The organism is Vibrio sp. R12-SW3-ISO1, from assembly GCF_059834005.1.
Genome location: NZ_JCBDGK010000053.1, coordinates 1 through 41327 on the forward strand (window position 1 = coordinate 1; position 41327 = coordinate 41327).

45 protein-coding genes and 9 tRNA genes are annotated in these 41327 nt (G+C 50.0%); 36 read left to right on the top strand and 18 right to left on the bottom strand.

Features of this window, described 5'->3' with window-relative positions:
* Window positions 1-171: 171 nt before the first annotated feature.
* A complete protein-coding gene (locus AC6R0R_RS18110; protein WP_500627775.1) occupies window positions 172-1074 on the bottom strand; it encodes a LysR family transcriptional regulator ArgP in 903 nt (300 codons plus the stop codon).
* Between the two features lie 109 nt (window positions 1075-1183).
* Here AC6R0R_RS18110 and AC6R0R_RS18115 point away from each other — a divergent pair, with 109 nt between their 5' ends.
* The gene (locus tag AC6R0R_RS18115; protein WP_500627747.1) at window positions 1184-1810 is read left to right on the top strand and encodes a LysE/ArgO family amino acid transporter; all 627 of its coding nucleotides are present in this window, start codon (window positions 1184-1186) and stop codon (window positions 1808-1810) included.
* 60 nt (window positions 1811-1870) lie between these two features.
* Here AC6R0R_RS18115 and mscS read toward each other — a convergent pair whose 3' ends face one another.
* From mscS to tkt, 5 genes are all read right to left on the bottom strand, one after another.
* Window positions 1871-2734 (bottom strand): small-conductance mechanosensitive channel MscS, encoded by an 864-nt coding sequence (mscS, locus tag AC6R0R_RS18120; RefSeq protein ID WP_500627748.1) that lies wholly within the window; start codon window positions 2732-2734, stop codon window positions 1871-1873.
* 173 nt (window positions 2735-2907) lie between these two features.
* Window positions 2908-3984, bottom strand: a complete 1077-nt coding sequence (gene fbaA / locus AC6R0R_RS18125) for a class II fructose-bisphosphate aldolase (protein WP_500627749.1) — start codon at window positions 3982-3984, stop codon at window positions 2908-2910.
* A 165-nt stretch (window positions 3985-4149) separates the two neighbouring features.
* Window positions 4150-5310, bottom strand: a complete 1161-nt coding sequence (locus AC6R0R_RS18130) for a phosphoglycerate kinase (RefSeq protein ID WP_500627750.1) — start codon at window positions 5308-5310, stop codon at window positions 4150-4152.
* 185 nt (window positions 5311-5495) lie between these two features.
* Complete coding sequence (gene epd, locus AC6R0R_RS18135) at window positions 5496-6542, bottom strand: erythrose-4-phosphate dehydrogenase (protein WP_500627751.1); 1047 nt, start codon at window positions 6540-6542, stop codon at window positions 5496-5498.
* A gap of 169 nt (window positions 6543-6711) precedes the next feature.
* Window positions 6712-8706, bottom strand: coding sequence for a transketolase (gene tkt, locus AC6R0R_RS18140; RefSeq protein WP_500627752.1), 1995 nt, complete (start codon window positions 8704-8706; stop codon window positions 6712-6714).
* A 358-nt stretch (window positions 8707-9064) separates the two neighbouring features.
* On the opposite strand from tkt, the gene metK reads away from it, so the two are divergent.
* The 8 genes from metK (at window position 9065) to ruvX (ending at window position 15991) form a co-directional block, all read left to right on the top strand.
* A complete protein-coding gene (gene metK / locus AC6R0R_RS18145) occupies window positions 9065-10219 on the top strand; it encodes a methionine adenosyltransferase (protein ID WP_334553521.1) in 1155 nt (384 codons plus the stop codon).
* Between the two features lie 487 nt (window positions 10220-10706).
* Window positions 10707-11507, top strand: coding sequence for a DUF2189 domain-containing protein (locus AC6R0R_RS18150; protein WP_334568345.1), 801 nt, complete (start codon window positions 10707-10709; stop codon window positions 11505-11507).
* Window positions 11508-11596: 89 nt separating this feature from the next.
* Entirely contained in the window at window positions 11597-12094 is a 498-nt protein-coding gene (locus AC6R0R_RS18155; protein ID WP_500627753.1) for a SprT family zinc-dependent metalloprotease, read from the top strand.
* 199 nt (window positions 12095-12293) lie between these two features.
* Complete coding sequence (endA, locus tag AC6R0R_RS18160; RefSeq protein ID WP_500627776.1) at window positions 12294-12992, top strand: deoxyribonuclease I; 699 nt, start codon at window positions 12294-12296, stop codon at window positions 12990-12992.
* Window positions 12993-13133: 141 nt separating this feature from the next.
* Window positions 13134-13865, top strand: coding sequence for a 16S rRNA (uracil(1498)-N(3))-methyltransferase (gene rsmE / locus AC6R0R_RS18165; RefSeq protein WP_500627754.1), 732 nt, complete (start codon window positions 13134-13136; stop codon window positions 13863-13865).
* A 16-nt stretch (window positions 13866-13881) separates the two neighbouring features.
* Window positions 13882-14832, top strand: coding sequence for a glutathione synthase (gene gshB, locus AC6R0R_RS18170; protein WP_487903653.1), 951 nt, complete (start codon window positions 13882-13884; stop codon window positions 14830-14832).
* A gap of 77 nt (window positions 14833-14909) precedes the next feature.
* Window positions 14910-15473, top strand: a complete 564-nt coding sequence (locus AC6R0R_RS18175; RefSeq protein ID WP_334554101.1) for a YqgE/AlgH family protein — start codon at window positions 14910-14912, stop codon at window positions 15471-15473.
* 95 nt (window positions 15474-15568) lie between these two features.
* Complete coding sequence (ruvX, locus tag AC6R0R_RS18180) at window positions 15569-15991, top strand: Holliday junction resolvase RuvX (RefSeq protein WP_334553512.1); 423 nt, start codon at window positions 15569-15571, stop codon at window positions 15989-15991.
* A 69-nt stretch (window positions 15992-16060) separates the two neighbouring features.
* Here the strand turns inward: ruvX and AC6R0R_RS18185 are convergent, their stop codons facing one another.
* Both AC6R0R_RS18185 and AC6R0R_RS18190 read right to left on the bottom strand, forming a co-directional pair.
* Window positions 16061-17167 carry a PilT/PilU family type 4a pilus ATPase gene (locus tag AC6R0R_RS18185; RefSeq protein WP_500627755.1) on the bottom strand — a complete coding sequence of 369 codons (1107 nt, stop codon included), beginning with the start codon at window positions 17165-17167 and terminating at the stop codon, window positions 16061-16063.
* Window positions 17168-17177: 10 nt separating this feature from the next.
* Window positions 17178-18215 carry a type IV pilus twitching motility protein PilT gene (locus AC6R0R_RS18190; RefSeq protein WP_500627756.1) on the bottom strand — a complete coding sequence of 346 codons (1038 nt, stop codon included), beginning with the start codon at window positions 18213-18215 and terminating at the stop codon, window positions 17178-17180.
* A gap of 24 nt (window positions 18216-18239) precedes the next feature.
* Between AC6R0R_RS18190 and AC6R0R_RS18195 the strand changes: the two genes are divergently transcribed.
* The 7 genes from AC6R0R_RS18195 to hemW all read left to right on the top strand — a co-directional run bounded on the left by AC6R0R_RS18195 (window position 18240) and on the right by hemW (window position 23086).
* On the top strand, window positions 18240-18941 hold the full coding sequence (locus AC6R0R_RS18195) for a YggS family pyridoxal phosphate-dependent enzyme (protein WP_500627757.1): 702 nt from the start codon (window positions 18240-18242) through the stop codon (window positions 18939-18941).
* A 68-nt stretch (window positions 18942-19009) separates the two neighbouring features.
* Window positions 19010-19828, top strand: coding sequence for a pyrroline-5-carboxylate reductase (proC, locus tag AC6R0R_RS18200; RefSeq protein WP_500627758.1), 819 nt, complete (start codon window positions 19010-19012; stop codon window positions 19826-19828).
* Between the two features lie 50 nt (window positions 19829-19878).
* Window positions 19879-20436: a YggT family protein gene (locus AC6R0R_RS18205; RefSeq protein WP_500627759.1), complete on the top strand. Its 558-nt coding sequence runs from the start codon at window positions 19879-19881 to the stop codon at window positions 20434-20436.
* The gene (gene yggU / locus AC6R0R_RS18210; RefSeq protein WP_334568338.1) at window positions 20436-20726 is read left to right on the top strand and encodes a DUF167 family protein YggU; all 291 of its coding nucleotides are present in this window, start codon (window positions 20436-20438) and stop codon (window positions 20724-20726) included. Before AC6R0R_RS18205 ends, yggU begins: the two co-directional genes overlap by 1 nt.
* A 95-nt stretch (window positions 20727-20821) precedes the next feature.
* Window positions 20822-21253 carry a DUF4426 domain-containing protein gene (locus AC6R0R_RS18215; RefSeq protein WP_500627760.1) on the top strand — a complete coding sequence of 144 codons (432 nt, stop codon included), beginning with the start codon at window positions 20822-20824 and terminating at the stop codon, window positions 21251-21253.
* Between the two features lie 24 nt (window positions 21254-21277).
* Window positions 21278-21877 (top strand): XTP/dITP diphosphatase, encoded by a 600-nt coding sequence (locus AC6R0R_RS18220; RefSeq protein WP_500627761.1) that lies wholly within the window; start codon window positions 21278-21280, stop codon window positions 21875-21877.
* 30 nt (window positions 21878-21907) lie between these two features.
* The gene (hemW, locus tag AC6R0R_RS18225) at window positions 21908-23086 is read left to right on the top strand and encodes a radical SAM family heme chaperone HemW (protein WP_500627762.1); all 1179 of its coding nucleotides are present in this window, start codon (window positions 21908-21910) and stop codon (window positions 23084-23086) included.
* 67 nt (window positions 23087-23153) lie between these two features.
* On the opposite strand, the gene glsB is transcribed toward hemW, so the two are convergent.
* Entirely contained in the window at window positions 23154-24074 is a 921-nt protein-coding gene (gene glsB / locus AC6R0R_RS18230; RefSeq protein WP_334568335.1) for a glutaminase B, read from the bottom strand.
* A 77-nt stretch (window positions 24075-24151) separates the two neighbouring features.
* A complete protein-coding gene (trmB, locus tag AC6R0R_RS18235) occupies window positions 24152-24871 on the bottom strand; it encodes a tRNA (guanosine(46)-N7)-methyltransferase TrmB (RefSeq protein WP_334568334.1) in 720 nt (239 codons plus the stop codon).
* A 228-nt stretch (window positions 24872-25099) separates the two neighbouring features.
* Between trmB and mutY the strand changes: the two genes are divergently transcribed.
* From mutY to AC6R0R_RS18295, 12 genes are all read left to right on the top strand, one after another.
* Window positions 25100-26176: an A/G-specific adenine glycosylase gene (gene mutY / locus AC6R0R_RS18240; RefSeq protein WP_500627763.1), complete on the top strand. Its 1077-nt coding sequence runs from the start codon at window positions 25100-25102 to the stop codon at window positions 26174-26176.
* Window positions 26173-26445: an oxidative damage protection protein gene (locus tag AC6R0R_RS18245; protein WP_138971437.1), complete on the top strand. Its 273-nt coding sequence runs from the start codon at window positions 26173-26175 to the stop codon at window positions 26443-26445. Before mutY ends, AC6R0R_RS18245 begins: the two co-directional genes overlap by 4 nt.
* Window positions 26446-26500: 55 nt before the next feature.
* Window positions 26501-27655: a membrane-bound lytic murein transglycosylase MltC gene (gene mltC / locus AC6R0R_RS18250; RefSeq protein WP_500627764.1), complete on the top strand. Its 1155-nt coding sequence runs from the start codon at window positions 26501-26503 to the stop codon at window positions 27653-27655.
* A gap of 103 nt (window positions 27656-27758) precedes the next feature.
* Window positions 27759-27834 (top strand) — tRNA-Phe (locus tag AC6R0R_RS18255).
* Window positions 27835-27998: 164 nt separating this feature from the next.
* A tRNA-Thr gene (locus tag AC6R0R_RS18260) sits at window positions 27999-28074 on the top strand.
* A gap of 7 nt (window positions 28075-28081) precedes the next feature.
* Window positions 28082-28157, top strand: a tRNA-Phe gene (locus AC6R0R_RS18265).
* A gap of 38 nt (window positions 28158-28195) precedes the next feature.
* Window positions 28196-28271: transfer RNA gene (locus tag AC6R0R_RS18270), tRNA-Asn, on the top strand.
* Window positions 28272-28669: 398 nt separating this feature from the next.
* Window positions 28670-28745, top strand: a tRNA-Phe gene (locus AC6R0R_RS18275).
* 60 nt (window positions 28746-28805) lie between these two features.
* A tRNA-Thr gene (locus AC6R0R_RS18280) sits at window positions 28806-28881 on the top strand.
* Window positions 28882-28908: 27 nt separating this feature from the next.
* Window positions 28909-28984: transfer RNA gene (locus tag AC6R0R_RS18285), tRNA-Asn, on the top strand.
* Window positions 28985-29017: 33 nt separating this feature from the next.
* Window positions 29018-29093: transfer RNA gene (locus tag AC6R0R_RS18290), tRNA-Thr, on the top strand.
* Between the two features lie 50 nt (window positions 29094-29143).
* Window positions 29144-29219, top strand: a tRNA-Asn gene (locus AC6R0R_RS18295).
* A gap of 111 nt (window positions 29220-29330) precedes the next feature.
* Here AC6R0R_RS18295 and AC6R0R_RS18300 read toward each other — a convergent pair.
* From AC6R0R_RS18300 to mlaF, 8 genes are all read right to left on the bottom strand, one after another.
* On the bottom strand, window positions 29331-30071 hold the full coding sequence (locus AC6R0R_RS18300; protein WP_487903521.1) for a 1-acylglycerol-3-phosphate O-acyltransferase: 741 nt from the start codon (window positions 30069-30071) through the stop codon (window positions 29331-29333).
* Between the two features lie 122 nt (window positions 30072-30193).
* Complete coding sequence (murA, locus tag AC6R0R_RS18305; RefSeq protein ID WP_500627765.1) at window positions 30194-31453, bottom strand: UDP-N-acetylglucosamine 1-carboxyvinyltransferase; 1260 nt, start codon at window positions 31451-31453, stop codon at window positions 30194-30196.
* Between the two features lie 9 nt (window positions 31454-31462).
* Complete coding sequence (gene ibaG / locus AC6R0R_RS18310) at window positions 31463-31717, bottom strand: BolA family iron metabolism protein IbaG (RefSeq protein WP_487903523.1); 255 nt, start codon at window positions 31715-31717, stop codon at window positions 31463-31465.
* A gap of 14 nt (window positions 31718-31731) precedes the next feature.
* Window positions 31732-32040, bottom strand: a complete 309-nt coding sequence (locus AC6R0R_RS18315) for an STAS domain-containing protein (protein WP_500627766.1) — start codon at window positions 32038-32040, stop codon at window positions 31732-31734.
* On the bottom strand, window positions 32040-32678 hold the full coding sequence (locus AC6R0R_RS18320) for an ABC transporter substrate-binding protein (RefSeq protein ID WP_500627767.1): 639 nt from the start codon (window positions 32676-32678) through the stop codon (window positions 32040-32042). The genes AC6R0R_RS18315 and AC6R0R_RS18320 overlap by 1 nt, the downstream gene beginning before the upstream one ends.
* Before the next feature lie 10 nt (window positions 32679-32688).
* Entirely contained in the window at window positions 32689-33177 is a 489-nt protein-coding gene (gene mlaD, locus AC6R0R_RS18325; protein ID WP_334553477.1) for an outer membrane lipid asymmetry maintenance protein MlaD, read from the bottom strand.
* A 2-nt stretch (window positions 33178-33179) separates the two neighbouring features.
* Entirely contained in the window at window positions 33180-33968 is a 789-nt protein-coding gene (gene mlaE, locus AC6R0R_RS18330; protein ID WP_334553475.1) for a lipid asymmetry maintenance ABC transporter permease subunit MlaE, read from the bottom strand.
* On the bottom strand, window positions 33968-34765 hold the full coding sequence (gene mlaF / locus AC6R0R_RS18335; protein ID WP_334553473.1) for a phospholipid ABC transporter ATP-binding protein MlaF: 798 nt from the start codon (window positions 34763-34765) through the stop codon (window positions 33968-33970). Before mlaF ends, mlaE begins: the two co-directional genes overlap by 1 nt.
* 241 nt (window positions 34766-35006) lie before the next feature.
* On the opposite strand from mlaF, the gene AC6R0R_RS18340 reads away from it, so the two are divergent.
* The 8 genes from AC6R0R_RS18340 (at window position 35007) to hpf (ending at window position 41267) form a co-directional block, all read left to right on the top strand.
* Entirely contained in the window at window positions 35007-35972 is a 966-nt protein-coding gene (locus AC6R0R_RS18340; RefSeq protein WP_500627768.1) for a calcium/sodium antiporter, read from the top strand.
* Between the two features lie 16 nt (window positions 35973-35988).
* A complete protein-coding gene (locus AC6R0R_RS18345; protein ID WP_500627769.1) occupies window positions 35989-36954 on the top strand; it encodes a KpsF/GutQ family sugar-phosphate isomerase in 966 nt (321 codons plus the stop codon).
* The gene (gene kdsC / locus AC6R0R_RS18350; protein ID WP_500627770.1) at window positions 36954-37511 is read left to right on the top strand and encodes a 3-deoxy-manno-octulosonate-8-phosphatase KdsC; all 558 of its coding nucleotides are present in this window, start codon (window positions 36954-36956) and stop codon (window positions 37509-37511) included. The genes AC6R0R_RS18345 and kdsC overlap by 1 nt, the downstream gene beginning before the upstream one ends.
* Entirely contained in the window at window positions 37508-38071 is a 564-nt protein-coding gene (gene lptC / locus AC6R0R_RS18355; RefSeq protein ID WP_500627771.1) for an LPS export ABC transporter periplasmic protein LptC, read from the top strand. The genes kdsC and lptC overlap by 4 nt, the downstream gene beginning before the upstream one ends.
* Entirely contained in the window at window positions 38052-38549 is a 498-nt protein-coding gene (lptA, locus tag AC6R0R_RS18360) for a lipopolysaccharide transport periplasmic protein LptA (RefSeq protein ID WP_500627772.1), read from the top strand. The genes lptC and lptA overlap by 20 nt, the downstream gene beginning before the upstream one ends.
* A gap of 120 nt (window positions 38550-38669) precedes the next feature.
* A complete protein-coding gene (lptB, locus tag AC6R0R_RS18365; protein WP_500627773.1) occupies window positions 38670-39395 on the top strand; it encodes an LPS export ABC transporter ATP-binding protein in 726 nt (241 codons plus the stop codon).
* Window positions 39396-39466: 71 nt separating this feature from the next.
* Window positions 39467-40954 carry an RNA polymerase factor sigma-54 gene (locus AC6R0R_RS18370; protein ID WP_500627774.1) on the top strand — a complete coding sequence of 496 codons (1488 nt, stop codon included), beginning with the start codon at window positions 39467-39469 and terminating at the stop codon, window positions 40952-40954.
* A gap of 25 nt (window positions 40955-40979) precedes the next feature.
* Window positions 40980-41267 (top strand): ribosome hibernation promoting factor, encoded by a 288-nt coding sequence (hpf, locus tag AC6R0R_RS18375; RefSeq protein WP_334553461.1) that lies wholly within the window; start codon window positions 40980-40982, stop codon window positions 41265-41267.
* Window positions 41268-41327: the final 60 nt, after the last annotated feature.

Below are 41327 nucleotides of genomic sequence, written 5' to 3' on the forward strand. Positions count from 1 at the left end.
AACTCGGCGCGCTGGCCACACACGCCAGCAAAGCGAGCCAGCGACATTGAACACGCACAGCAGACATTCGAGTTGGGTTGGTCATAAAGCGATCCGTATGTTAGGTATTTCATACATAATAGAAAACGTTGATTTCTTCACCAAGTGAGACAAGAGAAAACTGACAAAGAATTAACGACTCGGCTGGATCAGGTGCTGCTGCGCATAACTGAGAATCGCTTCGCTGACTTCTTTCATCAGGCCTGTTTCGAGTTGCCAGTGGTGCCAATACATCTCAAAGGAGAGACAATACCCGGGAAGCAAATCGACCAAAGTGCCCTGCTCAAGCTCCTTTTCGATCTGTATGGTGGGGATCAAACAGTAAGCGCAATGGTTAAGCGCCATATTGACGAACGCCTCAGAGCTCGAGACCCAGTGGTTGATCCCTCGATCAATATCAATGCCATGTTGCTTAAGAAAATCTCGATGCAATGGATCGTGTTGATCAAACGAGACCGCAGGGGCTATCGAGAGCGCCTCTTTGGTCAATCCTTTTGGAAAAAAACGCTCGCGAAACTGCGGCGTGGCCACGCAAATGTAATCCATCCGACCCAAATAGCGGGCCACGCAACCACTGAGGGCTTGGCTTGCCATACTGATCGCCCCCACCACCTCACCTTGCTTGAGTTTATTTAGTGTACGGCCCTCTCTATCGACTTCAAACCTCATCTCGAGCGGGTGCTTTTTCAGTACCGGGCTCAACGCCGGTAGTAGCCAGGTGGCCAAACTATCGGCGTTGGTCGCAATCGAGATCTGACGGATTTGCAAAGGCTGCTGATTGCTAATTTCCGGAATCAACTCTTGTTCCAGCAATTGAATGCGCTGATAGAAACCGAGCAGCTTTTGACCAAGGGGAGTAGGCCTTGGTGGCTGGTCACGAACCAAGACGGGCTGCGCCACGAATCGCTCAAGTTGTTTGATTCGCTGTGAAACCGCAGACTGGGTGACATACAGCGCATTGGCCGCTTTATCAAAGCCACCGGTTTTGATCACGCTATCCAGCGCTTCAATCCAACGATAATCCAGCCCTTTCATCGCACCATCCTCATAAGCATTACTAATAATCAATTAAAATCATTAATTGTATTTATATCTTAATTCTGATTATTGTGGGCGCCTATCATGAACAAAAAGAGAGGTTATCGTGAGTTTCTGGTTAATGCTGCAAGGGTTTGGCTTAGGGGCCAGTATGATTATCCCCATTGGCGCGCAAAATGCTTACGTACTGAATCAAGGCATCAAACGTCAACACCACCTGACTACGGCGACGATCTGCAGCTTTCTCGACATGCTGTTTATCTCTGTCGGTATTTTTGGCGGCGGGGCGATTCTGTCACAAAATGAGACCTTACTGACTTTAGTGACCATCGGCGGCATTCTGTTTCTCGGCTACTATGGGTTTCTTTCTCTGAAAAGTGCGCTGGCCTCCCACAGCGAAGGGCTACAAAGCAGTGAGCTATCGCGCGGTCGTAAAGCGGTCATTTTAGGCGCGCTCGCCGTCACCGTATTCAATCCGCACCTTTATCTCGATACCGTGGTTATTTTGGGATCCATCGGCGGCCAATTCGAAGGTCAGGAGCGACTCTCTTTCGCCATCGGTACTATCTTGGCGTCCTTTGTGTGGTTTTACGGGCTGTCGATTGGCGCCGCTAAATTGGCGCCCACCTTATCCAAACCTAGAGTAAAACAAGTGATTGATTTTCTGGTCGGTACCATGATGTGGGTCATCGCGGGCATGCTCGCCAAGCACTTGCTGCAAGGCTGGGGATGAGTGGATAAAACAAAGCGAGGCTCAAGGGCCTCGCTTTTCGCTTTACGTCGTTCAATCGTATTAGTCGACTTTGTTGAGATGCACGTCCATTTGTGGGAATGGAATCTCAATACCCGCCGCATCCAACGCTTCTTTAATGTTTTGCATGGCGTCGAAGTAAACCCCCCAGTAGTCCGCCGTTTTCACCCAAGGACGAACCACAAAGTTCACCGAAGAATCCGCCAAAGCGAGAACACCAATCGTGATATCTGGATTTTTCAAGATACGCGGATCTTTTTCCAACGTTTCACGGATCACTTGCTTGGTCTGCTTAAGATCTGCCTTGTAGGAAACGCCAATCACGAGATCAACACGTCGCGTTTCATGACGAGAGTAGTTGGTGATCGCACCGCCGATAACGCCAGCGTTTGGCACCACGACCATTTTGTTGTCAGGCGTTTTCAGCACCGTTTGGAAGATTTGGATGGAATCAACGCTGCCTGCCACACCGGCAATCTCAACATAATCACCGGATTTGAAAGGACGAAACGCGACAATCAACACACCCGCTGCGAAGTTAGACAGCGAGCCTTGCAACGCTAAACCAACCGCAAGACCGGCCGCACCGATAACCGCAACCACAGACGCCGTTTGAACACCAATTCGGCCAAGCGCGGCAATCAAAACAATCACAAAGAGTAGGTAGCGAACCAGACCATGAATAAAGTCGACGACCGCTTTATCCATCTGCTTCTTCTCTAAAACTTTAGAGATGCTGTTAGCAATGCTTTTAACAATGATGTTACCAATAAACAGTATAGCGATCGCAGAAATGATGTTCACACCATACTGAATCAGTAAATCTGAATTGTTATTTAGCCAAGATTCGGCGTGAGACAAGCTGTCGATGATTGGCGTTTCAATCCCTGTTGATTCTTCTGCCATACTCTCTTTCCTCTATTAAAGTGACTTAGTTGAATAGTTGTAGCTTACAGATTACGCAAAGCCATGGTATTTCGCCAGAGTTTATAACAATTTATATTCATTTGTATTAAAAAGCGGACACAAAAAAAGCCGCTCGATGAGCGGCTTCTTATCAATCAAAGTGACGGGCTGAATTACAGAACATCAACCGCGTTTAGGTCAGCAAATGCTTTCTCTAGACGAGCAACCATTGAAGCTTGACCAGCACGTAGCCATACGCGTGGATCGTAGTACTTCTTGTTTGGCGCATCTTCGCCAGTTGGGTTACCGATTTGACCTTGTAGGTAATCGTGATTTTCCGCTTCGTACTTACGAATACCGTCCCATGTTGCCCACTGAGTATCAGTATCGATGTTCATTTTGATGACACCGTAGCTGATTGACTCTTGGATTTCTGCTTCAGTTGAACCAGAACCACCGTGGAATACGAAGTTTAGTGCGTTAGGTGCAATACCAAACTTCTCAGCACAGTACGCTTGAGAGTCACGTAGGATAGTTGGAGTCAGTACAACGTTACCTGGCTTGTAAACGCCGTGTACGTTACCGAAAGACGCTGCGATAGTGAAACGAGGGCTGATTGCCACCAATTTCTCGTAAGCGTAAGCCACGTCTTCTGGAGAAGTGTACAGCTCAGATGCGTCCATGTGTGAGTTGTCAACGCCGTCTTCTTCACCACCAGTACAGCCTAGTTCGATTTCTAGAGTCATACCCATTTTCGCCATGCGAGCTAGGTATTTTGCAGAGATCTCGATGTTCTCTTCTAGAGACTCTTCAGAAAGGTCAATCATGTGAGAAGAGAAAAGTGGCTTGCCAGTTTGAGCGAAGAACTCTTCACCCGCGTCTAGTAGACCGTCGATCCAAGGAAGCAGTTTTTTCGCTGCGTGGTCAGTATGAAGAATAACAGGCACACCGTAAGATTCTGCAACAGCGTGAACGTATTTCGCGCCAGCAACTGCGCCAAGCACTTGTGCGTCTTGACCTTCAAGTTTTAGACCTTTACCCGCAAAGAAACCGGCACCGCCGTTAGAGAACTGAACCACAACAGGCGCTTTTACTTTTGCTGCTGCTTCTAGAACGCCGTTGATTGAGTCTGTGTTTACTACGTTCACTGCTGGTAGAGCGAAGTTGTTTTCCTTTGCAACTTCAAACACTTTCTGAACGTCATCGCCAGAGATAACACCTGGTTTTACGAAATCGAAGATCTTAGACATGGATTTAATCCTATTAGCTGTCATTTTTAAAAATGGTCGTTATAAAAATAAAACTTTTCAGTTTAAATTCTTGCAAACGTTTGCTCACAACTTGCGCTATTCTAGCAAAAATGTGATGTGCCGCAAACAAGAAAGCGGGAGAGAGACTCCCCCGCTTTCTATCAATTACTTAGCGCGTGCTTCTAGCATTTCAACCGCTGGAAGGACTTTGCCTTCTACAAACTCAAGGAACGCACCGCCGCCCGTTGAGATGTAAGACACATCTGCTTTGATACCGAACTTGTCGATCGCCGCTAGCGTGTCACCACCGCCTGCAACAGAGAAACCTTCAGACGCTGCGATCGCTTCAGAGATACCTTTTGTGCCCGCTTCGAAGTTCTTGAATTCGAATACGCCCACAGGGCCGTTCCAAAGGATGGTTTTCGCGTTCTTCAGAATCTCAGCCAATTGCGCGGTAGAGTTTGGACCTAGGTCGAAAATCATGTCGTCGTCTTGAACTTGAGATACGTCTTTGATTTCCGCTTCTGCGTTCTCATCAAATGCTTTTGCACAAGCAACGTCAGTCGCCACTGGAATCGCGCACTCTTCCATTAGCTTTTTCGCTGTGTCGACTAGGTCTGCCTCGTATAGAGATTTACCTACGTTGTGGCCAGCCGCTGCGATGAAGGTGTTAGCAATACCGCCACCGACAACCAGTTGGTCAGCGATTTTAGATAGAGACTCAAGCACAGTCAGCTTGGTAGACACTTTTGAACCACCAACGATAGCAACCATTGGACGCGCAGGCTTGTCCATTGCTTTACCTAGCGCTTCTAGCTCGTTCGCAAGTAGAGGACCTGCACACGCAACGTCAGCGTGCATACCCACACCGTGAGTTGATGCTTGTGCACGGTGAGCCGTACCGAATGCGTCCATTACGAAGATGTCACAAAGTGCAGCGTACTGCTTAGACAGTGCTTCGTCGTTTTTCTTCTCGCCAACGTTGAAACGAACGTTTTCTAGAACAACAAGCTCGCCCGCGTTCAGCTCTAGACCGTTTAGGTAGTCTTTCGCTAGCTTCACTTCGCAGTCAAGTGCATCATTTAGGTAGTTTACGACAGGTTGTAGAGAGAACTCTTCCGCGTATTCACCCTCTGTTGGGCGACCTAGGTGAGAAGTAACCATCACTTTCGCGCCTGCTTCTAGGCAGTGCTTGATTGTTGGTAGAGACGCGAGGATACGCGCATCAGAAGTTACTTTGCCGTCTTTTACTGGCACGTTTAGGTCAGCACGGATGAATACACGTTTACCTGCTAGATCCAGGTCAGTCATCTTGATTACAGACATGGTTTGTCCTCTCAACTATTCAAAAAATAAAGTTTTCAGTCACTCGGCAATCCTGCCAAGCCTATTAATTCTTCAAACTGGTTTTGATATGGAGATTATCAATATTTATTTCAAGGGTAAAAATAAATATTACTCCTTCGCCTTTCGGCGCTTCCAATCTAGGTAAAAATGGCCGCTAAACGGCACTACCCAGCTTGTTCTGAAGCGGCCTGCATTGCGAGCGCAGTATCCAGCATGCGGTTCGCAAAGCCCCATTCGTTATCACACCAAACCAACATTTTGACCAGGTGCCCATTACTCACGCGAGTCTGGGAACCATCAACAATGGCACTGTGGGGATCGTGATTAAAGTCAATCGATACGAGCGGCGCTTCAGTATAGTCAACAATGCCGTGTAATGTACACTGAGATGCGTTAACAATGGTTTGATTTACGTCATTAACTTTCACATTCGTATTAATTGTGACACTTAAATCCATCGCAGTGACGTTTACCGTGGGAACGCGCACGGATATGGCTTCGAATTTGTTGGAAAATTTCGGGAAGATTCTTTCAATCCCTTTGTGCAATTTCGTATCGACTGGAATGATGGATTGGCTGGCGGCTCGAGTACGACGCAAATCGCTGTGATACGCATCAATCACCTGCTGATCATTCATTGAGGAGTGAATGGTGGTGATCGTGCCAGAATCGATACCAAAAGCATCGTCCAACGCTTTGATGATAGGGACAATACAGTTGGTCGTACACGAACCGTTAGAAACGACGCGATGCTCTGCGGTTAATGTTTCATGGTTCACGCCATAGATGATGGTGTTGTCGATATCACTGGCGCCCGGGTGGGAGAAAAGCACTTTTTTAGCGCCGGCTTTGATGTGCGCTTGGCCATCGGCTTGCGAGCCATAGACACCGGTGCAGTCGAGCACCATATCGACCTCAAGATCGCGCCAAGGCAGTAGCTCAATGTCGTTTAGGTGCAAAATCCGAATCGAATCAAAGTCGCCACTCTCCACGACGCCGTGATGAATATAGATATGCTCTTGGTCATGCGTGATTTTTTTGCCAAAACGACCGTGGCTCGTATCGTATTGCAGTAAGTGCGCCATCGCATCAGGCTGTGCCAACTCGTTGACCGCGACCACTTTGATCTGCTGATGTTTGCCGCTCTCGTAAACCGCGCGCAACACATTACGACCGATACGTCCAAATCCATTGATCGCAATTTTAAGCATCCTTTCTTCACCCCACCTGATTTTCGTGTCACAGATAGTAACTGAGCCCGTGCCCAGATGCGAGTTCCAATCCCCGAAACCGCCTATTTCTAGGCACTAGGAACTAGGAACTAAATAAAAAAAACCGAGCCACTCACGACTCGGTTTCCTTCAAACTACATCGCCACAATTAAGCAAGCAGTTCCTTCGCTGTGTTCACAACGTTTTCTGTCGTGAAGCCAAACAGCTTGAACAGTTCTCCAGCAGGCGCTGATTCACCGAAGGTTGTCATACCGATGATCTTGCCGCCAAAGCCGACATACTTGTACCAGAAGTCCGCAATACCCGCTTCGATAGCGATACGTGCTGTTACGTCAGCTGGCAGTACGGATTCACGGTACGCTGCGTCTTGCTTATCGAACGCGTCCGTCGATGGCATAGACACCACGCGTACTTGCTTGCCTTCAGCGGTTAGCTGCGCCGCCGCTTCAACAGCCAGTTCCACTTCAGAACCGGTGGCGATAAGGATAAGCTCTGGCTTGCCCGCGCAATCTTTTAGGATGTAACCACCCTTAGCGATGTTAGCCACTTGCTCAGCGTCACGCGCTTGCTGCGCGAGGTTTTGACGAGAGAAAATCAGAGACGTTGGGCCATCTTTACGCTCAATCGCCAATTTCCAAGCGACCGCGGATTCCACTTGGTCACATGGACGCCATGTGCTCATGTTTGGCGTTAGGCGAAGTGACGCCATTTGCTCAACGGGTTGGTGCGTTGGGCCATCTTCACCCAGACCAATCGAGTCATGCGTGTACACTTGGATGTTCTGAATTTTCATCAGAGCGGCCATACGCATCGCGTTACGGGCGTACTCCATAAACATCAAGAAGGTCGCACCGTAAGGGACAAAACCGCCATGCAGCGCAATACCATTCATGATGGCCGTCATACCGAACTCACGTACACCGTAGTGAATGTAGTTACCTGAGAAATCGTCTGCTTCCAGTGATTTTGAGCCCGACCACATGGTCAAGTTGGATGGCGCAAGGTCCGCCGAACCGCCCATAAATTCAGGCAGCATTTTACCGAACGCTTCAAGCGCATTTTGAGACGCTTTGCGCGAGGCAATGTTCGCTGGGTTGGCTTGCAGATCAGCAATGATTTGATTCGCTTTCTCTTCCCATTGCGCAGGAAGCTCACCGTTGAGACGACGTTTCAGCTCCGCCGCTTCTGTTGGGTACGCCGCTGCGTAAGCCTCAAACTGAGCGTTCCACGCCGCTTCAGATGCTGCGCCTGCGGTTTTCGCATCCCACTGCTCATATACGTCTGCTGGAATCTCAAATGCTGGGTGCTCCCAACCTAGGAACTCACGCGCAGCTTTGATTTCGTCTGCACCTAGTGGCGCGCCGTGACAATCGTGAGAGCCCGCTTTGTTTGGTGAACCAAAACCGATGATGGTCTTAGTACAAATTAGAGTAGGGCGAGGGTCCACTTTCGCGGCAGTGATGGCGGCGTTGATCGCCTCAGCATCATGGCCATCGACAGCTGGAATAACATGCCAACCGTAAGCTTCAAAGCGTTTTGGTGTATCGTCAGAGAACCAACCTTCCACTTCACCATCAATCGAGATGCCATTGTCATCCCAAAAAGCGATCAGCTTGCCAAGGCCCAGAGTGCCCGCTAGTGAACATGCTTCGTGAGAGATCCCTTCCATCAAACAGCCATCACCCATGAATACGTAGGTGAAGTGGTCGATGATGTCATGGCCTTCTTTATTGAACTGCGCCGCTAATGCTTTCTCTGCCAGCGCCATGCCCACTGCGTTAGTGATACCTTGGCCAAGAGGACCAGTAGTGGTTTCTACGCCCGGTGCATAACCATATTCTGGGTGGCCCGGCGTTTTTGAATGAAGCTGACGGAAGTTTTTCAGATCGTCAATAGACAGCTCGTAACCACTTAGGTGCAGCAAAGAGTAAATCAGCATTGAGCCGTGGCCGTTTGATAGCACAAAACGGTCGCGGTTTGCCCATTCTGGGTTCGCTGGGTTGTGGTTTAAGTGTGAACGCCAAAGAACTTCGGCGATATCCGCCATCCCCATCGGTGCGCCTGGGTGACCGGAATTAGCTTGTTGAACACCATCCATGCTAAGTGCACGAATTGCATTGGCCAAGTGTTTACGAGAAGACATGTCTGCTCCTGAATGCATTAAGCGAATTGATAACTAATGTGGGCGATAATTCTCGCAGAGCATCTGCGCGGGTGCAATCGATTACTGTCTAATCAACGCCAGATCTACGATATTTATTGCAAATTTCTCGAAGACCGCCGGTTTTCGTTACTGCTTGATGCAAACGATTGCTCTTTACCTCACGCGGCGGATTGAGAAAAATACGCGTTTTTACTCTACTTAAATCACAAAAATAACTTGTAATTCGAGCACGCAAAACTAAAATAGACGTCTAGATGTAGATACACCTACATAATTTAACATTATTTTTGTGCTGGGCGAGCAATGACGCCCATCCAACAGATTAAATGGAGCTCTCATGGCTAAGCACCTGTTTACTTCTGAATCCGTATCAGAAGGTCATCCAGATAAAATTGCAGACCAAATCTCAGATGCGGTTCTCGATGCGATCCTCGAGCAAGATCCAAAAGCTCGCGTAGCGTGTGAAACCTACGTCAAGACCGGTATGGTCATGGTCGGCGGTGAAATCACCACTTCTGCATGGGTAGACATCGAAGAGTTAACGCGCCAAACCGTACGTGAAATTGGCTACGTTCACTCTGACATGGGCTTTGACGCGGATTCGTGTGCAGTGCTAAACACCATCGGTAAACAGTCTCCAGACATCAACCAAGGTGTCGACAAAGCGGATCCAAAAGAGCAAGGTGCCGGTGACCAAGGCATCATGTTTGGTTACGCATGTAACGAGACTGAAGTCCTCATGCCAGCGCCTATCACTTACTCACACCGCCTAGTGCAAAAGCAAGCGGAAGTACGTAAGAACGGCACACTGCCATGGTTGCGTCCAGATGCAAAATCTCAGGTTACGTTCCAGTACAACGAAGGTAAGATCGTTGGTATCGATGCGGTCGTACTGTCAACTCAGCACTGTGACTCTATCTCAACGCCGGATCTGCGCGAAGCGGTAATGGAAGAGATCATCAAACCTGTTCTACCAGCTGAGTGGCTCAACAAAGACACTAACTTCTTCATCAACCCAACCGGTCGTTTTGTTATCGGTGGCCCAATGGGCGACTGTGGTTTGACCGGTCGTAAGATCATCGTTGATACCTACGGCGGCGCAGCGCGTCACGGTGGTGGTGCATTCTCTGGTAAAGATCCATCGAAAGTAGACCGTAGTGCCGCTTACGCAGCACGCTACGTGGCGAAAAACATCGTCGCAGCGGGTATGGCAGATCGCTGTGAAATCCAATTGTCTTACGCAATCGGTGTTGCGGATCCAACGTCTATCATGGTGGAAACGTTCGGTACTGAGAAAGTCTCGCACGACATCATCATTGAGGCGGTACGTCAGTTCTTCGATCTACGTCCATACGGCCTGCAAGAGATGCTGAACCTACTTCAGCCGATCTACAAGAAGACCGCCGCTTACGGCCACTTCGGTCGTGAAGAGTTCCCTTGGGAAGCGACGGATAAAGCCGCAGAACTGCGTGACTTCGCTGGTCTCAAGTAATCACTGAGCCACACTATTTCAGGGCTTTTGGTTCGCCAAAAGCCCTTTCTTTTGCCTGCCATCTAGCCTCCTCGCTCGCTTTGCTCACCCCGACCTCGCATCCCCCCACCCATCATTGAACAAAATTTAACCTCCCAGGTTGTAATTTACGCCATTGAGGTCAATAGTTAACAATATGTTAAATAAACGCATCCAAGGATGACGTCTTTACGTATAAAACCAGACGTGACTGCCATCCCCTCTGCGCCGAGTAACACGCGCAAAGCTTGTGTTCAGATCACGGCATCAACATGAAACTGAGAGTTCACACCCTTTAACGTCAGCGTCTAGGAGCACATCAGCGAATCGGGTCAGCACTCTCTCGTGTTTGCGAACGGCTTGCGTTTAAAAACGTCTTCTGTTTACAAATACGTAACAACCCCTTTTCTCGGCCACCACTCAAAAGGCAAAGAAGAGGATGAGAATCGAGATTGATCAAGGAGGAGTTATGCCTCGTACGGTTAACCCACATGACTTCAAAGAGCAAAAACATAAGGAAGTCAGCGACCACGAATACGCGCGCACCATACCGTGTAATCAGGTCAGTATCTCTGCCCCATTTCATTGGCTCGCGCTCGGCTTGCACGACTTTGTTCGCATGCCGCTGATTAGCGCTTTCTACGGCTTATGCTTTATGGCGGCGGCCATCGGCATTGTTCTCCTCGTCCAGTGGCAAGGCACCCACCTTGTGGTGATGCCCAGTCTGGTCGTCTATATGCTCATTGGGCCTTTTTTAGCGCTCGGTTTGTATGACGCAAGCTGGGAGCGAGAGCGCGGACATAAACCCAGTTTGCTTCACTCGATGAAAGCCATCGGGCGCAACTCCACCTCACAATGGGCGTTTGCCGTGCTGCTTGCGGTGTGTATGATTTTTTGGATGCGTATCGCGGCGCTGTTGCATGCACTTTACCCTTCAGTACAAGGGGCGCCGTTGAGCGACTTTCTCCCCTTCTTGATCATCGGCTCATTAGTGGGTTTAGTGCTGGCGTGTGTTGTGTTCAGTATCTCAGCGTTTGCCATTCCGCTGATGATGGAGCGACGCGTGGATATGATGACTGGCGTATTCAGTAGCTTTAACGCCGTTAAATCCAATATTGGTGCCATGATCGTCTGGGCTGCGATCATTTGTGGCGGAATCTTAATTGGCTTTGCCACTTATGGTATCGGGATGCTCTTTACGATGCCGATACTCGGCTACGCCACTTGGCACGCGTATCATGAGGTGATTAAGAAACGCCATCACCCTTAACATGTGGCCTATTTGAGGTATAGTGAACGCCCCGAGCTCTCTCGGGGCGTTTTTTATCCTGTATCTCTGCCAGCGAAGATGAGTCACCTGTGGATTTGACCCTCACCTATTCAACTCAGCGAGTGATCGCACAATGCATCGAGCAAGCCCGCCAGGCGTTCGGCCGGCCGTTTCCTATGCCAACGCTCTCGTTTAAGCTGCGCGGCAAAGCGGCAGGAAAAGCGTACCTGCAACTCAATGAAATCCGCCTCAATCCGGTGTTGTTTGCGGAGAATCAAGCGGCGTTTCTCCAAGAAGTGATCCCCCATGAAGTGGCCCACCTTGTCACCTATCAAGTTTATGGTCGCGTTCGCCCGCACGGCAAAGAGTGGCAAGGGGTCATGGAGTCAGTGTTCGGTGTCAAAGCCAACACCACCCACAGCTTTGCTGTCACCTCTGTTCAGGGTAAAACCTTTGAATACCGTTGTGCGTGTCGTGACTACCCGCTCTCTATTCGACGCCACAATAAAGTGCAGCGCAAACAGGCAAGCTATCGCTGCCAACAGTGTCAGCAGACACTGGTATTTTCTGGCAAACAGTTGTCGTAATCACCCGCACTCCATCCCTGCCAGCTATCTATCCCCACTAAATCACACCCTGTGGCGCGATCTCGTACAGCGTAACAAATAACATCATCACTAAAATCCTACCTTTTTGCGTGCTAGACTGTGAAAAATAATACTTTTTTCATGCTTTAACGCTCACTCAGGTTTCATTATGTCTCGACTGCCCGTTTGGTTTACTGTGATGAGCTCGCTGCTAGCGGTGACGCTCTCTTCTGCTTTCTCTTTCGCGCACGCAGCGCCGCCGTCCTCTTTTTCCAAAGCAAAGAAAGAGGCGGTCAAGATCTACGCCGATCACCCCACCAGCTTTTACTGTGGCTGCAATATTGAGTGGCAAGGGCGCAAAGGCACGCCGGATCTTAACTCGTGCGGCTATCAGGTGCGTAAGCAAGAGCGCCGAGCCTCTCGCATTGAGTGGGAGCATGTGGTGCCTGCTTGGCAATTTGGTCATCAGCGCCAATGCTGGCAACAAGGTGGGCGTAAATACTGCACTAAAAACGATCAGCAATTTCGCTCGATGGAAGCCGATTTGCATAACTTGACCCCAGCGATTGGTGAGGTCAACGGCGATCGTTCAAATTACAACTTTAGCCAGTGGAATGGGGTTCAAGGGGTGAGCTATGGGCGCTGTGAGATGCAGGTCAACTTCAAACAGCGAGAGGTGATGCCGCCCGATCGAGCCCGCGGCTCCATTGCTCGCACCTATCTCTACATGAGTAAAGAGTACGGATTTAAACTCTCAAACAAGCAAACCAAGCTAATGAATGCATGGAATAAAACCTACCCCGCTGACGCCTGGGAGTGTGAACGTGACAAACGCATCGCTAAAGTGCAAGGCAATCACAACCCGTTTGTGGTTGAGGCATGCCAAGCAACCCCATAACCACCTAGCTCTGGGAACTAGAAACTAGGAACTAGGCACTCGACTTCTCAGCACGCTTTATCTCACGCTAGCCCCTTGTTTTTTCGCTCAAAGGCATCCATGTTAGTGGGATAACTTTTGGATTTGCAGGAAACCAACGCAATGCGCATGCCACGACTCTATCACCCAGAGACCATCCACCAGCTTGGGCCTCTCGCCCTCAGTGACGATGCCGCCGGACACGTCGGCCGAGTGCTGCGCATGAAAGAGGGTCAACAGGTGCTGTTGTTTGATGGCAGCGGCGCACAATTCCCTGCCACCATTACCGCTGTAGGAAAGAAAAACGTCGACGTCGAGGTGTTAGACCGCGTTGAGCAAAGCTGCGAGTCACCGCTGGATCTGCACTTAGGTCAAGTGATCTCACGCGGAGATAAAATGGAGTTCACGATTCAAAAATCCGTTGAGCTTGGCGTCAATACCATTACGCCCCTTATCTCTGAGCGCTGTGGCGTCAAACTCGACCCCAAACGTTTTGAGAAAAAGCTCGCTCAATGGCAAAAAATTGCTATCAGCGCCTGTGAACAATGCGGCCGGAATACCGTTCCTACCATTCGCCCGATTATGTCGCTCGAAGCGTGGTGCCAAGAGCAATTCGGTGGCTTGAAGCTCAATTTGCATCCGCGCGCCAAATACTCAATCAACACCCTACCGACTCCGGTAGAAAAAGTGCGTTTGTTGATTGGCCCTGAAGGCGGCCTTTCTAACGATGAAATCGATATGACGCAGCAATACCAATTTGAAGAGACGCTGCTCGGTCCTCGCGTGCTACGTACCGAAACCGCAGCCCTTACCGCTATTACCGCCCTACAAGTTCGCTTTGGCGATCTTGGCTAAACGGAGAACACTATCCATGATCAAACTCGGCATCGTGATGGACCCGATTTCGTCCATCAACATCAAAAAAGACTCTAGCTTTGCCATGATGCTGGAAGCGCAGCGCCGCGGCTACGAAATTCACTACATGGAGATGAAGGATCTTCACCTAGAACAGGGCGTCGCGATTGCGGACACCAAAGTGGTGGAGCTGAAAGAAGATCCAAGCGGCTGGTATCAGTTTAAGTCTGAGCAGACCATTGAGCTGTCAGAGCTTGATGCGGTATTGATGCGTAAAGATCCCCCATTTGATACCGAATACATCTACGCCACATACATCCTTGAGCGCGCCGAAGAAAAAGGCACCTTGATCGTCAACAAGCCGCAAAGCTTGCGCGACTGCAATGAAAAACTATTTACCGCGTGGTTCCCAGAGCTGACGCCAACCACCTTGGTGACTCGCAGCGCAGACAAGATCAAAGCCTTCCGTGAGCAACATGGCGACGTGATTTTAAAACCATTGGATGGCATGGGCGGCGCGTCGATCTTCCGTGTAAAAGAGAACGATCCTAACGTTTCCGTGATCATCGAAACCTTGACTAACCATGGTCAACACTACGCGATGGCGCAAACTTTCGTCCCAGATATTAGCAATGGTGACAAGCGTATTTTGGTGGTGGATGGCGAACCGATGCCCTACTGCTTAGCGCGTATTCCTGCCAAAGGAGAGACTCGCGGTAACCTAGCCGCAGGCGGACGTGGCGAAGCAAGACCACTGAGTGAGACAGATAAACAGATCGCTCTCGCTGTAGCGCCTACACTTAAAGAAAAGGGGCTGATTTTTGTTGGCCTTGACGTCATCGGCGACAAACTGACTGAGATTAACGTTACCAGCCCAACGTGTATTCGTGAAATCGAAGCCGCATTTGATATCTCCATTACCGGCAAGCTGATGGATGCGATTGAACGTCGCATTGAGCAGAAATAATCTATCGGTGATGGGATAACCCAGCTCTTGAGCGGTATTCGCGCTGTGAGTGCCGCTCAATTTAAGGTGGAGTCATGATGAATTTAACCAACCATTTTCTCGTTGCCATGCCGGGGATGAAAGATCCCTACTTTAAGCGCAGTGTCATCTATGTGTGTGAGCACAACGAAGAGGGCGCTATGGGCCTCATGATCAATGCGCCTATTGATATCACCATTGGAAAAATGCTCGAACGCGTCGATGTGCAGCCCGTTCATCCGCAGCTCAATACCGACAGTCTGGAAAAACCGGTCCTTAATGGCGGGCCTGTATCTGAAGACCGAGGTTTTATCCTTCATCGCCCTAAAGACACGTATGAATCCAGCATTCAGATGACCAGTGAAATCAGTGTCACCACCTCAAAAGACATTTTGAGTGTGCTCGGCACCGAGGCAGAGCCTAATCGCTACTTGGTCGCACTGGGGTATTCCGGTTGGGAGGCGGGTCAGCTAGAGTCGGAGCTATCAGAGAATTCATGGCTAACCATTGAAGCCGACCCGTCGGTCATCTTTGATACCCCGATTGCCGATCGCTGGCAAAAAGCGGTGCAGATGCTCGGCATTGACGTCGCACAGCTGTCCAACGACGTCGGTCATGCGTAACCATTCCGTGTTGCGCTAAAACGATAAGCGGCGATAATCCCTCGCCGCTGATTCACTCTAATTTCACGAATCTAATTTCACTAAGCAGAACCCTTATGTCTAAAACCATCATGGCCTTCGACTACGGCACCAAAAGCATTGGCAGCGCCATTGGCCAAGAAATTACTGGCACCGCCTCACCACTAAAAGCGTTTAAAGCCAAAGACGGCATTCCCAATTGGGATGAGATAGGAAAGCAGATTGCCGAGTGGCAACCGAATCTGTTGGTGGTAGGGCTGCCGACCGACCTGCACGGCAAAGATCTCGAAAGCATCACGCCGCGAGCCAAAAAATTCGCCAACCGCCTCCATGGCCGATTTGGCCTACCGGTAGAGCTGCACGATGAACGCCTCTCGACCACCGAAGCCCGTTCCGAGCTGTTCTCGATGGGCGGCTACAAAGCGCTCACCAAAGGCAACGTTGACTGCCAATCCGCCGTGATCATTCTAGAAAGTTGGTTTGAAGCCCAATACCAATAACCCCAATTCCTAAAGCGAGTTCTATCAAACGCCCTCCCTCTAGGAACTAGGAACTCGCCACTAGGAACTCTAATCCATATCAATCTTAACGTTATCCAACGCCCCACCGCCAAAGCCTTCTTGGCGATTGGTTTTCAGCATGATACGCAAATCATTGGCGGAATCAGCACTGTGCAAGGCATCCTCTTCGTTGATCTTGTCTTCCACCACCAGTTGATACAGTGCTTGGTCAAAGGTCTGCATGCCCACTTGGTTGGATTTGGCCATGGTGCTTTTTAGCTCATGCAAATCGCCGCGACGAATCAGATCCGAAACACGTGGGCTGTTGAGTAGAATTTCAAACACGCCGTGACGTCCTTGGCCGTTTTTATCGCGAATCAACTGCTGAGCGATCACACCGCGCAGGTTCATCGACAGGTCAAACAAGAACTGCTCTTTTTGCTCTTTCGGCACCAGATGTAAGATCCGCTCTAGCGCTTGGTTGGCGTTGTTGGCGTGCAGTGTGGCCATACACAAATGGCCCGTTTCAGCGAAGGTCATGGCGTATTCCATCGTCTCACGACTGCGGATCTCACCAATCAGAATCATATCCGGCGCTTGGCGCAATGAGTTTTTCAGCGCCACTTCATAGCTCTCGGTGTCGAGCCCCACTTCGCGCTGCGTCACAATGCAGCGCTGGTGTTCATGAACAAACTCTATCGGGTCTTCGACCGTCAAAATGTGCCCGCTGCGATGCTGGTTGCGATAACCCGTCATCGCGGCCATCGTGGTCGATTTACCCGAGCCCGTCGCGCCCACCACCAGCACCAAGCCCCGCTTCGCAATCGCCAGGTCTTGCAGCACCTCTGGCAGCTTTAACTGCTCAAACGTTGGGATTTTGGTTTCAATGCGACGAATGACCGCACCGGGCAACTCACGCTGGTGAAACGCCGAGACACGAAAGCGCCCCACCTCTCGCACAATGGCGAAATTGGCTTCGTGTGTCTGGGCAAACTCCGCTTGGCGTTTTTCATCCATCATGCCGACCAAGAGCGCATCCACATCAGGTTGAGTCAGCGTTTCACCGTGCGCTTTAAGCTGACCATCAACGCGATACAACAGCGGCGCGCCTACCGTGATATAGAGATCCGACGCTTTTCGCGCCACCATCTCTTCTAAACAGGCTGTAATGTCCATCCGTCACCTCTTAAAATGGCGTGCTTTGCACTTCAATTTTCTTCGCCACTTCGTCGGCATCCACCAAGCCTTGCATGATCAACTGCTTGGCATTTTGTTCCATGGTTTGCATGCCGTGCGCCGCGCCCGTTTGAATAACTGAGTACATCTGCGCCACTTTATCTTCGCGGATAAGGTTACGAATCGCCGGCGTCGCCATCATGATTTCATGACACGACACGCGTCCCCCGCCAAGGCGCTTGAGCAGTTTTTGGGCGATAACGCTGCGCAAGGATTCAGACAGCATAGAGCGCACCATGTCTTTATCGCTCCCCGGGAACACATCAATAATCCGGTCAATGGTTTTCGCGGCGCTACTGGTGTGCAGCGTACCAAACACCAGGTGACCGGTTTCTGCGGCGGTGAGAGCAAGGCTGATTGTCTCTTGGTCACGCAGCTCACCAACCAAAATCACATCCGGATCTTCACGTAGCGCACTGCGCAGTGCGTTGTTGAAGCTGTGGGTATCACGGTGCACTTCACGTTGGTTAATCAAACACTTATTGTTGCTGTGCACAAATTCAATCGGATCTTCAATGGTGAGGATATGCTTATTGTGGTGACGATTTATGTGGTCCACCATGGCGGCTAATGTGGTGGATTTACCCGAGCCAGTGGGCCCAGTCACTAACACCAGGCCTTTTTCCATATTGGCAATGTCGGAGAAAATCTTTGGCGCCTCTAACTGTTCTAGGCTTGGAATCTCAGTCGGGATAGTACGAAAGACCGCCGCACAGCCACGGCTTTGATTGAAGGCGTTGACCCTAAAACGGCCAACATCGGAGAGTTCAAAGGAGAAATCGACCTCAAGGCGCTCTTCAAATTCGCTGCGCTGAGCATCATTCATGATGTCGAACACTAAGCGATGCACCTCAGAGTGCGACAAAGCAGGAACGCCCAGCTTTCTGACATCACCATCAATACGAATCATTGGAGAAACCCCAGCAGAAAGATGTAGATCTGAGGCATTATGCTTTACACTAAAATCCAGTAACTCAGCGATATCCATTTCAATTCCTTAATAAAGTTAGCTATGAGTAGTATTCAACAAAACATCGAACAGATCACCTCACAGATTGATGCGTCCTTACAAAAGTGTGGACGCCCTCGAGACTCAGTGCAACTTCTCGCGGTAAGTAAAACCAAACCTGTTACCGATATTTTTGCAGCAGCGCAGGTTGGGCAACGTGCGTTTGGCGAAAATTACGTCCAAGAAGGGGCGGATAAAGTCGATTACTTTCGCCAAAATCACCCAGAGTTAGAGTTGGAGTGGCACTTCATCGGCCCGATTCAATCGAACAAAACCCGTATCGTGGCGGAGAATTTCGCCTGGGTACATACTGTTGACCGCGCCAAAATAGCGCAGCGCCTTAATGACCAGCGACCAGAAGGCCTAGCGCCGCTGCAAGTGCTCATTCAAGTCAACACCAGTGGCGAAGCGTCCAAATCCGGCGCCAGCGACGAGGAAATCTTCGCACTCGCAGAGTTGATTTCTACGCTGCCCAACCTCACTTTAAGAGGATTGATGTCCATTCCGGCCAGTACACCCGATTACGCGGCTCAGCTAGGTGCATTCACTGAACTGGCTGAGCTGCAGAGGTCGTTGGCGCAACGTTTGCCCGACGTCACCTTAGATACATTATCGATGGGCATGAGCGGGGATATGGACGCCGCCATTGAAGCAGGCAGCACTATGGTGCGGATCGGTAGCGCGATTTTTGGCGCCCGTAGTTAAGCGCCATTCCCAACCATCAGGGGCCAACACTTGGGCCAAATAACACAGAGATAAGGATTCACTCCGCCATGGAACAGAAGAAGATTGCCTTTATTGGCGCAGGAAATATGGTTCGCGCTATCGTTGCTGGCCTTGTCGCCGATGGTTACCCAGCATCACTGATTACCGCGACGGCGCCGTCAACCACGCGCCGCTTACCACTGGAAGAGACCTATGGCATTCACACCACCAGCGACAATATTCAAGCAGCAAACGATGCGGATGTGGTGGTTCTTTCGGTCAAGCCACAAATGATGGAAGCGGTCTGTCAGCCACTACAGGGCATCGACTTTTCCAACAAACTGGTCATTTCTATTGCCGCAGGCATTCATTGCCAACGCCTACAAGAGATGCTCGCCACAAAGGCGCCACTGGTGCGTGTTATGCCAAACACACCATCGCAACTAGGCAAAGGGATGAGCGGTCTCTACGCGCCAGAGAACGTCAGTGATAGCAACAAAGCCTTTGCTGAGCAGCTGATGGGCGCAGTGGGCCGCAGCTGTTGGGTAGAGCAAGAGTCCGGCATCAACAACATCATTGCCGCCGCAGGCAGCGCGCCGGCGTACTTCTTCCTGTTTATGGAAGCGATGCAGCAAGAGGCGATGGCTCAAGGATTTGACAAAGAGACCGCCAGATTGCTCGTCCAGCAATCGGCATTGGGCGCGGCTGAGATGGTGGTCGCCAACCCAGATATTGAACTGTCGACACTGCGCGAGCAGGTGACCTCCAAAGGGGGTACTACCGCAGAAGCGCTGCGTACATTCAACGAACACCAACTTTCCGCTATAGTAGCCAAAGCAATGCAAGCTGCGGTCAGCCGTGCGAAAGAGATGGAAACACTGTTTTAAAATTCTGTTTTAACAGCCCGAGCCTTGGCTCGACGAAGTAAGGTTACCCTATGAATTCAATGAGTTTTTTGATTTCCACACTGTTCGACCTCTACATTATGGTCGTCATTTTGCGGATCTGGTTACAGGCGGCGCGCGCCGATTTCTATAACCCCTTCTCGCAATTTATCGTTAAAGCGACACAACCGGTCGTTGCGCCGCTGCGCCGCGTGATCCCATCGGTAGGCAGCATTGATCTCGCCACCGTGCTATTTGCTTACGTGTTGTGCGTTTTGAAGTTTGTCGCGTTGATTTTGATTGCCTCAGGCGGCTCCGTCACCTTCAGTGCCGACTTCCTGTTCCTTGGTTTGCTCTCTTTGCTCAAAGCCGCGGGCAGCTTACTGTTCTGGGTTCTACTGATCCGCGCGATTTTGAGCTGGGTCAGCCAAGGCCGCAGCCCAATTGAGTACGTGTTCCATCAGTTGACTGAACCTATGTTGGCGCCAATTCGCCGCGTACTTCCAGCCATGGGCGGCTTTGATTTGAGCGTACTGGTGCTGTTTATCGTGCTGCAGTTTGCTAACTTCCTGATGGGTGACATCATTGGCCCTATTTGGTATCAGCTCTAATGGCACTCGCGGCTTGGCTAGAGGGCAGCGATCTGGTGTTGCGCCTCTATATCCAACCTAAAGCGAGCCGCGATAGTCTCGTCGGGGTGCACGGTGATGAATTAAAAGTCGCCATTACCGCCCCTCCGGTAGACGGTAAAGCCAATGCGCATCTCACCAAATATCTTGCCAAGCAATGCAAAGTGGCCAAGGGCATGGTGGCGATAGAAAAAGGTGAATTGGGCCGCCACAAACAAGTGCGCATCGCCGACGCCAAGCAGATACCACCCGTTATCCAAGCCATCCTCTAGGGTGGCTTACTTTTACGCTCAAGCCTCATGCTGTCTAACCATGTAAGGACACCATGTCTACCAGGCATGAAAAACAATCATTAAAAGGAATGCTCATGAAAGCTCGATTTTACCTACTTCTACTCGCTCTGCTGTCACTCCCTAGCGCCGCCGAGCAGTTCAAAACCATCAAAGACATCGAAGTGCACTACTCCGCCTTCAATTCGACCTTTTTGACCCCAGCGGTGGCGCGCAGCTACCAGCTCAAACGCAACGGCTACTCGGCTATCCTCAATATCAGTGTGCTCGACAACTCAGCAGCCGGCAAACCGGCTATCAAGGCTGCGGTCAGCGGTCAGGCCAAAAACCTGATTGGCCAAAGCAAAACATTGGCGTTCCGCGAAATAGTAGAAGGCGAAGCGATTTACTATATCGCCGAGTTTCCAATCAGCAATGAAGAAACCTTGTCGTTCACGATTGATGTTAATGCTGGCATTAAAGGCACAGGACCAGTAAAGTTCAGCCAAAAATTTTATGTCGAAGAGTAAGACGATAGAGAGAGCGAGAGAAGTATGAAGAAAATCGTATTAGCCACGGGCAATCAAGGTAAAGTCCGCGAAATGGCGGATCTGTTGTCTGAATTTGGCTTTGATGTGGTCGCACAAAGTGACTATGCGGTATCAGAAGTGGCCGAGACAGGCACCACCTTTATCGAAAACGCCATCATCAAGGCGCGCCACGCCGCGAAAGAGACGGGGCTGGCCGCCATTGCCGATGACTCAGGTCTTGAAGTCGATTACCTACAAGGCGCGCCGGGCATTTATTCTGCGCGTTATGCCGGAGAAGGTGCCAGCGATCAGCAGAACTTAGAAAAGCTGCTCGCGGCGATGGAGAATGTTCCAGAAACGCAGCGCACGGCGCGCTTTCATTGTGTTTTGGTCCTGATGCGTCATCACCAAGATCCTACTCCGATCGTCTGTCATGGCGTGTGGGAAGGGCGCATTTTGACTGAGCCTCAAGGTGAACATGGCTTTGGCTACGATCCGATTTTCTTTGTTTCAGAAGAACAGTGCGCCAGCGCGCAGCTTGAACCCGCACGCAAAAAGCAGCTATCGCACCGCGGTAAAGCGCTTAAGCAGCTCTTTGCTCAGCTATCACAACAGCCGCTGTAACCGCTCATGACCACGCTCATGTCCACGTTCATGACCAAGCTAACGCCTCCGAATCTCAGTCTCTATGTCCACATCCCTTGGTGTGTACAAAAGTGCCCGTACTGCGATTTTAACTCCCATGCACTCAAGGATACGATTCCTGAAGCGCAATACATTGATGCCCTGCTTGAGGATCTCGACAGCGATATTGAACGCTACCAGCTCAATGCCAACCCGCGGCCCTTGCACTCGGTTTTCATCGGTGGCGGCACGCCAAGCTTGATTTCGCCTCAGGGCATTGAGCGCCTGCTCTCTGGTATTCGTGCGCGCATTGCGTTTAAAGATGACATTGAGATCACCATGGAAGCCAACCCAGGCACGATAGAGGCCGAGCGTTTTGGCGGATACCAAGTTGCAGGAGTGACCCGCATCTCGATTGGCGTGCAGAGTTTTGCGGCCGAGAAACTCCAGCGATTGGGCCGTATTCACGGCGAGCAAGAAGCCGTCAACGCAGCGAAACTTGCGCATACCATAGGCTTAAACAGCTTTAATCTCGATTTGATGCACGGCTTGCCGGATCAATCAGTCCAAGAGGCATTGTCCGATCTTGAACAAGCCATCGAGCTCAATCCTCCGCACCTCTCTTGGTATCAGCTGACGATTGAGCCCAACACCCTATTCTACTCCAAACCACCGGTACTGCCGGATGACGATGCGCTGTGGGATATTTTCGAGCTGGGCCATCAAAAGCTCACTCAAGCAGGCTACGTGCAGTATGAAATCTCTGGCTACAGTAAGCCGGGCTATCAGTGTCAGCACAACCTCAACTACTGGCGCTTTGGCGATTACCTAGGCATTGGTTGTGGCAGCGCCGGGAAGATAAGCTTTGCCGATGGTCGTATTGTGCGGACCACGAAAATCAAACACCCCAAAGGGTACTTGGCGGCGTATCAGAATCTCACCAAACCCTACCTATCTGATGAGCATCAAGTCGAACATAAAGAGCGCCCTTTTGAGTTCTTTATGAACCGTTTTCGCTTGCTTGAAGCGTGTCCGAAGCAAGACTTCATCGACACCACTGGCTTAGCGCTAGACGTGATCGCGCCAACCATGAACTGGGCCGTTGAAAAAGGCTATATCGATGAGAGCGTAACAAGTTGGCAAGTCACCGAGAAAGGTAAATTGTTTCTCAATGACCTGCTCGCAGCGTTTATGGATGAGAGTGAATAAGGGCGCGCGACAGGCCAACCTGCGCCCTAATAAGCACCAGAGAAAGCAGCACGAGAGAAAGCAAGCACTAAAAAATAGAGCGCCCGATACGCTGAGAAAACAGCTCAAGGGCGCGAGTGCCGGCTAATGAGTTGCCAGAGGCGTCTAGCTCTGGTGACCACACTGCGATGGTCATCTCACCAGGAATCACCGCGACAATGCCACCGCCGACCCCCGATTTACCCGGCATCCCCACTCGATACGCAAACTCGCCCGCGCCATCATAGAGACCACACGTCGCCAGTAGCGCATTGAGCTGCTTAGTTTGTGTCGGCGTGATGACCGGCTTTTGTGTTTGCACCGAGGTGCCTTTGTTGGCGAGGTAACTGAAGGTTTTCGCCAAGTCGACGCAACTCATTTTCAACGCACAAGCGTGAAAATAGTTGTTCAGCACCGGGATGACCTCGTTCTCAAAGTTGCCAAATGAGCGCATCAAATATGCGATCGCCGCATTGCGGTCACTGTGCATCATCTCTGATGCGGCCACCACTTTGTCATAGCAAATATGAGTATCACCGGATAACTGACGCACAAACTCCAGCAGCCTCTGCCTAGGCGCTGAAAGGCGCGAACTGAGCAGATCCGCCACCACAATAGCGCCAGCGTTAATAAACGGGTTACGTGGAATGCCCTGCTCCATCTCAAGCTGAATCAAAGAGTTGAACGCCTGACCAGACGGTTCTTTCCCCACACGGCGCCAGATCTCTTCTGGCTGATAGAGACACATGGCTAACGTTAAGCTGAGCGCTTTCGAAATCGATTGAATCGAAAAGGGCTCATCGACATCCCCCGCTTTAAACACCTCACCTTGGTTAGTGAAAACGGCCATGCCCAGTTTGTCTGCAGGCACTCTCGCCAGCGCGGGAATGTAGTTAGCGACCTTGCCCTTACCAATCAGTGGGCGCACCTCATCGAGAATGCTCGCTAGCATGTCATTGGTCGGTGTCATTGCAAAACCTCAATCAGTTCAACGAAAAAAGCCAACATGAATCATGTCGGCTTTTGTGACTCTACGTGGCGCTTAGATTAGCCAACGCGCTTATATTTGATGTCCCAAACGCCGTGGCCTAAACGATGGCCTCGGGCTTCAAATTTGGTGAGAGGACGCTCGTCAGGACGAGGAACAAAATCGCCCTCTGTGGCGATATTCTCATAGCCCGGCGCTTGATTCATCACCTCAATCATGTGCTGCGCGTAGTTTTCCCAATCTGTCGCCATATGGAAGATGCCTTCGCCTTCAATCAGCTTTTTGCGCACCATCTCAGCAAACTCAAGCTGAACGATACGGCGCTTATGGTGACGCTTCTTATGCCATGGGTCTGGGAAAAAGAGTTGCAGCGTCGCCAGACTGCTGTCTGGGATCATGTGCTCAAACACTTCAACCGCATCGTGACACATGACGCGAAGGTTGCTGATACCTGCGTCACGCGCATCCGATAGACACGCACCAACACCTGGGCTGTGTACTTCGATACCGATAAAGTTCTTTTCAGGGGCGTTCTTGGCCATTTCGACCAAAGAGGCGCCCATGCCAAAACCAATTTCTAGCACAACAGGGTTATCATTGCCGAACACCTCACGCCAATTGAGTCGCTCCGCTTTGTAATCGATGCCCATGGTCGGCCAGCACTCTTTCATCGCATTCTCTTGACCTTTGGTCAAACGACCTTCGCGACGAACAAAGCTTCTTACTTTGCGTATCAGTTTACCGTCTTCGTTGTACTCGTTGGTGGTCACTTCACTCATGATTCTGCCTGTCTAAAAATTGGTCTCGCCTCAAAGGGATTGTGATTATCCAAAGAATCGCCACTGGTGCAAGTGTTTTACGCGCACAAAGCGACAATTGCTCAAGCGCCTCAACACAACTCTAAGCTCAACCATGAACTCAACATATCCCTACAGATTGTCGGTTGCACTCAAGGCGTGTTCTGTGGTGCAATTTTGCTCCATAAATCATAGAACACAGAGCAAGTCGTGACGCCTTATGCAACCGCCATCTTAGAGTGGTATGACGGCTATGGTCGCAAAAACCTTCCATGGCAACAGAATAAAACCGCCTACAGTGTTTGGCTGTCGGAGATCATGCTCCAACAGACCCAAGTCGCTACGGTTATCCCTTATTACCAGCGTTTTTTAGCGCGCTTTCCGACGGTGACCGCGCTTGCTGATGCGCCGCAAGACGAAGTACTGCATCTATGGACCGGGCTCGGCTATTACGCCAGAGCGCGCAATTTGCACAAAGCCGCTCAAATCGTTCGTGACCAGTACCAAGGCGAGTTTCCACAACAGATTGAACAACTCAACGCCCTACCCGGCATTGGCCGCTCCACTGCGGCGGCGATTTTGTCCTCTGTGTACAAACAGCCACATGCGATCTTAGATGGCAACGTCAAACGCACCCTCGCACGCTGTTTTGCCGTAGAAGGTTGGCCGGGACAAAAACGAGTCGAAAATCAGCTCTGGTCCTTTGCCTGTGAACACACACCAAGCCGCGACGTCGACAAGTACAACCAAGCCATGATGGACATGGGCGCGATGGTCTGCACGCGCAGCAAACCCAAATGTTCACTCTGCCCTGTCTCCACCTTCTGCGCGGCCTACAAACAGGGTAATCCGCTGGATTACCCGGGCAAAAAGCCGAAGAAAGAGAAACCGGTCAAAGAGACCTGGTTTGTGATCTTGCATCACAACCAACAGGTGTGGCTCGAGCAGCGCCCACAGTCGGGCATTTGGGGCGGCTTGTACTGTTTTCCTGAACACCACAACGCTGCTATCGAACCATCACTCGACACCCGAGGCGTGCTGCCAAGCAGCATTGTCGACCAACAACCACTGATCGCGTTTCGCCACACCTTCAGTCACTATCACCTCGATATCACGCCAATTTTGGTAGACGTATCAAAGCAACCCGATAGGATAATGGAAGGCAGCAAAGGTCTTTGGTATAACTTATCCCAACCTGTAGAAGTCGGTTTGGCCGCTCCCGTGAAGCAATTGCTGGAGAGCTTACCGTCAGAACTACGCAGCATTCGATCAAAGGAGTCGTTATGAGCCGCACGGTATTTTGTGCTCGACTACAAAAAGAAGCCGATGGACTGGATTTCCAGCTCTACCCAGGCGAACTAGGTAAACGTATTTTTGACAACATCTCAAAAGAAGCATGGGCGCAGTGGCAACACAAACAAACCATGCTGATCAATGAAAAGAAGCTCAATATGATGGATCCTGAGCACCGTAAATTGATCGAAACCGAGATGGTCAACTTCCTGTTTGAAGGCAAAGAGGTCCATATCGAGGGATACACGCCACCGAGCGAATAACAGCAGCCTTTAAAGACACCCCATTAAGAGCGGGTGTCTTTTTTTTGAGAGAGATATGAAGAAGTTAGCTTACCTTGGCCCAGTTATATCCTTGAGCCTAGCCGTGGTCTTAACGGGTTGTAGCCGCGAGTTTGTTGAAAGCCTTTATGACGTCAACTACGAGCCCACCAACCGTTTCGCCAAAAATCTGGCTGAGTTGCCTGGTCAATTTGAGAAAGACACCGCCGCACTGGAGTCGCTCATATCCAGTTTCTCTGGCAACATCGAAAAACGCTGGGGCCGCGCGGAAGTCAAATTCGCCGGTAAAAGTAACTACGTCAAATACATCGACAACTATCTAAGTCGTTCAGAAGTGAACTTCGATAAAGGACTGATCACGGTTGAAACCGTCTCTCCAACCGATCCTAAAGGCCACTTAAAAAACGCCATCGTCACCACACTGCTCACGCCCGATGATCCCGCGAACGTCGATCTCTTCTCCTCTAAAGGGATCAAACTCGAAGGTCAGCCGTTTCTTTATCGCCAAGTGGTCGACCAAGACAACAAAGCGATTCAGTGGTCATGGCGCGCGAATCGCTTCGCCGATTACCTCATTGCCAATCACCTGAAAGTGAAAGATGTCGACTTCAAAAAAGCTTACTACGTTGAAATTCCAATGGTGGAAGAGCAAATTGAGATCCGCAGCTATCAGTACGCCGATATTGTCCGCCGCGCATCGAAAAAATATGACATTCCAGAAGATCTTATCTACGCTATCATTAAAACCGAAAGTAGCTTTAATCCTTATGCGGTGAGTTGGGCCAACGCGTATGGCCTGATGCAGGTCGTGCCGAAAACTGCAGGGCGCGATGTGTTTCAACTGGTGAAAAAGAAATCCGGCCAACCGACGCCGGAGTATCTCTTTAATCCTGAAAACAACATAGATACGGGTACCGCCTACTTCTACATTCTCAAAAATCGCTACTTGAAAGACGTTCGCCATCCGACATCGCTCGAATACAGCATGATTTCTGCCTACAACGGTGGCACCGGGGGCGTACTCAACACTTTTGATCGCAACGACAGGAAACGGGCGATGCGTGACCTCAATGCCCTACAGCCAAATCAGGTCTACTGGGCGCTGACGAAAAAGCATCCCAACGCAGAAGCACGTCGTTACCTAGAGAAAGTAACAAATTTTAAAAAAGCCTTTAACTCGGGGAGAACCTAATGTGCCAAAACGGCTAAATTGTCGGCACTTAACCACTTTTTTGTTTTTTTTTCCAAAAACAAGTTGACGCGAAGACGGAAAATCCGTTTAATAGCGCTCCGTCGCCCGGATAGCTCAGTCGGTAGAGCAGAGGATTGAAAATCCTCGTGTCGGTGGTTCGATTCCGCCTCCGGGCACCATATTTAAGGTGTTTGAAGTAAGACGAATGCAAAGATAATTGCTCTGCAATTATGTGTCGGTGAACTAGCCGTCCGCGTTCGACTCCATCTCCGGGCACCACAATTTGATTGTTGGTGTCTTAATAAAATATTAATACACAAGCAAAGCACAAAGAATACAGTGTGCCGACTTAGCTCAGTAGGTAGAGCAACTGACTTGTAATCAGTAGGTCACCAGTTCGATTCCGGTAGTCGGCACCATTCTTTTGCCTCGATAGCTCAGTCGGTAGAGCAGAGGATTGAAAATCCTCGTGTCGGTGGTTCGATTCCGCCTCGAGGCACCATTATTTGGTGTCATGTTTATACGCGATACACGAATAATTCCTCCTTAGCTCAGTTGGTAGAGCGACGGACTGTTAATCCGCAGGTCGCTGGTTCGAGCCCAGCAGGAGGAGCCACATCAGAGCCTCAGTCGAAAGACTGGGGCTTTTTTGTATCGACACCTTTATCGTTTCAGTACAAATATAGATTGCCTCCATCTCGCTTTTGGAGCTCCCGTGCCAAACGGTACAGCGCATATCACTCCCGGAGCAGAGAGTCAGAATCTAGGTAAGCAAGTTTAACGTTAAACACTAATCCATACGATAAGTAACAAAAAGCACGCTTTAACGCGTGCTTTTTCCTCTCTGTTATCACTCTTTGTTCTTTTCCAACCGGCTTTATACGCCAAGCGTTATGGTTCAAATCAGCAAAATGGGCAAAAACAGCCCACTAAGTATAGAAAAGCAACAAACGATATTTTTTTTGCAATTTGATGTTGACCTCAAACACGAAAAGTCTTTTAATACACCCCGTCGCCCGGATAGCTCAGTCGGTAGAGCAGAGGATTGAAAATCCTCGTGTCGGTGGTTCGATTCCGCCTCCGGGCACCACAATTTGATTGTTGGTGTCTAAGACAATTAAACATCAGCAAAGCGCAAAGAATACAGTGTGCCGACTTAGCTCAGTAGGTAGAGCAACTGACTTGTAATCAGTAGGTCACCAGTTCGATTCCGGTAGTCGGCACCATTTATTCTTTATCGCAAACGAGATAATTCCTCCTTAGCTCAGTTGGTAGAGCGACGGACTGTTAATCCGCAGGTCGCTGGTTCGAGCCCAGCAGGAGGAGCCAATATCATTAACGAGCGTAGCTTGTTAATCCGGCGCCGACTTAGCTCAGTAGGTAGAGCAACTGACTTGTAATCAGTAGGTCACCAGTTCGATTCCGGTAGTCGGCACCATTTCTTTATGAGAGCTCTGCTCATAAAGAAAAGAAACGTAAAAAGATAATTCCTCCTTAGCTCAGTTGGTAGAGCGACGGACTGTTAATCCGCAGGTCGCTGGTTCGAGCCCAGCAGGAGGAGCCACTTTTAAAGCCAAGTCGAAAGACTTGGCTTTTTTTGTGTCTCTATAAATCAAACAAAAAAGCAGCGACTCTAGGTCACTGCTCATATTCGACTTCGCGGTCGTTGGTTGAATTAGGCTTTCACGCCCTCTTGCTGATTCAGCATCGCCACTTCATTATCGAGCTCTTCTAGCTTTTTCGCCATCTGCTCGCGGCATAGCGTTGCCAATTCACGCACATTCTCTTTGCCATACCCTTCGGTAGAGACCGGTGGCAGCATTTCTACAATGACATGACCGTTGTTCCAACGATTGAGCTTCAAGCCACTGGTTGAGCTGCACACAATAGGAATGATCGGTAATTTCGCCCCCACAGCGGCGTGAAAGGCGCCGGTTTTAAATGGCAGTAAGCCACGGCCACGTGAGCGCGTTCCTTCAGGGAACATCCATACAGAGACATCGCTGCTGTTCATGCTATCGACCACTTGATCAATGGTACCTTTCGCTTTCGAGCGGTTCGCACGGTCAATCAGGATATTACCGGTCAACCAGTAAAGCTGACCAAACAGTGGCATCCACGCGAGGCTCTTCTTACCCACAGTGACCACTTTTGGTGTCACCGCCGAAGAGACAGTGAACAAATCCCAGTTGTTCTGGTGGTTGGCAATGTAGATATGTTGACCGCGTTGGTAGGCATCGTCTGGAATGCGCAGTTCTAGCTTGATACCAAACACACTCGACATTTTGCCAAACAGGCGACCAAAGGTGAAAACATGTTTAGGGTTGCGAGGGCTTAACAAGCAATAGCCGCAACCAAAAATAAACATAACAATTGCAAAAAGCGCAACAGCCAATACACGAAGTAGTGCAATCATTGTGGTTCTCCAAGAACACTATGAACTAAAAACTAGCTCGACTCTAACTGATCTCACCCTTATAAAAAAGCCGAAACTCCCGTTTCGGCTTACTATTGTCGGCAAGAGACTATGACAAGACATTAATCGCGAAAGCGCTCAATCTTGGCGCCTAGCGCTGTCAACTTGTCTTCGATTTTGTCGTAACCACGATCGATGTGGTAAATACGGTCAACAATGGTTTCGCCTTGGGCAATGCAGCCGGCGATAACCAGACTGGCGGAAGCGCGCAAATCCGTCGCCATCACTTGAGCACCGCTCAGCGAGGTCACATCACCGCAAATAACGGTATTGCCTTCGATCTCGGCTTTCGCGCCCATACGCATTAATTCAGGCACATGCATAAAGCGGTTTTCAAAGATGGTTTCCGTGATCACACCACCACCTTTCGCCATCATGTTCAGCAAAGTGAACTGCGCCTGCATGTCGGTTGGGAACCCTGGATGTGGTGCAGTGCGAATCGACACGGCTTTAAGCTCGCGCCCGGTCATATCCACGGAAATCCAATCGTCTCCCGTTTCAACCAAGGCCCCCGCCTCTTCCAGTTTCGCCAGTACCGCTTCAAGCAGGTGCGCATTGGTGTTGCGACACACCACTTTACCGCCCGATACGGCGGCAGCCACAAGGAAGGTACCCGTTTCAATGCGATCGGCCACCACAGAGTGCTGACCGCCACCTAAGCGCTCAACCCCTTCAATCATGATGGTGTCCGTACCTGCACCAGAAATTTTTGCGCCCAGCTTATTCAAAAACTCAGCCGTATCAACAATCTCTGGTTCACGCGCGGCGTTATCTAATACGGTTTTGCCATCTGCCAAGGTCGCAGCGCACATGATGGTGATGGTTGCGCCCACGCTCACTTTATCCATCACGATATGCGCGCCTTTAAGGCGACCATCGACGTGCGCTTTCACGTAACCGTCTTCTAGAGTGATCGTTGCGCCTAGTTGCTCTAAGCCGTGGATATGCAAATCCACAGGACGAGCACCTATTGCACAGCCACCCGGCAGCGAGACTTGGCCTTGACCAAAACGTGCCACCAGCGGGCCAAGCGCCCAAATCGATGCGCGCATGGTTTTCACCAAGTCATACGGCGCGCAGTACTCTGTGATGCAGCTTGGGTCGACATGAACACTGCCATTGCGCTCAACCTTAGCGCCAAGGCGCTTAAGCAGCTCCATAGTAGTATCGATGTCACGTAACTTGGGAACATTCGATACTTCAACAGGCTCCTCGGCCAAAATAGAGGCAAACAAAATCGGCAAAGCCGCGTTTTTGGCGCCTGAAATGGTGACTTCACCAACGAGAGGTTGCGTAGACCCCGTTACTCGAAACTTTTCCATGACTAAACCTTATAGTGACATCAACTTCTTATCACGAGCCCACTCTTGCGGCGTAAAGGCTTTGATAGAAACAGCGTGAATGTCATTTCTTTGGATGTATTCCATGAGAGGAGCATAAATTAGCTGCTGTTTTTTAACGCGGCTCATGCCATCAAAACACGCATCAACGGCCACCACTTCATAGTGGCTGCCCTCTCCTTTAACGTGTATTTCTTCCAGGTTTAGTGCGTTATTTAAAATCTGTTGTACTTGTGCGCTATCCACGATCCACCCCGGTATTAATTTTTAATGTGTCCAGCCAGCTCCTTGCGGATATTACTCAATTGAAAAAGGGTATTGAGTTCCACTGGTACGAAGCTGAGCATTATATGACAGTTTTGTTTTTTTGCATGCTCAATTAGGTGAATTAGCATCACCATTCCGGCAGAATCGATACGATTAACCGCTTTTAATGACCACTCTACGTTATGCGCTCGAGGTTGCCACTGCTGCAATGTGCGCCAAAGTGCAGGTACGCTGTCTCTATCCAAATGACCAGACAGTTCACAGCATTCAGCGGACAATGGCTGCCATGTCGCCCCGCTCATTACGACTTGTTCTCGTAGCGAATCGGCGTTTTCGCCAGTGTTTGCAGCTCCTGTGCGACCGCAAGAATCCCTTCTTGGCGCAGCTTGCCGCTCCACTCCGATTGCTTGCTCGACAGCATGCTGATGCCTTCTGCAATCATGTCAAAGGCACTCCACTCACCACTCGATTTGTCTTTACGCAATTTGAACTCAAGCTTGATGTTCGGTCTTGGCGAATCAATGATGTCGAGCTTCACGCCAGTAATGGTGCGGCTGTCATCCACACGACCTTCAGGTTCAAATTCAATCGTCTGGTCGGTGTATTGGGTCAGCACTTGCGCGTAAGAGGCGACAATATAAGCGCGAAAAGCGTCGATAAACACCAACACGTCCTCACGCTTCGCCCCTTTTAAATTTGGCCCTAGCAGCTTGAGCGCCGCGTATTTTTCATCCACATACGGCATCAACTCTTGTTCTACGATGAGCTTCAATCTTTCTGGCTCTTGCTGAATTTGCGCCTGCTCCGCTTTGAGACGCGCAAAGGTTTGATCCGACACCTGAACCATCATTTGATACGGGTCTTGCCTGTTGACCTCTTTTGCTCCAACCGAAACACTGGAAATAACCAATGCAAGAGTAAGCACTAACTTTCTAAACATCCTTTTCTCCTTACTCTGCCTGTTTGTCAGAGTCACTGCCAAAGCTATATAGCACTTGGCCAATCAAATCTTCCAATACCAAGGCTGACTTGGTGTCTTCAATATAATCGCCGTCCACCAGCATCTGCTCATCATCAAAGACAAATCCAGGCGTCAAACCAATATACTGTTCGCCAATCAAACCTGAGGTGAGAATTTTAAGGCTCGATGTCTCCGGAAACTGGTCGAATTGGCGGCTAATCGACAAGGTGACCACCGGCAGCAGTGACTCAGGGTTAAGCTCAATTTTCGCCACGCGTCCAATCACTACCCCGCCCACTTTCACCGGCGAACGCACCTTCAAGCTGCCGATGTTGTCAAACTCGGCTTTGAGCGTGTAAGTGTCACCAGAACCGAGTCCTTTAACGTCAGCGACTTGAAAAATCATCACTAAGATTGCGCAAATTCCGGCAAGGACAAAGCTGCCGACCCATAATTCTGTCTTTCGTGTTTGTTGCATGATTAATTCCCAAACATCAAGGCGGTGAGTACGAAGTCTAGCCCCAGTACCGCGAGTGAAGAGTGCACGACGGTGCGTGTCGTCGCTTGGCTGATCCCGGCCGAAGTCGGCACGGCATCATAGCCATTAAACAGCGCTATCCAGGTCACTGTGATAGCGAATACAAAACTTTTGATGAAGCTGTTACCTATGTCTTGACCTAACTCAACCGACGCCTGCATCGCTGACCAAAAGCTGCCATGATCAATCCCTTTCCAATCAACGCCGACCAGTTGCCCGCCCCAGATGCCGACCGCCATAAATATCATCGTCAGCAGCGGCATAGAAATCACCCCGGCCCAAAAGCGTGGCGCAATCACTCGTTTCAGCGGATCGACCGCCATCATTTCCATGCTCGATAATTGCTCGGTGGCTTTCATCAAACCGATCTCTGCGGTCAATGCTGAGCCCGCTCGCCCGGCAAACAGCAGCGCCGTCACCACAGGGCCAAGCTCTCGCAGTAGCGACAACGCCACCATCTGGCCGAGTGCGCCCTCCGCGCCAAAATCCACCAAGATAACGTAGCCCTGCAAACTCAGTACCATGCCGATAAATAGCCCCGACAAGACAATAATGATCAGCGATTGCACACCGACGCTATAAAGCTGCTTAACCAATAACGGCAAGTGTTTGACGGGCTGAGGGCGAGCGATGATCGCGCCCGCCAACATCAAACTCGAGCGACCAAAGGCACTCGCGATAGCTAAGCTGCGTTGCCCGATATGAGCGATGACATTGACCAAATCCGACATTAGGAGAAGAGCTCCTTTGCGATGGGTTGAGAGGGATAACGAAACGGCACAGGACCATCGGCCTGGCCAAGCAGAAACTGCTGCACTTGTGGATCCGGATTATCACGCAGTTGCTGCGGCGAGCCTGATGCAATCACTTGCCCATTGGCCATTAAGTACACCTTATCAGCAATGCTCATCACCTCAGGGACATCGTGTGAGACCACAATAGCGGTGATCCCAAGTGCGTGGTTAAGACTGCGAATCAGCTCCACCAGCACGCCCATGGTGATTGGATCTTGGCCAACGAAAGGCTCATCAAACATGATCAGCTCTGGGTCTAGCGCAATAGCGCGAGCCAGCGCAGCGCGGCGTGCCATCCCACCGGAGAGCTCGCTTGGCATTAACTCAGCGGCCCCGCGCAGGCCAACAGCTTCCAGCTTGAGCAGCACCAAAGTGCGAATCATGGCTTCGTCGAGTTCGGTATGTTCACGCAGCGGAAATGCCACGTTGTCAAACACGGTTAAGTCGGTAAACAGTGCGCCCGATTGAAACAGCATGCTCATCTTTTTGCGCTCTCGATAGAGCTTGTTACGACTCAGGGTAGGAATATTGTGACCGTCAAACCACACCTCACCGCTGTCTGGGTAGAGTTGACCGCCGATCAACCTGAGTAAGGTCGTTTTACCAATCCCTGATGGGCCCATAATGGCTGTGACCTTGCCTTTCGGCACGCTGAGATCGACATTGTCGAAGATCTTGCGTGTCCCTCGAGAGAAGGTAAGCTTCTGGATAGTAACCAAATCTTCTTCTGGCATAACGAACCCGTTGATATCCCTATTGATGCGCAATCATAAGCAGATTAATGACGAATTTAAAGCCACATAGCGTGAATTGTGAGTGACTCTTTCTTTATTAATTTAACGACAAAAATAATTAAATTACGAATTTCACAACAAAATGAACATGAAAATTCTCCTTTTACCGCTTCCCTTTTAAACGGCAAAGCGTCAAAATTGACGGTTAAATTCTCACGTTGTCTACTGTTTAGGGATTATCATGCTTGAAGCGATTGCGTTTCTCATCGTCGGGTTAGTGTTGCTTGTTTGGAGTGCGGACAAACTGGTGTTTGGCTCCGCCGCGCTGGCTCGAAACTTCGGTATTTCTCCGTTGGTTATCGGTATGACAATCTTGGCGATGGGCTCCTCAGCACCGGAAATGATGGTCTCGGCAACCGCCGCCCTTGAAGGTAAAACCGATACCGCGGTGGGCAACGTACTTGGCTCGAATATCGCCAACATCGCACTGATTCTCGGTATCACAGCGCTCATTAAACCTCTCTCCATCAGCTCAGCCGTCATTCGACGAGAGCTACCACTGATGGTGGGCGTTACCGTCCTAGCGGGTGTCCTGCTCTGGGATAACCATTTAGGCTTTTATGAAGGCGCACTGCTGTTTGTGCTGTTTGCTGCCTTTATTGTGGCGATGTTGCAAATAAGCCGCAGCGAAAAGCAAAAAGGCGACGCACTACTGGCAGAGCAAGAGTCTGAAGTGCCTGAAGGGGTGAGTAACCTCAAAGCGGGCATCTGGGTCGTGGTCGGTTTAATTTTGCTGCCTATCGCGGCCGACACTTTGGTCGATAACGCGGTGGTCATCGCCCAATACTTTGGCATGAGCGATCTGGTCATCGGGCTGACCATCATTGCTGTCGGCACCAGTCTTCCTGAGCTCGCCGCCTCACTGGCTGGCGTCATGAAAGGGGAAGATGACATGGCGGTCGGTAACATCATCGGCTCAAACGTATTCAATATTCTTGCGGTCATGGGCATCCCTGGCATTCTTAACCCATCCATGCTCAGCGAGTATGCGATGGGACGTGATTTTTGGGTCATGCTCGGCGTATCACTCTTATTGGTCGCGATGGCGCTGGGTAAATCACGCAGCATCAATCGATTGGAAGGTGGCGTGCTGTTTTTCTGCTTTATCGCCTACCAAACCTATCTCGTGATGAATATGGCCGCTTAACCTTTTGGAGTTTTGTATGTACGACTACCGCAGCGCCGCGCTCGAGGTGCTGAACACTGAAATTGACGCACTCAAGCAACTCGACCAATACTTCAATGACGATTTTGCCAAGGCGTGCGATCTCATTTTGAACAACCTCGATGGCAAAGTGGTCGTAATGGGGATTGGCAAATCAGGCCATATTGGCAATAAAATTGCCGCCACGCTGGCAAGCACAGGCACATCGGCGTTTTTCGTCCACCCAGGCGAAGCCGCGCATGGCGATCTCGGCATGATTGATCCCAATGATATCGTGCTGGCTATTTCAAATTCCGGCGAATCTTCAGAAATCTTAGGCCTTTTCCCAGTGCTTAAGCGCCTAAATATCAAAATCATCAGCATGACCGGCAAGCCAGAATCCAACATGGCGAAGCTGTCTGATTTGCATTTGCAAATCACGGTGCCAAAAGAAGCCTGCCCACTAGGCCTGGCGCCTACCTCAAGCACCACGGCAACGCTGGTGATGGGTGATGCACTGGCGGTTGCCATGCTCCAAGCACGCGGCTTTACCGCCGAAGATTTTGCGCTCTCCCACCCGGGCGGCGCTTTAGGTCGTAAGCTACTGCTGAAGCTGTCAGACATCATGCACACCGGTGAACAACTGCCTTTGGTGACGCCAACCACAGTGATTCGCGATGCACTCTTGGTCATCAGCGAGAAAGGGCTGGGCATGACGGCCGTGGTCGATGAAGCGAAAAAATTGGTCGGCATTTTCACCGATGGTGATTTACGTCGTATTCTCGATAAACGTATTGATATCCACACCGCGTTAATCGGAGATGTCATGACCACACACCCGACGACGGCCAGCCCGGACATTCTGGCTGCAGAAGGTCTGGCTTTGATGCAAAACAAGAGCATCAATGGCCTGATTTTATGTCAAGACCAACGCGTCGTGGGCGCACTGAATATGCACGATTTATTGAAAGCGGGAGTGATGTAATGTCTGCAATGATTGACACTCTTTACCAACCCGTGGAACCGAATCTGTTTGCGATTGCCAAACAGATTAAACTGCTTATTTGCGATGTCGATGGGGTGTTTTCTGACGGCCTGATTTACATGGGTAATCAGGGCGAAGAACTCAAAACCTTTCACACTCGCGATGGCTATGGCGTCAAGTCCTTGATGAATGCAGGCATTGAGATTGCCATTATTACTGGGCGCCGCTCTGCGATTGTCGAAAATCGCATGAAAGCACTGGGAATTACGCTAATCTATCAAGGCCAAGATGACAAACTTAAGGCATACCAAGACATTTGCGACAAGCTCAACATTGCACCTGAGCATACTGGCTACATTGGTGATGATTTGATTGATTGGCCAGTTATGGATAAAGTCGCGCTCAAAGTGTGCGTGGCGGATGGTCACCCATTGTTGGCTCAGCGCGCCAATTATGTCACGGCTATTCGTGGCGGACATGGCGCCGTGCGTGAGGTGTGCGACCTGATCCTCCAAGCACGCGATGAACTGGATACTCACAAAGGTTTGAGTATATGACACTAACCCGTATTGGCTATCTACTCTTGCTACTTGTTGTCGCCATCAGTGCTTACACTCTGATCAACAAGCAGCAAAGTTATGATATTCAAGTTGATCCGGACACAGAACTGCCTATGTTCAGTGGCCAAGGCTTAGAAAACACCTCATACAATGAACAAGGGGTTCGCAGCTATGTGATCACGTCTGCTCATTTGGATCACTTCGCGCAAAGCGGCGACACCGTTTTTCAAAGCCCTGTGCTAAAAGTCTATCGTGACGGCACAGTGCAAGAGTGGGAAGTCACCGCAAAACGTGGTGTCCTCACCAAAGATCATGTGTTGACTCTGTATGAAGACGTTCTGACCACCAACTTATTGCCAGATTCTGGCTTTGACACTCTGTCCACTGACACCATGAGTATTCAATTGGACAATCGAGATTTTTGGGCTGACAACCAAGTCACTTTAGTCGGCCCGCAGTTTGAAACAGTAGGGCAAGCCATGAAAGGCAACTTTGCAGATAACAACGCAACCCTCTACAAACACGTACAAGGTAGATATGAAACTCTCACACCTTAGTCTGATTTCCTGCTTGTTACTGACAAGCAACGCCATGGCCCTCTCAACCGACCGAGATCAGCCCGTATACATTGACTCTGACAGTCAACAGCTCGATATGCAGAGTAACCAAGTCACCTTCCTCGGCGATGTGAAGCTCAAGCAAGGCAGTATCAACATCAACGCCGACAAAGTGGTAGTGACTCGAGATCCTGCCGATGGTTCCATTCAAGAGATTGAAGGGTATGGGGATTTAGCGACGTTTTCCCAGTTGACCGACGATGGTAAAACCCTTTACGGTGAAGCGAAAGAGCTCTACTACAAGATGAGCGATGATCAACTGACGATGATTGACCAAGCGATGCTATCTCAAGACGACAGCGTGATTCGCGGCAGCAAAATTCGCTATAAAATCTCTTCACAGAAGTTGATTGCAGACGGCAAAGAGAAAGGCGACCGCGTGTCGACGGTTCTTCAGCCACAAACGGTACAAGAGTAACGAGCTAAAACGTCGCGATCACTCGCGAAAGCATCACTAAAGCGAAACGTAGCTATTTCGATACGTAACTATATCGATACGTAACTACAGCGATACGAAACCATAGCGACACAAAAAATTATGGCGATATTAAAAGCGCAAAACTTAGCGAAAACCTACGGCAATCGAACCGTCGTGACTGACGTCAGCCTGCAAGTCGAATCGGGCCAAATCGTCGGGTTGCTCGGCCCGAACGGCGCGGGTAAAACCACCTCCTTCTACATGATTGTGGGGTTAGTGGCTCGTGACGAAGGCTCCATCAGCATTGATGGCAACGACATCAGTATTTTGCCAATGCACAGCCGCTCTCGCATGGGCATTGGTTACCTGCCTCAAGAAGCGTCGATTTTTCGTAAGTTGTCGGTCGAGGACAACATCATGGCGGTACTCGAGACACGTGAAGAGTTGACCCGTGAGCAGCGCCAAGACCGCTTGGAAGATTTACTTGAAGAATTCCACATTCAGCACATTCGACACAGTGCGGGTATGGCATTATCAGGGGGAGAACGTCGCCGAGTTGAAATCGCGCGAGCATTAGCGGCCAATCCACAGTTCATTTTGTTGGATGAACCCTTTGCTGGGGTCGACCCCATTTCCGTTATCGACATCAAGAAAATCATTGAACACCTCAGGGATAGAGGTCTCGGTGTCTTGATCACTGACCACAACGTTCGCGAAACACTGGATGTGTGTGAAAAGGCATACATCGTTAGCCAAGGCCATCTGATTGCAGAGGGCACACCGAGCGAAGTGTTGAACAACGAGCAGGTGAAACAAGTTTATCTTGGTGAACAATTCCGTCTATGATTACAGTAAGTAACAGAGATAATAATAGGACGAACAAGAAAGTTCTCCAGCATTAAGGCAAGCATTACTGAATGAAACCCTCATTACAACTCAAGCTAGGACAGCAGTTAGCCATGACGCCACAATTGCAACAAGCGATTCGCTTATTGCAGTTGTCGACCTTGGATCTTCAACAAGAAATTCAGGAAGCATTAGACTCCAACCCACTACTCGAAGTGGAAGAGGCCAATGACGAGGTAAACGTTGAAGAAAAAAACCGTACTGAGGAAAAAGAGAGCCGCAACGAGGCGTCAAACTCGGATTCTGCAGAACCTGAATTTTCCGAGGTCGAGACCCAAGACAGCTCCGAAATGATTGAAAAGTCGGAGATCAGTAATGAGCTTGAAATCGATACTACATGGGATGATGTCTACAGCGCTAACACCGGCAGCACCGGGTTAGCCGTTGATGATGACATGCCGGTTTATCAGGGTGAAACCACCCAATCTCTCCAAGATTACTTGGTGTGGCAACTGGATCTGACCCCGTTTAGCGACACTGATCGCACCATAGCACTCACGCTCATTGATGCCATTGATGACTACGGCTACCTTACCGTTTCACCGCAAGATATTCTCGACAGCTTCGACAATGAAGAGATCGAAATCGAAGAGATTGAAGCGGTGCGTAAACGCATCCAGCAATTTGACCCACTCGGCGTCGGCTCTGTGAACTTGCAAGATTGCTTGCTGCTGCAACTGGCGACCTTCCCTGAAGAGACCCCCTGGCTTGCGGAAGCGAAAAAGGTGCTGACCGATCATATTGATCAATTAGGTAACCGCGACTACAAACTGATCATTAAAGAGACTAAGCTCAAAGAAGCCGAGCTCAAAGAGACCTTAGCACTGATTCAACAGTTAGATCCTCGCCCTGGTAGCCGGATCGCTGAAGATCACGCCGAGTACGTTATCCCTGATGTGTCGGTGTACAAAGATCATGGCAAATGGGTGGTGACCATCAATCCCGACTCTGTGCCACGTTTGAAAGTCAACCAACAGTACGCGGCGCTCGGTAAAGGCAACAGTGCCGATAGCCAGTACATTCGCACCAATTTGCAAGAGGCGAAATGGCTGATCAAAAGCTTAGAAAGTAGAAATGAGACGCTACTCAAAGTTGCAAAATGTATTGTTGAACATCAACACGATTTCTTTGAGTATGGCGAAGAAGCCATGAAGCCGATGGTATTGAACGACGTCGCATTAGCGGTTGATATGCACGAGTCCACCATCTCACGGGTTACCACACAAAAGTATATGCATACCCCTCGTGGCATTTTTGAGTTGAAATATTTCTTCTCTAGCCATGTCAGCACCGACAATGGCGGAGAGTGCTCATCCACTGCAATCCGAGCACTCATTAAGAAGCTGGTCGCTGCCGAAAACAGCGCCAAACCTCTTAGTGACAGTAAGATTGCAGCACTACTCGCTGACCAAGGAATTCAGGTCGCAAGGCGGACAATAGCTAAGTACCGTGAATCTCTAGGGATCGCCCCGTCGAGTCAGCGTAAACGCCTGCTATAAGGCCAACAACCGAGAAGGAAAGTCTATGCAAATTAATATTACCGGTCATCACGTCGAGCTCACCGATGCAATGCAAGACTACGTAAACGAAAAGTTTCAAAAGCTAGAGCGGTTCTTCGATCACATCAACAACGTCCATGTGGTACTTCGAGTTGAAAAAGTCCGTCAGATCGCTGAAGCTACCCTTCACGTAAACCAAGGCGACATTCACGCCTCTTCAGACGAAGAAAACATGTACGCGGCGATCGATTCGTTGGTCGATAAACTCGTGCGTCAATTGAACAAGCACAAAGAAAAGCTAAATACCCACTAAGTCCATAACCATGCAACTACGCGAAATCCTTACACTGGACTGCACGAAAAGTGCAGTTCA

Excerpts from the sequence above, each read along its gene's own strand:
- AC6R0R_RS18110 (WP_500627775.1), bottom strand. The coding sequence starts at position 1,074 with ATGAAAGGGCTGGATTATCGTTGGATTGAAGCGCTGGATAGCGTGATC.
- mscS (WP_500627748.1), bottom strand. The coding sequence starts at position 2,734 with ATGGCAGAAGAATCAACAGGGATTGAAACGCCAATCATCGACAGCTTG.
- fbaA (WP_500627749.1), bottom strand. The coding sequence starts at position 3,984 with ATGTCTAAGATCTTCGATTTCGTAAAACCAGGTGTTATCTCTGGCGAT.
- AC6R0R_RS18130 (WP_500627750.1), bottom strand. The coding sequence starts at position 5,310 with ATGTCTGTAATCAAGATGACTGACCTGGATCTAGCAGGTAAACGTGTA.
- epd (WP_500627751.1), bottom strand. The coding sequence starts at position 6,542 with ATGCTTAAAATTGCGATCAATGGATTTGGACGTATCGGTCGTAATGTG.
- tkt (WP_500627752.1), bottom strand. The coding sequence starts at position 8,706 with ATGTCTTCTCGTAAACACTTGGCCAATGCAATTCGTGCACTTAGCATG.
- metK (WP_334553521.1), top strand. The coding sequence starts at position 9,065 with ATGGCTAAGCACCTGTTTACTTCTGAATCCGTATCAGAAGGTCATCCA.
- AC6R0R_RS18150 (WP_334568345.1), top strand. The coding sequence starts at position 10,707 with ATGCCTCGTACGGTTAACCCACATGACTTCAAAGAGCAAAAACATAAG.
- endA (WP_500627776.1), top strand. The coding sequence starts at position 12,294 with ATGAGCTCGCTGCTAGCGGTGACGCTCTCTTCTGCTTTCTCTTTCGCG.
- rsmE (WP_500627754.1), top strand. The coding sequence starts at position 13,134 with ATGCGCATGCCACGACTCTATCACCCAGAGACCATCCACCAGCTTGGG.
- gshB (WP_487903653.1), top strand. The coding sequence starts at position 13,882 with ATGATCAAACTCGGCATCGTGATGGACCCGATTTCGTCCATCAACATC.
- AC6R0R_RS18175 (WP_334554101.1), top strand. The coding sequence starts at position 14,910 with ATGAATTTAACCAACCATTTTCTCGTTGCCATGCCGGGGATGAAAGAT.
- ruvX (WP_334553512.1), top strand. The coding sequence starts at position 15,569 with ATGTCTAAAACCATCATGGCCTTCGACTACGGCACCAAAAGCATTGGC.
- AC6R0R_RS18185 (WP_500627755.1), bottom strand. The coding sequence starts at position 17,167 with ATGGACATTACAGCCTGTTTAGAAGAGATGGTGGCGCGAAAAGCGTCG.
- AC6R0R_RS18190 (WP_500627756.1), bottom strand. The coding sequence starts at position 18,215 with ATGGATATCGCTGAGTTACTGGATTTTAGTGTAAAGCATAATGCCTCA.
- AC6R0R_RS18195 (WP_500627757.1), top strand. The coding sequence starts at position 18,240 with ATGAGTAGTATTCAACAAAACATCGAACAGATCACCTCACAGATTGAT.
- proC (WP_500627758.1), top strand. The coding sequence starts at position 19,010 with ATGGAACAGAAGAAGATTGCCTTTATTGGCGCAGGAAATATGGTTCGC.
- AC6R0R_RS18205 (WP_500627759.1), top strand. The coding sequence starts at position 19,879 with ATGAATTCAATGAGTTTTTTGATTTCCACACTGTTCGACCTCTACATT.
- yggU (WP_334568338.1), top strand. The coding sequence starts at position 20,436 with ATGGCACTCGCGGCTTGGCTAGAGGGCAGCGATCTGGTGTTGCGCCTC.
- AC6R0R_RS18215 (WP_500627760.1), top strand. The coding sequence starts at position 20,822 with ATGAAAGCTCGATTTTACCTACTTCTACTCGCTCTGCTGTCACTCCCT.
- AC6R0R_RS18220 (WP_500627761.1), top strand. The coding sequence starts at position 21,278 with ATGAAGAAAATCGTATTAGCCACGGGCAATCAAGGTAAAGTCCGCGAA.
- hemW (WP_500627762.1), top strand. The coding sequence starts at position 21,908 with ATGACCAAGCTAACGCCTCCGAATCTCAGTCTCTATGTCCACATCCCT.
- glsB (WP_334568335.1), bottom strand. The coding sequence starts at position 24,074 with ATGACACCGACCAATGACATGCTAGCGAGCATTCTCGATGAGGTGCGC.
- trmB (WP_334568334.1), bottom strand. The coding sequence starts at position 24,871 with ATGAGTGAAGTGACCACCAACGAGTACAACGAAGACGGTAAACTGATA.
- AC6R0R_RS18245 (WP_138971437.1), top strand. The coding sequence starts at position 26,173 with ATGAGCCGCACGGTATTTTGTGCTCGACTACAAAAAGAAGCCGATGGA.
- mltC (WP_500627764.1), top strand. The coding sequence starts at position 26,501 with ATGAAGAAGTTAGCTTACCTTGGCCCAGTTATATCCTTGAGCCTAGCC.
- AC6R0R_RS18300 (WP_487903521.1), bottom strand. The coding sequence starts at position 30,071 with ATGATTGCACTACTTCGTGTATTGGCTGTTGCGCTTTTTGCAATTGTT.
- murA (WP_500627765.1), bottom strand. The coding sequence starts at position 31,453 with ATGGAAAAGTTTCGAGTAACGGGGTCTACGCAACCTCTCGTTGGTGAA.
- AC6R0R_RS18315 (WP_500627766.1), bottom strand. The coding sequence starts at position 32,040 with ATGAGCGGGGCGACATGGCAGCCATTGTCCGCTGAATGCTGTGAACTG.
- AC6R0R_RS18320 (WP_500627767.1), bottom strand. The coding sequence starts at position 32,678 with ATGTTTAGAAAGTTAGTGCTTACTCTTGCATTGGTTATTTCCAGTGTT.
- mlaD (WP_334553477.1), bottom strand. The coding sequence starts at position 33,177 with ATGCAACAAACACGAAAGACAGAATTATGGGTCGGCAGCTTTGTCCTT.
- mlaE (WP_334553475.1), bottom strand. The coding sequence starts at position 33,968 with ATGTCGGATTTGGTCAATGTCATCGCTCATATCGGGCAACGCAGCTTA.
- mlaF (WP_334553473.1), bottom strand. The coding sequence starts at position 34,765 with ATGCCAGAAGAAGATTTGGTTACTATCCAGAAGCTTACCTTCTCTCGA.
- AC6R0R_RS18340 (WP_500627768.1), top strand. The coding sequence starts at position 35,007 with ATGCTTGAAGCGATTGCGTTTCTCATCGTCGGGTTAGTGTTGCTTGTT.
- AC6R0R_RS18345 (WP_500627769.1), top strand. The coding sequence starts at position 35,989 with ATGTACGACTACCGCAGCGCCGCGCTCGAGGTGCTGAACACTGAAATT.
- kdsC (WP_500627770.1), top strand. The coding sequence starts at position 36,954 with ATGTCTGCAATGATTGACACTCTTTACCAACCCGTGGAACCGAATCTG.
- lptC (WP_500627771.1), top strand. The coding sequence starts at position 37,508 with ATGACACTAACCCGTATTGGCTATCTACTCTTGCTACTTGTTGTCGCC.
- lptA (WP_500627772.1), top strand. The coding sequence starts at position 38,052 with ATGAAACTCTCACACCTTAGTCTGATTTCCTGCTTGTTACTGACAAGC.
- lptB (WP_500627773.1), top strand. The coding sequence starts at position 38,670 with ATGGCGATATTAAAAGCGCAAAACTTAGCGAAAACCTACGGCAATCGA.
- AC6R0R_RS18370 (WP_500627774.1), top strand. The coding sequence starts at position 39,467 with ATGAAACCCTCATTACAACTCAAGCTAGGACAGCAGTTAGCCATGACG.
- hpf (WP_334553461.1), top strand. The coding sequence starts at position 40,980 with ATGCAAATTAATATTACCGGTCATCACGTCGAGCTCACCGATGCAATG.